This is a genomic window from Burkholderia sp. Bp8994 (genome assembly GCF_003853805.1).
Taxonomy (GTDB): Bacteria; Pseudomonadota; Gammaproteobacteria; order Burkholderiales; family Burkholderiaceae; genus Burkholderia.
Map to the genome: position 1 here is coordinate 113,025 of NZ_QTQH01000018.1, position 47,103 is coordinate 160,127.

Annotated in this window: 47 protein-coding genes and 1 tRNA gene (1 of these 48 cut by a window edge); 18 read left to right on the plus strand and 30 right to left on the minus strand. The window is 66.6% G+C overall.

Annotated elements, in window-relative coordinates; genetic code table 11:
* Positions 1–483 carry the final stretch of an N-acetylglucosamine-specific PTS transporter subunit IIBC gene (gene nagE, locus DIE04_RS20745; RefSeq protein WP_124520730.1) on the plus strand. It extends 1,281 nt beyond the left edge of the window, so the window shows 483 of its 1,764 coding nt (coding positions 1,282–1,764); its start codon lies beyond the left edge, outside the window; its stop codon occupies positions 481–483.
* 259 nt (positions 484–742) lie between these two features.
* On the opposite strand, the gene cydX is transcribed toward nagE, so the two are convergent.
* The 5 genes from cydX to rpoH form a co-directional block, all read right to left on the minus strand.
* On the minus strand, positions 743–865 hold the full coding sequence (cydX, locus tag DIE04_RS20750; RefSeq protein WP_006483737.1) for a cytochrome bd-I oxidase subunit CydX: 123 nt from the start codon (positions 863–865) through the stop codon (positions 743–745).
* A 54-nt stretch (positions 866–919) separates the two neighbouring features.
* Positions 920–2,056, minus strand: coding sequence for a cytochrome d ubiquinol oxidase subunit II (gene cydB, locus DIE04_RS20755; RefSeq protein ID WP_044847487.1), 1,137 nt, complete (start codon positions 2,054–2,056; stop codon positions 920–922).
* Between the two features lie 31 nt (positions 2,057–2,087).
* Positions 2,088–3,668: a cytochrome ubiquinol oxidase subunit I gene (locus DIE04_RS20760; RefSeq protein ID WP_044847486.1), complete on the minus strand. Its 1,581-nt coding sequence runs from the start codon at positions 3,666–3,668 to the stop codon at positions 2,088–2,090.
* Positions 3,658–3,933 (minus strand): cytochrome oxidase putative small subunit CydP, encoded by a 276-nt coding sequence (cydP, locus tag DIE04_RS20765; protein WP_124486518.1) that lies wholly within the window; start codon positions 3,931–3,933, stop codon positions 3,658–3,660. The genes DIE04_RS20760 and cydP overlap by 11 nt, the downstream gene beginning before the upstream one ends.
* Before the next feature lie 330 nt (positions 3,934–4,263).
* Positions 4,264–5,199 carry an RNA polymerase sigma factor RpoH gene (gene rpoH, locus DIE04_RS20770; RefSeq protein WP_044847484.1) on the minus strand — a complete coding sequence of 312 codons (936 nt, stop codon included), beginning with the start codon at positions 5,197–5,199 and terminating at the stop codon, positions 4,264–4,266.
* Between the two features lie 361 nt (positions 5,200–5,560).
* On the opposite strand from rpoH, the gene DIE04_RS20775 reads away from it, so the two are divergent.
* A complete protein-coding gene (locus DIE04_RS20775) occupies positions 5,561–6,130 on the plus strand; it encodes an acyloxyacyl hydrolase (protein ID WP_124520732.1) in 570 nt (189 codons plus the stop codon).
* A gap of 45 nt (positions 6,131–6,175) precedes the next feature.
* On the plus strand, positions 6,176–6,559 hold the full coding sequence (locus DIE04_RS20780; RefSeq protein WP_124520734.1) for a nuclear transport factor 2 family protein: 384 nt from the start codon (positions 6,176–6,178) through the stop codon (positions 6,557–6,559).
* 142 nt (positions 6,560–6,701) lie between these two features.
* On the opposite strand, the gene leuA is transcribed toward DIE04_RS20780, so the two are convergent.
* On the minus strand, positions 6,702–8,348 hold the full coding sequence (leuA, locus tag DIE04_RS20785; protein WP_124486516.1) for a 2-isopropylmalate synthase: 1,647 nt from the start codon (positions 8,346–8,348) through the stop codon (positions 6,702–6,704).
* A gap of 395 nt (positions 8,349–8,743) precedes the next feature.
* Positions 8,744–9,718, minus strand: a complete 975-nt coding sequence (ybiB, locus tag DIE04_RS20790) for a DNA-binding protein YbiB (protein ID WP_124520736.1) — start codon at positions 9,716–9,718, stop codon at positions 8,744–8,746.
* 197 nt (positions 9,719–9,915) lie between these two features.
* Between ybiB and maiA the strand changes: the two genes are divergently transcribed.
* Positions 9,916–10,560, plus strand: coding sequence for a maleylacetoacetate isomerase (gene maiA, locus DIE04_RS20795; protein ID WP_044847479.1), 645 nt, complete (start codon positions 9,916–9,918; stop codon positions 10,558–10,560).
* Between the two features lie 104 nt (positions 10,561–10,664).
* Here the strand turns inward: maiA and ftsY are convergent, their stop codons facing one another.
* Positions 10,665–11,831: a signal recognition particle-docking protein FtsY gene (gene ftsY, locus DIE04_RS20800; RefSeq protein WP_124520738.1), complete on the minus strand. Its 1,167-nt coding sequence runs from the start codon at positions 11,829–11,831 to the stop codon at positions 10,665–10,667.
* Positions 11,832–12,033: 202 nt separating this feature from the next.
* On the opposite strand from ftsY, the gene rsmD reads away from it, so the two are divergent.
* The 3 genes from rsmD (at position 12,034) to DIE04_RS20815 (ending at position 13,583) form a co-directional block, all read left to right on the plus strand.
* Entirely contained in the window at positions 12,034–12,648 is a 615-nt protein-coding gene (gene rsmD / locus DIE04_RS20805; protein WP_124520740.1) for a 16S rRNA (guanine(966)-N(2))-methyltransferase RsmD, read from the plus strand.
* Positions 12,649–12,759: 111 nt separating this feature from the next.
* Positions 12,760–13,257 carry a pantetheine-phosphate adenylyltransferase gene (gene coaD, locus DIE04_RS20810; RefSeq protein WP_044847476.1) on the plus strand — a complete coding sequence of 166 codons (498 nt, stop codon included), beginning with the start codon at positions 12,760–12,762 and terminating at the stop codon, positions 13,255–13,257.
* A 59-nt stretch (positions 13,258–13,316) separates the two neighbouring features.
* The gene (locus DIE04_RS20815; RefSeq protein WP_124520742.1) at positions 13,317–13,583 is read left to right on the plus strand and encodes a YfhL family 4Fe-4S dicluster ferredoxin; all 267 of its coding nucleotides are present in this window, start codon (positions 13,317–13,319) and stop codon (positions 13,581–13,583) included.
* Positions 13,584–13,671: 88 nt separating this feature from the next.
* Here the strand turns inward: DIE04_RS20815 and hisC are convergent, their stop codons facing one another.
* The 8 genes from hisC to DIE04_RS20855 form a co-directional block, all read right to left on the minus strand.
* On the minus strand, positions 13,672–14,739 hold the full coding sequence (gene hisC / locus DIE04_RS20820; RefSeq protein ID WP_124520744.1) for a histidinol-phosphate transaminase: 1,068 nt from the start codon (positions 14,737–14,739) through the stop codon (positions 13,672–13,674).
* Positions 14,740–14,869: 130 nt separating this feature from the next.
* Positions 14,870–15,469, minus strand: a complete 600-nt coding sequence (gene pth, locus DIE04_RS20825) for an aminoacyl-tRNA hydrolase (RefSeq protein ID WP_044847473.1) — start codon at positions 15,467–15,469, stop codon at positions 14,870–14,872.
* A gap of 119 nt (positions 15,470–15,588) precedes the next feature.
* Positions 15,589–16,197, minus strand: a complete 609-nt coding sequence (locus DIE04_RS20830) for a 50S ribosomal protein L25/general stress protein Ctc (protein ID WP_044847489.1) — start codon at positions 16,195–16,197, stop codon at positions 15,589–15,591.
* A 162-nt stretch (positions 16,198–16,359) separates the two neighbouring features.
* The gene (locus DIE04_RS20835; protein WP_044847472.1) at positions 16,360–17,322 is read right to left on the minus strand and encodes a ribose-phosphate pyrophosphokinase; all 963 of its coding nucleotides are present in this window, start codon (positions 17,320–17,322) and stop codon (positions 16,360–16,362) included.
* A gap of 44 nt (positions 17,323–17,366) precedes the next feature.
* A tRNA-Gln gene (locus DIE04_RS20840) sits at positions 17,367–17,443 on the minus strand.
* 53 nt (positions 17,444–17,496) lie between these two features.
* Positions 17,497–18,378 carry a 4-(cytidine 5'-diphospho)-2-C-methyl-D-erythritol kinase gene (gene ispE, locus DIE04_RS20845; protein WP_124520746.1) on the minus strand — a complete coding sequence of 294 codons (882 nt, stop codon included), beginning with the start codon at positions 18,376–18,378 and terminating at the stop codon, positions 17,497–17,499.
* A gap of 27 nt (positions 18,379–18,405) precedes the next feature.
* Positions 18,406–19,026, minus strand: a complete 621-nt coding sequence (lolB, locus tag DIE04_RS20850; protein WP_124486509.1) for a lipoprotein insertase outer membrane protein LolB — start codon at positions 19,024–19,026, stop codon at positions 18,406–18,408.
* Positions 19,026–20,849, minus strand: a complete 1,824-nt coding sequence (locus DIE04_RS20855) for a tetratricopeptide repeat protein (protein ID WP_124486508.1) — start codon at positions 20,847–20,849, stop codon at positions 19,026–19,028. The genes lolB and DIE04_RS20855 overlap by 1 nt, the downstream gene beginning before the upstream one ends.
* A gap of 86 nt (positions 20,850–20,935) precedes the next feature.
* On the opposite strand from DIE04_RS20855, the gene mutM reads away from it, so the two are divergent.
* Together mutM and mutY are read left to right on the plus strand one after the other, a co-directional pair.
* Entirely contained in the window at positions 20,936–21,763 is an 828-nt protein-coding gene (gene mutM, locus DIE04_RS20860) for a bifunctional DNA-formamidopyrimidine glycosylase/DNA-(apurinic or apyrimidinic site) lyase (protein WP_044847468.1), read from the plus strand.
* Positions 21,764–21,800: 37 nt separating this feature from the next.
* Positions 21,801–22,907, plus strand: a complete 1,107-nt coding sequence (gene mutY / locus DIE04_RS20865; RefSeq protein WP_124486507.1) for an A/G-specific adenine glycosylase — start codon at positions 21,801–21,803, stop codon at positions 22,905–22,907.
* A gap of 120 nt (positions 22,908–23,027) precedes the next feature.
* Here the strand turns inward: mutY and DIE04_RS20870 are convergent, their stop codons facing one another.
* From DIE04_RS20870 to kdsD, 11 genes are all read right to left on the minus strand, one after another.
* Complete coding sequence (locus DIE04_RS20870; protein WP_124486506.1) at positions 23,028–23,663, minus strand: LON peptidase substrate-binding domain-containing protein; 636 nt, start codon at positions 23,661–23,663, stop codon at positions 23,028–23,030.
* 26 nt (positions 23,664–23,689) lie between these two features.
* Positions 23,690–24,598, minus strand: a complete 909-nt coding sequence (gene rapZ / locus DIE04_RS20875) for an RNase adapter RapZ (protein WP_124520748.1) — start codon at positions 24,596–24,598, stop codon at positions 23,690–23,692.
* Positions 24,599–24,673: 75 nt separating this feature from the next.
* Positions 24,674–25,642 carry an HPr(Ser) kinase/phosphatase gene (gene hprK / locus DIE04_RS20880; protein ID WP_006483133.1) on the minus strand — a complete coding sequence of 323 codons (969 nt, stop codon included), beginning with the start codon at positions 25,640–25,642 and terminating at the stop codon, positions 24,674–24,676.
* A 129-nt stretch (positions 25,643–25,771) separates the two neighbouring features.
* Positions 25,772–26,311: a PTS sugar transporter subunit IIA gene (locus tag DIE04_RS20885; protein ID WP_044847464.1), complete on the minus strand. Its 540-nt coding sequence runs from the start codon at positions 26,309–26,311 to the stop codon at positions 25,772–25,774.
* Between the two features lie 169 nt (positions 26,312–26,480).
* Complete coding sequence (gene hpf / locus DIE04_RS20890) at positions 26,481–26,840, minus strand: ribosome hibernation-promoting factor, HPF/YfiA family (protein WP_006477786.1); 360 nt, start codon at positions 26,838–26,840, stop codon at positions 26,481–26,483.
* A gap of 159 nt (positions 26,841–26,999) precedes the next feature.
* Positions 27,000–28,505 (minus strand): RNA polymerase factor sigma-54, encoded by a 1,506-nt coding sequence (locus DIE04_RS20895; protein WP_044847463.1) that lies wholly within the window; start codon positions 28,503–28,505, stop codon positions 27,000–27,002.
* A 157-nt stretch (positions 28,506–28,662) separates the two neighbouring features.
* Positions 28,663–29,439, minus strand: coding sequence for an LPS export ABC transporter ATP-binding protein (gene lptB, locus DIE04_RS20900; protein WP_124486505.1), 777 nt, complete (start codon positions 29,437–29,439; stop codon positions 28,663–28,665).
* Complete coding sequence (gene lptA / locus DIE04_RS20905; RefSeq protein WP_044847461.1) at positions 29,436–30,101, minus strand: lipopolysaccharide transport periplasmic protein LptA; 666 nt, start codon at positions 30,099–30,101, stop codon at positions 29,436–29,438. Before lptA ends, lptB begins: the two co-directional genes overlap by 4 nt.
* A 20-nt stretch (positions 30,102–30,121) precedes the next feature.
* On the minus strand, positions 30,122–30,736 hold the full coding sequence (lptC, locus tag DIE04_RS20910) for an LPS export ABC transporter periplasmic protein LptC (protein WP_044847460.1): 615 nt from the start codon (positions 30,734–30,736) through the stop codon (positions 30,122–30,124).
* 3 nt (positions 30,737–30,739) lie between these two features.
* On the minus strand, positions 30,740–31,276 hold the full coding sequence (locus tag DIE04_RS20915; protein WP_044847459.1) for an HAD family hydrolase: 537 nt from the start codon (positions 31,274–31,276) through the stop codon (positions 30,740–30,742).
* Positions 31,276–32,259, minus strand: coding sequence for an arabinose 5-phosphate isomerase KdsD (kdsD, locus tag DIE04_RS20920; protein ID WP_124520750.1), 984 nt, complete (start codon positions 32,257–32,259; stop codon positions 31,276–31,278). The genes DIE04_RS20915 and kdsD overlap by 1 nt, the downstream gene beginning before the upstream one ends.
* A 125-nt stretch (positions 32,260–32,384) precedes the next feature.
* On the opposite strand from kdsD, the gene DIE04_RS20925 reads away from it, so the two are divergent.
* From DIE04_RS20925 to purU, 5 genes are all read left to right on the plus strand, one after another.
* Complete coding sequence (locus tag DIE04_RS20925) at positions 32,385–34,391, plus strand: monovalent cation:proton antiporter family protein (protein ID WP_124520752.1); 2,007 nt, start codon at positions 32,385–32,387, stop codon at positions 34,389–34,391.
* A gap of 78 nt (positions 34,392–34,469) precedes the next feature.
* Complete coding sequence (locus tag DIE04_RS20930) at positions 34,470–35,036, plus strand: adenine phosphoribosyltransferase (RefSeq protein ID WP_124486502.1); 567 nt, start codon at positions 34,470–34,472, stop codon at positions 35,034–35,036.
* A gap of 33 nt (positions 35,037–35,069) precedes the next feature.
* The gene (locus DIE04_RS20935) at positions 35,070–35,684 is read left to right on the plus strand and encodes a LysE family translocator (RefSeq protein WP_044847456.1); all 615 of its coding nucleotides are present in this window, start codon (positions 35,070–35,072) and stop codon (positions 35,682–35,684) included.
* Between the two features lie 5 nt (positions 35,685–35,689).
* Positions 35,690–36,547: an NUDIX hydrolase family protein gene (locus DIE04_RS20940; protein WP_124520754.1), complete on the plus strand. Its 858-nt coding sequence runs from the start codon at positions 35,690–35,692 to the stop codon at positions 36,545–36,547.
* Positions 36,548–36,648: 101 nt separating this feature from the next.
* Positions 36,649–37,533, plus strand: a complete 885-nt coding sequence (purU, locus tag DIE04_RS20945) for a formyltetrahydrofolate deformylase (RefSeq protein ID WP_124520756.1) — start codon at positions 36,649–36,651, stop codon at positions 37,531–37,533.
* 138 nt (positions 37,534–37,671) lie between these two features.
* Here purU and DIE04_RS20950 read toward each other — a convergent pair whose 3' ends face one another.
* Positions 37,672–38,754, minus strand: a complete 1,083-nt coding sequence (locus tag DIE04_RS20950; protein WP_044847453.1) for an AI-2E family transporter — start codon at positions 38,752–38,754, stop codon at positions 37,672–37,674.
* A gap of 255 nt (positions 38,755–39,009) precedes the next feature.
* A complete protein-coding gene (gene uvrA, locus DIE04_RS20955) occupies positions 39,010–41,895 on the minus strand; it encodes an excinuclease ABC subunit UvrA (protein ID WP_044847452.1) in 2,886 nt (961 codons plus the stop codon).
* 278 nt (positions 41,896–42,173) lie between these two features.
* Between uvrA and DIE04_RS20965 the strand changes: the two genes are divergently transcribed.
* Positions 42,174–43,361, plus strand: coding sequence for an MFS transporter (locus DIE04_RS20965; RefSeq protein ID WP_044847451.1), 1,188 nt, complete (start codon positions 42,174–42,176; stop codon positions 43,359–43,361).
* A 103-nt stretch (positions 43,362–43,464) separates the two neighbouring features.
* On the plus strand, positions 43,465–44,013 hold the full coding sequence (locus DIE04_RS20970) for a single-stranded DNA-binding protein (protein WP_124486498.1): 549 nt from the start codon (positions 43,465–43,467) through the stop codon (positions 44,011–44,013).
* Positions 44,014–44,471: 458 nt separating this feature from the next.
* Here the strand turns inward: DIE04_RS20970 and DIE04_RS20975 are convergent, their stop codons facing one another.
* A complete protein-coding gene (locus tag DIE04_RS20975) occupies positions 44,472–44,672 on the minus strand; it encodes a hypothetical protein (protein WP_235879267.1) in 201 nt (66 codons plus the stop codon).
* 264 nt (positions 44,673–44,936) lie between these two features.
* Between DIE04_RS20975 and DIE04_RS20980 the strand changes: the two genes are divergently transcribed.
* On the plus strand, positions 44,937–45,701 hold the full coding sequence (locus DIE04_RS20980; RefSeq protein ID WP_044847448.1) for a ParA family protein: 765 nt from the start codon (positions 44,937–44,939) through the stop codon (positions 45,699–45,701).
* Positions 45,702–46,161: 460 nt separating this feature from the next.
* A complete protein-coding gene (phaP, locus tag DIE04_RS20985; RefSeq protein WP_124486497.1) occupies positions 46,162–46,743 on the plus strand; it encodes a TIGR01841 family phasin in 582 nt (193 codons plus the stop codon).
* Positions 46,744–47,103 lie beyond the last annotated feature (360 nt).

Here is a 47,103-nt window from a genome sequence, read left to right on the forward strand (position 1 = left end):
GTCGATCCGGAGAAGGTGTCGGAGCCGGAACTGAAGTCGATCGGCGCGCGCGGCGTGCTCAAGCGCGGCGGCAACAGCGTGCAGGTGATCATCGGGCCGGAGGCGGACATCATCGCCGACGAGATGCGTTCGGCGATCGGCAGCGGTGCGGCCGGTGCCGCGGCGGCGGCGGCGGTCGCGCCCGCGCAGCCGGTCATGGGCGCTGCGGCCGGTCCGCTCGATCCCGATCCGCTGCGTTGGCTTGCGGTGTTCGGCGGCGCGACCAACGTCGCATCGCTCGACGCGATCGCGACCACGCGCCTGCGCGTCGTCGTGCGCGACGCAGCGGCGGTCGATCGCGATCGGCTCGGCGCGCTCGATGTCGCATGGGTGGCGCCGGACACGTTCCACATCGTCTGCGGCAACGCGGCGGCGCGCTATGCGGAACAGCTCGGCGCGCGCCTGCCGTCGACGGGCGGTGGTGCGGCCGTGCAACCGGCATGATCTGACGAGACCGGCCCGATCCGCCTCGCGGATGCGGGCCGCCGGTCGGTAAAACGAAAACGGCTTGCGACGCGTGTGTCGCAAGCCGTTTTTCTTTGTCGGCGCGCGGGCGCGATGCGTGCATCGGCATCGCGCTCAATTGGCTTCGACGTGCCGCGCGTGCCGAACGAATGTCCGGACGAAAAAAAACCTCGCACGTAGCGAGGTTCGTTCCCGACGGCGGGCGGCGGGGCGATCAGCCGCCGCCGCGCCGGAGCGGTCAGTCGCGGCGTGCGCGCACCGGCGCTTCCTGCGGCTTCTGCCGCGCTTCGAGCCACATCGCGTTGACGATGCCGAACGACAGCGCGACGCCGATACCGAGAATCCAGCTGAAGTACCACATGATCCGACTCCTTGCGAAACGGTGGGCGAGGGCGCGTGCGCGCCCCGGCCGGGTTCAATACATCGAGTGCTTGTTCTCTTCGAGCGACTGGTGCGTGACCTTGCCGCGCATCACGCGGTACACCCAGCTCGTATAGAGCAGGACGATCGGCAGGAACACGATCACCGCGAACAGCATCACCTGCAGCGTCATGTGGCTCGACGTCGAATCCCACACGGTCAGGCTGCTGCGCGGGTCGAGCGACGACGGCATGATGAACGGGAACATCGAGAAACCCGCGGTCAGGATCACGCCGGCGATCATCAGGCCGGTGCAGAAGAACGCCGTCTTTTCCTGCTTCGAGCCGGCGAGCAGCAGTGCGAGCAGGCCGCCCGCGATCCCGACGACCGGCGCCGCGATCATCCACGGATACTCGCCGTAATTCGCGAGCCACAGGCCCGAGCCGGCCGCCACGTCCTTCAGCAGCGGGTTCGCGACCGTGTCGGTCGGCGCGGCGTGCGTGATGTGGAAGCCGCCGATGGTCGACGCGATCAGCACGCCGGCCAGCACGAACAGCACGACCGCGACGAGCGCCGACACCCGCAGCGCGATCGACGCGCGGCGTGCGATCACGCCGTCGGTCTTCATCTTGATGAATGCCGCACCGTGCGCGACCAGCATCGTGAGGCTGACGAGCCCGCAGAGCAGCGCGAACGGGTTCAGCAGCGCCCAGAAGCCGCCGTAGTAGGTGACGCGCAGGTCGCTGTCGAACTTGAACGGCACGCCCTGCAGCAGGTTGCCGAACGCGACGCCGAACACCAGCGCGGGCACGAAACCGCCGACGAACAGGCCCCAGTCCCAGCCCGCGCGCCAGCGCGGGTCGGGCCGCTTGCTGCGATAGTCGAAGCCGACCGGCCGGAAGAACAGCGCGAACAGCACGAGCAGCATCGCGAAGTAGAAGCCGGAGAACGACGCGGCATAGACGAGCGGCCAGGCGGCGAACATCGCGCCGCCGGCCGTGATCAGCCACACCTGGTTGCCTTCCCACGTCGCACCGACCGTGTTGACGATGATGCGGCGCTCCTCGTCGGTCTTGCCGAGGAACGGCAGCAGCGCGGTCGCGCCCATGTCGAAGCCGTCGGTGACGGCGAAGCCGATCAGCAGCACGCCGACGAGCAGCCACCAGATCAGCTTGAGAGTTGCATAGTCCATAGCGATTCCTTGTTCCGTTGCGGGGGCGTGCTCAAACCGCGGCACGCTCGCCGGCTGCGGCGAGTTCGTGGTGATAGCGGCCGGTATGCAGCGACGACGGGCCGAGCCGCGCGTACTTGAACATCAGCTTGATCTCGATGACGAACAGTGCCGTGTAGAACGCGATGAAACCGGCGAGGCTCAGGTACAGGTCCGTCGACGTCAGGCTGGACGCGGACAGATGCGTCGGCAGGATGCCCGCGATCGTCCACGGCTGGCGACCGAGCTCGGCGACGACCCAGCCGAATTCCGCGGCGAGCCACGGCAGCGGGATCGCCCACACCGCATAGCGCAGGAACCAGCGGCGGTTGTCCTGCAGCAGCTCGCGGCGCGCGCAGAACCAGAACGCGGCGACGAAGGTCGCGAGGAACAGGAAGCCGAGGAACACCATGATCCGGAACGAGAAGAACACGGGCGCGACCGGCGGAATGGTCTTCTTCGCGGCGGCCTTGATCTGATCCGGCGTCGCATCGGTCACGTTCGGCGTGAACTGCTTGAGCATCAACCCGTAGCCGAGATACTGCTTGTGCTGGTCGAACAATGCGCGGGTCGCGTCGCTCGTGTCGCCCTGCTTGATCTTCTGCAATGCGCCGTACGCGACCATCCCGCTCTGGATGTGCTCCTCGCTGCGCTTCGCGAGCTCGCGCAGGCCGATCACCGGCTCGTCGATCGAGCGCGTCGCGATCAGGCCGAGCGCGTACGGGATCTTGATCGCGTAGTCGGTGCGCTCTTCCTTCTGGTTCGGAATGCCGATCAGCGTGAACGACGCCGGCGCCGGCTGGGTTTCCCATTCCGATTCGATCGCGGCGAGCTTCATCTTCTGTACTTCGCCGGTCGTATAGCCCGACTCGTCGCCAAGCACGATCACGCAAAGCGTCGACGCGAGACCGAAGCCGGCCGCGACCGCGAACGAGCGCAGCGCGAAGTCGGTGTCGCGCTTCTTCAGCAGGTACCACGACGAGATACCGAGCACGAACATCGCGGCCGTCACGTAGCCGGCCGACACGGTGTGCACGAACTTCACCTGCGCGACCGGGTTGAACAGCACGTCGAACAGGTTCGTCAACTCCATGCGCATCGTCTGATAGTTGAACTCGGCGCCGACCGGGTTGTTCATCCAGCCGTTCGCGACGAGGATCCACAGCGCGGACAGGTTCGAGCCCAGCGCGACGAGGAACGTGACCATCAGGTGCTTGACCTTCGACAGACGGTTCCAGCCGAAGAAGAACAGGCCGACGAACGTCGATTCGAGGAAGAACGCCATCAGGCCCTCGACCGCGAGCGGCACGCCGAAGATGTCGCCGACATAGTGCGAGTAGTACGACCAGTTCGTGCCGAACTGGAATTCGAGCGTGATGCCGGTCGTCACGCCCATCGCGAAGTTGATCCCGAACAACTTGCCCCAGAACTGCGTCATGTCCTTGTAGACCTGTTTGCCGGTCATCACGTAGACGGCTTCCATGATGACGAGCAGCCAGGACAGGCCGAGCGTCAGCGGCACGAACAGGAAGTGGTAGAGCGCCGTGATGCCGAACTGCAGACGCGACAGATCGACGACTTCGCTACTTATCATGGTGGTCTCCCTCGGTAGATGCAGGCGCCGGCACCGAGAGCAGCTTCTCGGCGACGACGGCAGGCGGCAGCGACATGTGCTCGGCCTGCGGATGATTGAAGAATGCGTATTTGAGCGACATCAGGAGGATCAGCTTGACGATCAGCACCAGCGTGATGTCGCGCATGAGGGTCGGCCCGCGCGCCCACGCGGCGATGCGTGCGCGCCAGCCGCTGCCTGTGGCCTGCGGGGGACGCGGCGCAGGCGCTTTATTGATCGAGATCAAGGTGATTATCCTGAATCGATTTACATCGGTTTTGGGGCGACTTTACGTCGGATTTATGACGGCAGTTAAGCTGTTTTAATCCTTTTGAGCCGACATGCCAATTTTAAAATGCCGGCTTTCCGATGCCGAGTGCGGCGATGCGGCAGACCGTCGCGAAGCGCGTGCCGAAACTTGAGGCAGATCAAGGTTATGCGGAAGGGGCCGGAATTCGCCCGATACCCGATCAACAAGGTCGATTAATCAGACACGATCGAGGCTAAAAACGACAGACGAAAAAAAACCGCTGCCGGGCGGGCAGCGGTTTTGGGTGAAGCGCTCTAAATTGCGGATTCAGGCGTATTCGGCAAGTGCGGTGCGCATCTTCTTCATGGCGCTCGCTTCGATCTGGCGGATGCGTTCCGCCGATACGCCGAACTCGGCCGCGAGATCGTGCAGCGTCGAGCCGCCCGAGCCGTCGTCGTCGACGTTCAGCCAGCGCGCCTCGATGATCCGGCGGCTGCGGGCGTCGAGCGCCTCGAGCGCCTGCGCGATGCCGTCCGTCTGCAGCATGTCGCGCTGACGCGCGGCGAGCACGGCGGTTGGCTCGTTGTGCGAATCGGCCAGGTAGGCGATCGGCGCGTACGACTCCTCGCCGTCTTCCACTTGGCCCTCGAGTGCGATGTCGCCGCCCGACAGGCGCGTTTCCATTTCGGTCACGTCTTCGCGCTTGACGTTGAGCTCCTGCGCGAGGCCGTCGATTTCCTCGGGCGTCATCGCCTGCATGCTCTTCTTGTGGCTGCGCAGGTTGAAGAACAGCTTGCGCTGCGCCTTCGTCGTCGCGACCTTCACCATCCGCCAGTTGCGCAGGATGTACTCGTGGATCTCGGCCTTGATCCAGTGGATCGCGTACGACACCAGACGCACGTTTTGCGCCGGGTCGAAACGCTTCACCGCCTTCATCAGGCCGATGTTGCCTTCCTGGATCAGGTCGCCGTGCGGCAGGCCGTAGCCGAGATAGTTGCGCGCGATCGACACGACGAGCCGCAGGTGCGACAGCACGAGGCGGCGTGCCGAGTCGAGGTTGTTGTCTTCGCGGAATTCGGTCGCGTACTGGCGTTCCTCTTCGGCGCTCAGCAGCGGGATCCGGTTGACGGCCTGGATATACGCGTCGATGTTGCCAAGCTGGCCCGGCAACATCGATTGAGTCGCGAGCGCCAGCGAGCCTGCCGATTCGGCCTTGGCCGGCGTCGGGCTCAGGGTATTCGGAAGGGTCAGGGCGTGGCTCACTAAAAAACTCCTTTGGAATCAGGGACAAACCCCTGGTCTCGGATGAGATTCCGGGGCCCATCTTAGCACTCCCGTAATCCGAGTGCTAATTCCTTAGAGGGCACGGGGGCATCCGAGTTCCCAGTTTTCTATCGAACTTGTCGAGTCGATAGTCTAATTTGCGACCGGGCTGGCGGAGGGAAGTTCCGTAAGCCATTGTTTCTGATGGTAATCAGTAGACGATTTCGATTTTTGTAGTTTTGGAAGCAAACAATTTCGCTTCGCGATGCCGATCCGAAAAGTCCTTTACCATACCATTCAGTTCGCTCGGGCCCGGCCGCTGCGGCAAGGCTCCATTCAACCCACAAAGTTGGAGTGTCAGATGAACAATAAGAAGAATCGCCGGCCCCATAGTCGGCTTGCGCTGCACGCGTTGCTGGCGGCGTCGCTGCTGGGCGGATCGGGTGCCGCGTTCGCGGATCGATGGGGAATCCAGGCCGGCGGCGGGTTTTCCGATCGCCACGGGATCGACAAGGGCGATCTCGGCGTCGTATGGGATCCGGGCTGGAACTGGTGGGAAATCGGCGGCTGGCACTTCGCGTTCGTGGTGGAAGGGCACGCCGGCTACTGGCATACGGGCGGCAATGTTCATGGCAGCATCGGCGAATTCGGCGCGCAGCCGATGTTCCGCTTCATCAAGAGCGCGGGCCAGGTGCGTCCGTTCATCGAGGCCGGTGCCGGCATCCGCTTCCTGACTTCCCCGACGATCTCCAACAATCTGTCGCTGGCGACGTCGTTCCAGTTCGTGGACGTCGCCGGCGTTGGCGCCCAGTTCGGAGAACGGCAACAGTATCAGGTCGGTTACCGTTTTCAACATGTGTCTAACGCGGGTATCAAAGAGCCGAATCCTGGTATAAATTTCCACCAGTTCTACGTGCAGTACAACTTCTGATCCGCACGCCGGCGCACGGCGGGCGCGTTGCCGAGGAGTCAGGCGATGGCGAAGGTGGTCGATGCGGTTCGCGCGCTCGAGCGCGATCGGTTCCGGGCGATGGTCGACGGAGACGGCGAGGCGCTCGACGCGCAATTGTCGGACAAGGTGTTCTTCGTGCACACCAACGGCAAACGCGAAACCAAGCAGCAGTTCATCGACGCCATCGTCGCCGGCCGCCGCCGCTATCGCCAGATCGAAATCCAGTCGCAGGACCTGCTGCCCGTCGGCGACGCGACCTGCGTCGTCACCGGGCGCGCGTTGATCGAGATGGAAACGAACAACGGCGGGCTGGTGTTTCCGATCGCCTATACGGCCGTCCACACGCATGAGCAGGGCCACTGGCGCCTGCTCGCGTGGCAGGCGACGCGGTGCGCGACCGAGACATGAGCGCGCCTGGCGCTCCTTTTCATGTCCCGACCGAAGCGGCCTTCTGGGCCGCTTTTCATTGGCCCGTGCGGCGCGGATCGCGCGGCGCACGGGCGGTCACGCACCGCTCGCTGACGTTCGAACCCTGAAGCGAAGCCTGCCGTCAGGCCGCCGCACGGCGGTCGGCGCAATGCCAGGCCGAGCGGTTGATCGCGCTGACGACCGCATCGAGCGCGGCGCTCGCCGCGTCGTCGTGCACCCCGACACCATGCCGCAGCGGCGCGTCGCCGACCCGGCAGCCGACCGATACCGCGATCCGGCCGTCCGTCGTGCGCGCGTGCTCGCACGAGGCGACGTCGATCGTCGCGCCGGCTGCCGTCGCGAAGGCCGCGGCCATGCGCTGCACGGCGTCTTCGGGCGTCGCATCGGCCGGCGGCGCGCTCGCGATGTCGCGGTTCTGCCAGCGCGCCCCGTTGCCGTGGCGCGCGGCCGGGCCGTCGGTCTCGAAGAATTCGCGCGCGAACAGCGCACAGATCGCGTCGCCGGTCACTTCCTCGCCGGATGCGTCGGCGAGCGTCTGCACCGCGTGGCTGAATTCGATCTGCACGCGGCGCGTCGGCGTGAAGCCCATCCCGCGTTCGAGCAGGAACGTCGCGCCGCCCTTGCCGGACTGGCTGTTCACGCGGATCACCGCGTCATAGCTGCGGCCGAGGTCGGCCGGGTCGATCGGCAGGTACGGCACTTCCCACACCGCGTCCGGGCGCTGCTGCGCGAAGCCCTTGCGGATCGCGTCCTGGTGCGAGCCGGAGAACGCGGTGAACACGAGGTCGCCCGCGTACGGATGGCGCGGATGCACCGGAATCTGGTTGCAGCGCTCGACCACGCGGCGCACCGCGTCGATGTCGGAGAAATCGAGGCCCGGGTCGATACCCTGCGTATAGAGGTTCAGCGCGAGCGTGACGAGGTCGACGTTGCCGGTGCGCTCGCCGTTGCCGAACAGGCAGCCCTCGATGCGGTCGGCGCCCGCGAGCAGCGCGAGTTCGGCGGCGGCGACCGCGGTGCCGCGATCGTTGTGCGGATGCACGGACAGCACGATGCTGTCGCGATACGCGAGGTTGCGGTCCATCCACTCGATCTGGTCGGCGAACACGTTCGGGCTCGCGGCTTCGACGGTCGCCGGCAGGTTGACGATCATCTTGTGATCGCGGGTCGGACGCCACGCCTGCGCGACCGCGTCGCATACTTCGCGCGCGAACGTCAGCTCGGTCATGCTGAAGGTTTCAGGAGAGTACTGATAGGTCCAGTGCGTGTCCCGGCGGGCCGCCGCGTGTTCCTTGATGAGTCGCGTGCCCTCGACCGCGAGCGCCTTCACGTCGTCCTTCGACATCCCGAACACGATGCGCCGGAACGACGGGCAGATCGCGTTGTACAGGTGCACGATCGCGCGCGGCACGCCGTCGAGCGCGTCGAAGGTGCGCGCGATCAGGTCTTCGCGCGACTGCACGAGCACTTCGATCGTCACGTCGTCGGGGATCCGCTTCTCGTCGATCAGCTTGCGGACGAAATCGAAGTCGGTCTGCGACGCCGACGGAAACCCGACTTCGATCTCCTTGAAACCGATCGCGACCAGCATGTCGAAGAACTCCAGCTTCTGTTCGATGCTCATCGGCTCGATCAGCGACTGGTTGCCGTCGCGCAGGTCGGTGCTCATCCAGACCGGCGCACGCTCGATGGTGCGGGTCGGCCAGCGGCGGCCATTGATGCGGACGGGTTCGAACGGACGATACTTGTCTTGCGGGTTGCGCTTCATCTTCTGGACCTCGGGTCTCAAGTCGCGAGCGAAGACGGGCGGCATGGGCGACGGTAGGCGCTGCCTCGCACCGTGGCGCCGGAAACGCGCTGCGGATGCGGATGATCTTCGCGAATCGACCGACGGATAGACGGACGAATGCTGACGACTTCGGGTTGTAAAAACTGCGAGAAGGGTGCTGCGAGGAACTGCAGGGAGGGACCGTGCGGACAGCACACGGCGCTAAGACAGCCTTAGGCTAGTCGTAGCGATAGCGACCGCGCTAGGCGGCCGGAGGTAATTCGGAGGGTGTTCGGAAAGGAACGCATGGCGACAACTCTATGCCAGGATGCGGGTGCGTGTCAAATGGTCGGTTGAAAAGGCCGGCGCGACAGCACGCCGGCCCGGGATGCCGGTCAGGGTGCGATCCGGGCGATCCGCACGATCGTGTCGACCTGCCGCGCAAGCGCGTCCGGCACCGGAACTTCGCCGCGCAGCACGGCGTCCGTCCACGCGGCCGTGGTCGCCGCGTCGCGCGATTCGGGCAGCGCGACGGGCGGTGCGTCGCTCGACGAGCGCTCGGGCTCGATCAGCGTGTCGCACATGCCGTCGTGCAGCCAGTCGACCTGCACCTGGCGCCGCGTGTCGGCCACCGCTTCGCCTTCGGTGCCGCGCGCGAGCAGCGCACCGCCGCGCGCGGCGTCCGGATGATCGCGGAACAGTTGCGCGAGGCTGTCGCGGTACGGCGGATGCGTGTAGTTGACGAGCCGCAGCCCGGCCGGCGCGAACGGCTGCAGGATCTTCACGAGCGTGTGCGTGGAGTTGCGCACGCCGAGCACGCCGCGCAGCGCCAGCAGACGCGCGATGCGCGGCGCCAGCGCGTCGATCGGCGCAAACGCGACGCGGCGCTCCGCGAGCATGTCCTCGATCGCGTCGTGCGACTTCGACGGCGCGATCGACAGCGCCGAGAAGATCTCCCCGCTCGTCACGCGGCCCGGATCGCGTTCGACGCCGTGCACGAGCACCGGCACGCCTTCGCGCGCGAGCAGCAGCGCGAGCAGCGGCACCAGGTTCGGCTGCTTGCGCGCGCCGTTGTAGCTCGGGATCGACACCGGGCGGAAGGCGGCGTCCTGCACGTGCACCGGTTCGAACGACGCCTGCGCGGCGGCGAGCATCGCGGACAGTTCGTCGGCGCTTTCGCCCTTCAGGCGATACGCGATCAGGATCGCGCCGAGTTCGACGTCCGACACGCGCGCGTCGAGCATCGCGCGATAGAGCTCGAACGTGTCTTCGGCGGACAGCGCGCGTGCGCCGTTCGGGCCGCGGCCGATTTCCTTGATGAAGCGGGCGCAGGGGAACGGCGAGGCGGCGGAGTCGTGGGGAGCGGTCATCGGGGCGTGGGGCGGGCGGCCGGCATCGGGCCGCGCGGTGAGCGGTAAGGAATGCCCCGAGTATCGCATGGGCGCGGCTCGCCCAAGCGCGGCTGCGCGCCACCGCCGCGCGGCGCGCTAAACTCGGGTTCCCGGCGGTGCCGTGCGTGCGCTGCAGGCGCCGTTACCGGCCGAATACGACCAACAGAGAGACACCCATGAAGCTTTACAGCTATTTCCGCAGTTCCGCGTCGTACCGCGTGCGGATCGCCCTGAACCTGAAGCAGCTGCCGTTCGACACGGTCCCCGTGCACATGCTGCGCGACGGCGGCGAGCAACTGAAGGACGCGTATCGCGCGGTGAATCCGGATGCCGTCGTGCCGACGCTGATCGACGGCGATGCCACGCTGCAGCAATCGCTCGCGATCATCGAATATCTCGAGGAAACGCATCCCGAACCCGCGCTGCTGCCGAAGGCGCCGGTCGACCGCGCGTATGTGCGGGCGATCGCGCTGCAGGTCGCGTGCGAGATCCATCCGCTGAACAACCTGCGCGTGCTGAAATACCTGAAGCACACGCTGAAGGTGCCGGAGGAAGCGAAGAACGAATGGTACCGGCACTGGATCGAGGCGGGTTTCGCGTCGCTCGAGACGCGCCTCGCGAGCGATCCGCGCACCGGCAAGCTGTGCTTCGGCGACACGCCGACGCTCGCCGATATCTGCATCGTGCCGCAGGTGTTCAACGCGAACCGTTTCTCGATCGACACGACGCGCTTTCCGACGATCCAGCGGATCGCAGATCATGCGTCGACGCTCGATGCGTTCAAGGCCGCCGAGCCTGGCGTGCAGCCCGACGCCGAATGACATCGAATGACGTCGCGGGGCCGCCGGCTTCCGGCTGACGGCTTCCGGCCGCGCATGTAAAAAGGGCGCCCGAAGGCGCCCCGTGCGATGCGGGCCGGCGGCGTTCAGCCGAGCAGCGCGTCCGCGAATTCCACTGCGTTGAACGGCTGCAGGTCCTCGACCTTCTCGCCGACGCCGATGAAGTAGACGGGCACCGGGCGCTGCCGCGCGATCGCGGCGAGGATCCCGCCCTTGGCGGTGCCGTCGAGCTTCGTGACGATCAGGCCCGTGAGGCCGAGCGCTTCGTCGAAGGCCTTCACCTGCGTGAGCGCGTTCTGGCCCGTGTTCGCGTCGATCACGAGCAGCACCTCGTGCGGCGCGCCGTCGTGCGCCTTCGAGATCACGCGCTTCACCTTCTTCAGCTCTTCCATCAGGTGCAGCTGCGTCGGCAGGCGGCCGGCCGTGTCGGCCATCATCACGTCGATCTTGCGGGCGCGCGCGGCGCTGACCGCGTCGAAGATCACCGCGGCCGGATCGCCGCTTTCCTGCTGGACGACCGTCACGTTGTTGCGCTCGCCCCAGACCGCCAGCTGTTCGCGCGCGGCCGCGCGGAACGTGTCGCCCGCGGCCAGCAGCACCGACTGGTCGAAGCTCTGCAGGTGCTTCGCGAGCTTGCCGATGCTGGTGGTCTTGCCCGCGCCGTTCACGCCCGTGATCATCATCACGAGCGGTTGCGCGCGACCGAGCATCAGCGACTTCTCGAGCGGCGTCAGCAGTTCGACGAGCAGGTCGTGCAGCGCGCCCTTCACCTGCTGCGGATCGGTCAGCCGGCCCGCGCGCACCTTCTCGCGCAGCGCGCCGAGCAGGTACTCGGTCGCGTCGACGCCGGCGTCGGACATCAGCAGCGCGGCTTCGAGCTCCTCGTACAGATCCTCGTCGATCTTCGTGTTGACGAACACGCCGGTGATGCTCGAGCCCGTCTTCGCGAGCCCCGACTTCAGGCGCGCGAGCCACGACTTCTTCGCGGACGCGTCCTGCGTCGGCGGCGGCACGATCTCGACCGCCTCGACGACTTCGTCGCTGCCGTCGTTGGTCGGCGTGACCGTCATCACGACGGCCGGCGCGGCCTGTCGCGGTTGCGCGGGCGCTTGCGGTGCTTCGACCGCCCGGCGGGGCTCGGGGGCGGGCGCGGGCGCGTCGGACGGCTCGTCCGGTTGCGGCGCGTCGGCTGATTGCGATTCCGCGGAGTCGGGCTCCTGCGTTTTCTTGAATCGTTTGAAGAAGCTGAACATGGTCTGACGTCGGGAAGAGGGCGGGGCGCCGCCAGGGCGGAGCGCCGGAGAGGCCGGCGCGCGTGCGCACGACGGCCGAAACCGTGCATTTTATCAGTGCGGCGAGGCACTCGCGTCAGTCGGTGCCGCCGCTGTGGTAACGTGCGCCTGTTTGGCGGTGCGCCCGCGTGCGCACCCGTTCCCTCCGTTGTCGATATTCCGTATGTCCCGTTCCTCTTCCGGCCGCCCGGCGGCCCCCGCCGGCCGCGGCAAGCCGCACACGATCCGCATCATCGGCGGTGACTGGAAACGCACGCCGCTCGCCGTGCTCGATCTCGACGGCCTGCGGCCGACGCCCGATCGCGTGCGCGAGACCCTGTTCAACTGGCTCGGCCAGGATCTCGAAGGCCGGCGCTGCCTCGACCTGTTCGCGGGCACCGGCGCGCTCGGCTTCGAGGCCGCGTCGCGCGGCGCGACGAGCGTCGTGATGGTCGAGCGCCACCCGCGCGCGGCGCAGCAGCTGCGCGCGATCAAGGACAAGCTCGGCGCACGCTCGGTCGAGGTCGCGGAAGCCGACGCGCTGCGGCTCGCGGCCGGGCTGACCCCGGGCGCGTTCGACGTCGTGTTCCTCGATCCGCCGTTCGGCGAGCCGGCCGTGCTCGACCGCTCGATCGCGCTGGCGGCGCCGCTCGTCTCGCCGGATGGTGCGCTGTACGTCGAAACGGGGGCGGAGCTCGACCCGGCCGCGCACGACGCACTGGCCGGCTGGCAGATGGTGAAGCACGGCAAGGCCGGTGCGGTTCACTATCATTTGCTGCGGCGCGAAAATGATGAATAATGCGCGTTCCATACGAGGCGGCGCGCGGCAAAGGCGACGCATGCCCATCTCGGCAGTGGCGTGCGCGTCGCACGGCTGCCACCCCGTTTGCGTGATGACAGGAGGAGCGACATGGTAGTCGCCGTGTATCCCGGTACGTTCGATCCGCTGACGCGCGGGCACGAAGACCTCGTGCGGCGTGCGTCGAGCATTTTTGATACGCTGGTGGTGGGTGTCGCCGACAGCCGCGCGAAGAAGCCGTTCTTCTCGCTGGAAGAACGTCTGACGATTGCGAACGAGGTGCTCGGTCATTATCCGAACGTGAAGGTCATGAGTTTCACGGGCCTCCTGAAGGATTTCGTCCGCATCAACAACGCGCGCGTGATCGTGCGCGGCCTGCGTGCCGTGTCCGATTTCGAATACGAGTTCCAGATGGCGGGGATGAACCGCTATCTGTTGCCCGACGTCGAGACGATGTTCATGACGCCGTCCGATCAGTACCAGTTCATCTCGGGGACGATCGTGCGCGAAATCGCGCAGTTGGGCGGCGATGTCAGCAAGTTCGTGTTCCCGTCCGTCGAGAAGTGGCTGACCGAGAAAGTCACTGCGATGGGAGGCCCGGCCGCGTGACGCGGCGCCGGCCGGTTTCGTCGTGAAGCCGGCCGCCGGCCTGAAGAAGTGAGATCAGTATGTCTTTGATGATTACCGACGAGTGCATCAATTGCGACGTGTGCGAGCCCGAGTGCCCGAACGGCGCGATTTCGATGGGCCCGGATATCTACGTGATCGACCCGAACAAGTGCACCGAGTGCGTCGGCCATTTCGACGAGCCGCAGTGCCAGCAGGTGTGTCCGGTCGAATGCATTCCGCGCGATCCGCAGCACGACGAATCGCACGCGCAGTTGATGGCGAAGTATCACGCGTTGACCGCCGCGAAGGGCGACGACGTGCGGTGACGCCCTGCTGACGTCGCGCGTCTCGACGTCACGATTTCCTCGGCCGGCGCCGTTCGGCGCCGGTTCCGTTTCAGCTTCCGCTACCGTTTCAGCCGATCAGCTCGCGCAATGCCGCGACGAGCGCGTCGCATTCGGCGTCGGTACCGACGGTGATGCGCAAGTGCTGGTCGATGCGCGGCGCCCGGAAGTGCCGCACGAAAATTTCCCGATCCTTTAGCTGTGCCGCGATCGTGCCCGCATCGTGCGCGGGATGGCGCGCGAACACGAAGTTCGCGGCCGACGGCACGACGTCGAAACCGAGCGCCTCGAGCGCGTGCGTGAGCCGCGTGCGGCTGTCGATCACGCGCCGGCAGGTCGCGCCGAAATAGTCGGTATCTTCGTATGCCGCCTGCGCCGCGGCCTGCGCGAGCCGGTCGAGCGGATAGGAATTGAAGCTGTCCTTCACGCGGTTCAGTGCGTCGATCAACGCGGCATCGCCAAACGCGAAGCCGACGCGCATGCCCGCGAGCGAGCGCGCCTTCGACGTCGTGTGCACGACGAGCAGGTTCGGATGGCGGTCGATCAGCGTGATCGCGGATTGCGCGCCGAAATCGACATACGCCTCGTCTATCAGCACGACAGACGACGGGTTCGCGGCCGCGATCCGCTCGATGTCCGCGAGCGGCAGCGCGCGCCCGGTCGGCGCGTTCGGGTTCGGGAACAGCACGCCGCCCGCGTCGTCGAGATAGTCTTCGACCCGGATCGAGAAGTCGTCCGCGAGCGGCACGATCGCAGTCTCTACGCCATACAGGCGCGCGTAGGTCGGGTAGAAGCTGTACGAGATGTCGGGAAAGCGCAGCGGCCGGTCATGCTTGAGCAGGGCCTGGAATGCGTGCGCGAGCACTTCGTCGGAGCCGTTGCCGACGAAGACCTGTTCGGGCTTGATGCGGTGATGGGCCGCTACCGTCTCGCGCAGTGCGCGCGCGAGCGGATCGGGGTAGCGGCGCAGTGTGTCGCCGGTATCGCCGAGTTCGCGTGCGATCGCCGCGACGACGCGCGGCGAAGGCGGATAGGGATTCTCGTTGGTGTTCAGCTTGACGGGGTGTGCGAGCGCGGGCTGTTCGCCCGGCACGTAAGGCACGAGTTGCTGAACGACGTCGCTCCAGTAACGGCTCACCGCTTGGCTCCTGACGGGCAAAAACGACCAGATTACCGCATGTGGGCGTTGCAGTGCGCAATTGCGCGGCAGGACGGGGCTGCCCGGCGCAACCGGGCGGCACATTGCACCGCACCGGTGCAGCGCGGGTTCAGTTGCGATGCAGCTGCATCGTCGCGCGGTCGAGTTCGCCCTTGACGACCATCGGCATCACGGCGAGCGCGCGTTCGATCGATGCGTCGATCACGTCCTGCTCCTCGCGGCGCGGCGGCTTCAGCACGAAGTTCGCGACGTCGGGTTTCGCGCCGGCGCGCGCGCCTTCCGGAATCAGGTCGCGCGGATGGCCGATGCCGATGCGCAGGCGCCAGTACTGTTGCGACGACAGATGCGCGGAGATGTCCTTCAGGCCGTTGTGGCCGCCGCTGCCGCCGCCGAGCTTCAGCTTCACGGTGCCGGGCGGCAGATCGAGTTCGTCGTGGGCGACGAGGATCTGGTCGGGCAGGATCTTGAAGAAATTCGCGAGCGCGACGACTGACTGGCCGGAGCGGTTCATGTAGGTTTGCGGCTCCAGCAGGTGGACTTCCTCGCCGTGCAGGCGCGCTTTTGCGTAGAAGCCGTGAAAGCGGCGCTCGTCGCGCAGCGTCGTGCCGGCTTCGCGGGCGAGCTGGTCGATCAGCCAGAAGCCGGCGTTGTGGCGCGTCGCGGTGTATTCCGCCCCGGGATTGCCGAGGCCGACGATCAGTTTGATCATGACGTTTCGTAGGCGGCAGCGCCCGCCTGGGCGCAGAAAAAGAAAAACCCGCCGGGCAAGCCGCGGCGGGTTGCATCGACCGTTTCGCGAAACGGATCGAATGGCGCGTGGGCAGCCGCTTAGGCAGCCGGCGTTTCGCCTTCGCCTGCTGCGTCCGACACGGCACCAGCCGGGACCGTCGCCGATGCGACAACCGGGTTTTCCGCGTCGACGTGCGCGACCAGCGTCACGCCCTTCGGCAGTGCGATGTCCTTCGCGTGCAGCGACTGACCTGCTTCGATCTTCGACAGATCGACTTCGAGGAATTCCGGCAGAGCCGACGGCAGGCACTCGACTTCGATTTCCGTCGCGACGTGCGAGACGATTGCGCTCGACAGCTTCACTGCCGGGCTGACTTCAGCGTTCAGGAAGTGCAGCGGCACCTTCGTGTGCAGCTTCTTCTTCGCGTCGACGCGCTGGAAGTCCACGTGCAGCACGAGTTGCTTGAACGGGTGGTATTGCACGTCGCGCAGCAGAACCTGTTGCGACTGGCCAGCGACTTCCAGGTCGAGGATCGACGAGTGGAAGGCTTCCTTCTTCAGGGCGTGCCACAGCGCGTTGTGATCCAGTTCGATCTTTTGCGGGGCTGCTTCGCCACCGTAGACGATACCCGTGGTCTTACCGGCGTTGCGCAGGCGGCGGCTCGCACCCGTACCTTGCTGTTGGCGCTCGAAAGCGACGACTTTCATGTGATTCTCCATTTGCTGCCCGCGACCAGGCAGTAAAACGGGGCCGGCGAAATGGCGGCCCCCGATGAAACGGACGGGGTTTCGTCTATCCCGTCCGATTGTGCAAAAAGCGAAGCGTTGCCGCTTCGCTTTCTGCGCATGCTATATCGTGTCGTTCCGCGATCAGGATTCCGCGAACAGCGACATCACCGAGTCGCCGCGGCGAATCCGCGAGAACGTTTCTGCCAGCAGGCTCGCGCTCGTCAGCGAGCGGATCTTCGAGCAGGACAGCGACTCGGCCGACAGCGGGATCGTATCGGTGACGACCAGCTCGTCGAGTGCCGATGCGGCGATACGCTCGGCGGCACCACCCGACAGAACGGGGTGCGTCGCGTACGCGAACACCTGCTTCGCACCGCGATCCTTCAGCACTTGCGCGGCCTTGCAGAGCGTGCCGGCCGTATCGACCATGTCGTCCATGATCACGCAGGTGCGGCCTTCGACTTCACCGATGATGTTCATCACTTCGGCGACGTTCGCCTTCGGGCGACGCTTGTCGATGATCGCGAGATCGCAGTTGAGTTGCTTCGCGAGTGCCCGGGCGCGGACCACGCCGCCGACGTCCGGCGACACGACGAGCAGATCCGAGTAGTTCTGCTTGCGCAGGTCACCCAGCAGGATCGGCGTTGCGTAGATGTTGTCGACCGGGATGTCGAAGAAGCCTTGAATTTGGTCGGCGTGCAGATCCATCGTGATGATCCGCTCGACGCCGGCGATTTCCAGCATGTTCGCGACGATCTTCGCCGAGATCGCGACGCGCGCCGAACGCGGGCGGCGGTCCTGGCGGGCATAGCCGAAGTAGGGGATGGCAGCGGTGATCCGGCCGGCGGATGCGCGCTTGAGCGCATCGACCATGATCATCAGTTCCATCAGGTTGTCGTTGGCCGGCGCGCACGTGGATTGCAGGACGAAGACGTCCTTGCCGCGCACGTTTTCCTGGATCTCGACCTGGATCTCACCGTCGGAGAAACGGCTGACCATTGCTTTGCCGAGGGGGATTCCAAGGATATTGACGACTTCCTGGGCGAGCGCGGGATTCGCGTTGCCAGTAAAGACCATCAAGCCATCATGGCTGTGGCTGCTCATCGTGCACCTGCTTCAGGCTTAGGCGGGAAATGCGGGAAAATTTTTGGCAGGGGAGGAAGGACTCGAACCCTCGCATGCCGGAATCAAAATCCGGTGCCTTGACCAACTTGGCGACTCCCCTACACTCAACTGATAACTTCACCGGACTTGTAGGCCATCCGGCAAAGCAAAACTTCATGACGCGAAAGCGAAGAGCGGATGCTCGTTCAGGCTCTCGGCAACTGCACCGTTCCAACCGGTGGGCAGCCTGGCTTGCGCCGCTTCTGCCTCGTGCTTGCTATGAAACGCTGCAAACACGCTTGCTCCGGAGCCGGTCATCCTCGCGGGGGTCACATTATACAACCATTTGACCACCTGCGCAACTTCCGCGTACTTACTTGTCACAACTTGCTGCATATCGTTCCGGCCGAAGCTATCTGGCCATCCCGCATCGCTGTTTTGCTGTGCAAGAAAGTCTGTAATTGTGACTCGCTTTGTATCTCTTGTCAACAACTCGTCTGAAAAAATTTCAGCGGTGGGGACATGAACTCGCGGCGTCACAACCAAAAACCAGCGAGTCGGCAATTCTACCTCAGCTAATTCTTCTCCGATACCCTCTGCGAACGCATTTTTTCCAAAAACAAAAAACGGAACGTCGGCACCGAGTTTCACCGCGAGCGACTGGAGTTCCGCGCGCGGCAGGTTCAGTTGCCACAGACGGTTCAGCGCGAGCAGCGTCGTTGCCGCATCGGAGCTGCCGCCGCCGAGGCCCGCGCCCATCGGCAGGCGCTTGTCGATCTCGATGTCGACGCCGGCCGCGGTGCCCGTGTGCGTTTTCAGCAGGTTGGCCGCGCGCACGACGAGATCGCTTTCCTCGGGCACGCCCGGCACGTCGGTGACGCGTGCGACGCGACCGTCGTCGCGCAGCGTGAAATGCAGCGTGTCGCCCCAGTTCAGCAGCTGGAACACGCTCTGCAGATCGTGATAGCCGTTCGGGCGGCGGCCGGTGATGTGCAGGAACAGGTTGAGTTTCGCGGGCGCAAGGCAGTTGCGCAGCGAGCGGATCGAATCGGTCATGCGTATGTCGGGGCTAGGTTCACGTGCTTACTGGTCGAGCACGAGCTTGATGTCGAGCGGCGGCGTCGCGCGCACGAGGTTGACGCGTTTGACGCCCGTGGCCGGTGCGTCCGCGTAGGCGAGATAGTCGATCGTCCAGCCGTCCTGGCGGATCTGCTTGACGTGCGTCGTGTCGGCCGGGTCGCGCACCGTCTGCGCGGGCGTCGCGGGCGCGGGCGTCGGCAGCAGCCAGTAGCGCAGGCCCGCCAGCGGCAGCGAGAAGCCGAGCGTGTTCTGCATCAGCTCGCCGACGTCCGTCGCGTATTGCGGCTGGCGGTTCGGCAGTTCGAGCGACGCGGCCTGCGGTGTCGATTTCACGACCGCGAGCGTCTGGCCGAGCGGGCTGCGCAGCTCCAGCGACACGTCGTCGCCGTACTCCTGCCAGTCGAAGTTGCCGTACACGTTCTGCGGTCGGCCGAGGCGATCGTTGTACTGCACCGCGAAACGGCCGTGGTACGCGTGCGTCGCGGCCGTTTGCAGCACGGCGCCCGCCGGCGCATTCGCCGCCGGCGGCGTGCTCGCGCAGCCGGCGAGCGCGAGCGCGGCGCCGGCCGCGGCCAGCGTGCGCAGCGCGCGGGAAGACAGGGAAAGCATCGGGAACATCCGCATCAGAGGCCGTTGATCTGCAGGCGCTTGAGCGTCTGCACGAGCGTGTCGTTGTCGGGCTCGAGCTTCTGCGCGGCACGCCACGCGGTGCGCGCGTCGTCCTGCGCGCCGCTCTTCCACAGCACTTCGCCGAGGTGCGCGCCGATCTCGGCGTTCGGCTGCAGCTCGTACGCGCGCCGCAGCACCTTCGCCGCGCCGGCCGCGTCGCCCATCCGGTACTTCACCCAGCCGAGGCTGTCCATGATGTACGCGTCGTTCGGCGCGAGCGACAGCGCCTTGTCGATCAGCTTGCTGGCTTCGGGCAGGCGCTGGTTGCGATCGGCCAGCGAATAGCCGAGCGCGTTGTACGCCTGCGGGTTGTCGGGCTGCGTGCGCATCAGCTCGCGCAGCTGCTTTTCCATTGCCGCGTAGTGGCCCGTCTTCTCGGCGGCCATCGCGTAGTCGTAGCGCAGGTCGGGATCGTCCGGGAAGTCCTGGACTGCCTGCGCGAGTCGCGCCTCGGCTTCCGGATAGCGCTTCGCGGTAAACAGGATCGACGCGTCGGTGCGTGCGACCACGGCCGCATCGCGCGGATCGCTGATCGGCAGGTCGTCGAGCACCTTGCGGGCCTCGTCGGTCTTGCCCTGTTTCTGCAGGAGCTGCGCGCGCGTGATCTGCGCGGGCAGGTAGTGCTGGCTCGTCTGGTCGACCTTGTCGAGCCATTGCGACGCCTGCGCGTCATTGCCCTGTTCGATCGAGATCTGCGCGAGGTAGATGTAGCCCTGGCCGACGTCGAGGTTCGGCTGCTTGTTGCCGAGCTGCACGTACTGCTTCAGGTATGCGTTCGCGTCGTCGAGTTTCTTCTGCTGGATCTTGATCAGCGCGAGCGCCATCAGCGGCGTCGGGTCCTTCGCGTCGAGCTTGCGCATCGTCTCGAACTGCTTCTGCGCGTCGTCGAGGCGGTCGTCGGCGAGGTAGAGCTGCGACAGTGCGAGGCGCGCATCGCGCGACTTCGGATTCTGCTGAACATATTTCTCGAACGACGTGATGCCGGCTGCGCGCTCGGCAGGCCCCATCTGCGACAGCATCAGCGCCGCCGGCAGATAGTCGGGGCGGATCTGCAGCGCCTGCTTCAGCGACTGCGCGGCGCCTTCCTTGTCGTCGACCGCGAGCTGCTGCCGCGCGATCGCGAGCTGCGCCTCGGGACGGTTCATGTCGTTCTTCAGCATGTCCTTCAGCACCGCGAGGCCGCCGACGCGGTCCGCGCCGCGCACCAGCAGCGCCTGCAGCGCGAGGATCGCGGGGCCGCGCGTTTCGCCGGTCGCGCGGGCCAGTTCGCGCGCGAGCATCGGCTGCGCGTCGGCCGGCTTGCCGGCGAGCACCAGCAGCGCGGCGTCGACTTGCGATGCGCGGTTCGAATCCGGTGCGTACTGGCGCCAGAGATTGGCCGCGGACAGCGCGTCGGCCGGGCTTTGCGCGCCGAGCGCGATCTCGGTCGCACGCTGCGCCATGCGCGGATCGCGCGTGTCGCGGGCGAGCGCGAGGTAGGTCTGGTAGGCCGGCGCCGGCTGGTTGCGCTGAAGCGCGACTTCGGCGGCCAGTACCTGGTAGACGATCTGGCTCGTCAGCGGCACGCCCGGGAGATTCTTCTGCTCGTCCGGCATCACGTGCTCGAACGCGCCCTGCGGCTCCGCGTCGTCCGATGCCGGATCCTGCGCGTGAGCCGGGATGGCGGTGAGGGTCCAGGCGGCGAACAGCGCGGCGCCGAGCGCACGGCGGACCGGGAAGGCACGCACGCCGCGCTCGGCGGCGGGGCGCTTCAGAAGCAGCTTCGAGGGCAGGGTCATGGAAATCCGTTCGATGTTTCAACCGATTGTAACGCGCTCGCTACAATACACGCACGATCGTGAATCGAGTTTCAGACCCGTAGAACATGCCAGAGTTGCCAGAAGTCGAAGTCACGCGCCGGGGCATCGAGCCCTTTGTCGCGGGCCGCCGCGTCGAGCGTGTCGACGTCCGTACCGCGATGCTGCGCTGGCCCGTGCCGGCGGGGCTCGCCGAGCAGTTGCGCGCGCGCGAGGTGCTCGCCGTCGAGCGTCGCGGCAAGTATCTGCTGTTCGAGGTCGACGCAGGCTGGTTCATCGTCCATCTCGGGATGACGGGCACGCTGCGCGTGCTGCCCGCGGCCGGCGTGCCGGTGGCTGCGAAACACGACCACATCGACTGGATCTTCGACGAATTCGTGCTGCGGTTCCGCGATCCGCGCCGTTTCGGCGCCGTGCTGTGGCACCCGCGCGAAGCCGGCGACGTGCATGCGCATCCGCTGCTCGCGAGCCTCGGCGTCGAGCCGTTCTCGCCGGCGTTCACCGGCGCGCTGCTGCACGCACGCACGCGCGGCCGCACGGTGTCGGTCAAACAGGCGCTGCTCGCGGGCGACATGGTCGTCGGCGTCGGCAACATCTATGCGTCGGAGAGCCTGTTTCGCGCGGGCATCCGGCCGACGACCGCGGCCGGCAAGGTGTCGCTGCCGCGCTATGAGCGGCTGGCCGACGCGGTGCGCGCGACGCTCGCCGACGCGATCGAGCGCGGCGGCAGTACGCTGCGCGATTTCGTCGGCAGCAACGGCGAAAGCGGCTATTTCCAGCTCGACTGCTTCGTCTACGACCGTGCGGGGCTGCCTTGCCGCGTCTGCGGCACGCCGATCCGCCAGATCGTGCAGGGTCAGCGTTCGACTTATTACTGCCCGACCTGCCAGCGTTGAGCCCCGCGTTGCAACCTTTTTCCGAAGATTCGAACACTTGAAGCCGCCCCGCATCGCCCCCGCTCCGTTCCCCGTCACGCCGCTGCATCGCACGTTCGCCACGCGACTGATCGCCTGGCAGCGCGAGCACGGCCGCCACGACCTGCCGTGGCAGAACACCCGCGATCCCTACTGGATCTGGCTGTCGGAAATCATGCTGCAGCAGACGCAGGTCTCGACCGTCGTCCCGTATTACACGCGCTTTCTCGAGCGCTTTCCCGACGTCGCTGCGCTCGCGGCCGCGCCGTCCGACGACGTGATGGCGCTGTGGGCCGGGCTCGGCTACTACTCGCGCGCGCGCAATCTGCACCGCTGCGCGCAGGTCGTCGTCGCCGAGCATGGCGGCGTATTCCCGTCGACGCCGGAAGCGCTCGCCGAACTGCCCGGCATCGGCCGTTCGACGGCCGCGGCGATCGCGTCGTTCGCATACGGTGCACGCGCGACGATCCTCGACGGCAACGTGAAGCGCGTGCTGGCGCGCGTGTTCGGCGTCGAGGGCTTTCCGGGCGAGAAGCGCGTCGAGAACGACATGTGGGCGCTGGCCGAATCGCTGCTGCCGGATGCCGCGAACGCGGCCGACGTGAGTGCCTATACGCAGGGGCTGATGGATCTCGGCGCGACGCTGTGCGTGCGCGGCAAGCCGGATTGCGCGCGCTGCCCGTTCGCGGGCGACTGCGTCGCGCAATCCACGGGCCGCCAGCGCGAACTGCCGGCCGCGCGGCCGAAGAAGGCCGTACCGACGCGCAAGACCTGGATGCTCGTGCTGCGCGACGGCGACGCCGTGCTGCTCGAACGGCGTCCGCCGGCCGGCATCTGGGGCGGCCTGTGGTGCCTGCCGCAGGCGGACGGCGACGCGGCGCTCGCGGAACTCGCGCGTGGCTTCGGCGGCGGCGGCCCGGTGCCGCTCGCGCCGTTCACGCACACGTTCACGCATTTCCGGCTCGAGATCGAGCCGCGGCTGAGCGACATGACGAACGGCGGCCTTCCGCTTGCGCATGCACGGGATGCCGAGACGGCGTGGGTGCCGCTCGCCGGGCTCGATGCGTACGGCGTGCCGGCGCCCGTGCGCAAGCTGCTCGATGCGCTGAGCGGGTCGTTGCTGTAACGATGGGGAAAGGGCGCGGCGCGGGCCGTGCTTACGGAAGTGCCGCGCCGACGCGGTCGGCTCGCCCGTCAGGATGATCCGCCCGGCGACGCCGGTGCGACGCGGCTGGCCGGCCGCGCCTTACAGCCAGCCGTGCCGGTCGAGCACGTGGTGCACGGCGTCGATCCGCGCGCCGACATCCGGAAACTCCATCAGCTTCTGCCGTGCGCGCAGGTCGAGCGGCAGCAGTTCCGCGAGTCGGTTCGACACCCAGCTCGGGTCGTCGAGGCGGAACGGTTCGCCGAACGGCATCTTGTCCGGTTCGGACTTCTTCAGCGCTTCGATGATGCGCTCGAGCACCTCGGCGCACGAGCCGAATTGTGCGAGCGCCTGTTCGCCTTCGAGCGGGATGTCGTCGGGCAGCGGCTCCGCGATCCCGACCAGCAGCCCGTTGCTTTCGACGCGATACGACAGCAACTCGAATCGCTGCGTGCCGATCGCCTGCAGGTACAGCATCCCGAATTCGCCGGTGTCGCACTCGGTGATGCGCGCCATGCAGCCGATCGTCTCGGGCACCGACACGGCGCCGTCCTGCGCGACTTCGGGCCCGCTCTTCAGGAGGCACACGCCGAACGGCGCGTCGTCGCGCAGGCACGCGCGCGACATGTCGAGATAGCGCGCCTCGAATACCTTGAGCGGCAGCAAGCCACCGGGGAACAGCACCGTATGCAGCGGAAACAGCGGTAGGTCGATCAGGGTGGTCGATAGGGTGGACATGGCGCGCCGGCGAGAGGGCGGTGTCGCTAAGGTCGTTCGACCTCGGTGACGAGCCGCGACGACGCGTCGACATCCACCGGCGCGTCACGATGCCGCACGATCACGTTCGCATCGTGCGCGAGGCGCGCGGCGAGCGTTTCCGCGATGAACACCGAGCGATGCTGACCGCCCGTGCAGCCGATGGCGACGGTCAGGTAGCTGCGGTTGTCTTCACGAAAGTGCGGCAGCCATTTCATCAGGAACGCATGGATGTCGTCGATCATCTGGTGGACGATCGGCAGTGCGTCGAGAAAGGCGATGACCGGCTGGTCCAGCCCGGTGAGCGGGCGCAGCTCATGGTCGTAGTACGGGTTCGGCAGCGCGCGTACGTCGAACATCAGGTCGGCATCGAGCGGCACGCCGCGCTTGAAGCCGAATGACTCGAACATCACCATCAGGTCGTTGTTCTTCTGCTCGATGAAGCGCTTGACCCACGTGCGCAGCACGTTCGCGCGCAGCGTGCTCGTATCGATCTGGTGGCCGAATTCTGCGAGCGGCGCGACCAGCTCGCGTTCGCGCTCGATCGCTTCCTCGAGCGACGACAGCAGTCCGACGTTCGCGTCGTGCGACGGCGAGCCGGACAGCGGGTGGCGCCGGCGCGTTTCGGAGAAGCGCTGGATCAGCGCCTGCGTGCTTGCGTTGAGGAACAGCACGCGGACATCGTGCTCGAGCGACAGCGAGCGGATCAGGCCGGGCATTTCGTCCAGCGATGCGCTCGAACGCGCATCGATCGCGACCGCGAGCCGGTGCTGGCCGCCGTCGGCCAGGTAGCGGGCGAGTTCGGGGAGCACGTGCGGCGGCAGGTTGTCGACGCAGTAGTAGCCTGCGTCTTCGAGCGCGTTCAGCGCGACGGACTTGCCTGAGCCGGAGATGCCGGTGATGAGGACGATGCGCATGGGAAGCAGAGAATCCTGACGTTTCATCATAGCACCGGCTCGACGCGTCGGCGCTGCGAGGCCGGCGCCGGGCGGTTACACGAGCTTGCCGGGGAACTGGCTGTCGGGATCCTGCATCGCGAGTCGTTGCCGATCCATGAAATCGCGCAACGTGTCGATGCCGCGCAACTGCAGGATCGTGTTCCGCACGGCCGCCTCGACCAGCACCGCGAGGTTGCGGCCGGCCGCGACCTGGATCGTGACCTTGCTGATCGGCAGACCGAGCACGTCGACCGTCTGGCTTTCCAGCGGCAGCCGCTGGAATTCGCCGTCCGGGCGGCGCACGAGCTGGACGATCAGCTTCAGCTTCATTTTCCGGCGCACCGCGGTTTCGCCGAAGATCGTCTTGATGTCGAGCAGGCCGAGGCCGCGCACTTCGAGCAGGTTCTGCAGCAGCGGCGGGCAGCGGCCTTCGACGAAATCGGGGCCAAGTCGGACGAAGTCGACCGCGTCGTCGGCGACGAGGCCGTGGCCGCGGCTGATGAGTTCGAGGCCGAGTTCGCTCTTGCCGAGCCCGGAGTCGCCGGTGAGCAGCACGCCCATCCCGAGGATGTCGAGGAACACGCCGTGCAGTGTCGCGCGCGGCGCGAGGATGCGCGACATGTAGAGCCGCAGGCTGTCGATCACGGCGGCCGCCGACATCGGCGTCGTGAACAGCGGCGTGGACGAGCGCGTGCAGCGCAGCACGAGCTCGGGCGGCGCGGCGGCGCCGCCGGCGACGACGAGGAACGGCGGTTCGAGCGCGATCAGCTCGGCCATGTGGCGCGAACGGTCTTCGTCGGTCTGCCGCTGGTAGTAGTCGATTTCGGCTTCGCCGAGCACCTGGATCCGGTTCGGGTGGATCAGGTTCAGGTGGCCGACGAGGTCGGCGCTCGACGTCGCGTTGCCGACGGTGTCGGCCGAAAAACCGCGCTCCCAGCCTTCATGCCCCGTCAGCCAGCTCAGTTTCAGCGTGGCCGCGTTGTCGTCGAAGATGCTCTGGGCGTTGATGCTGGACGTATCCATGACTCTCGTCACTCCAATGAGCCGGTGCATGCGCGCGGCGACGGGCGTCGCCATGCCGGACCGGCGCCGGGCGGCCCTGGTCGGCGGCGTGTGCCGCCTCGTTCGGGAAAATAATCCGCCCGGATCAACTCAAGGTTGCCACTGAGTGAGCAGGCGATGCAACTCGGCGAGATCCGTTTCGTTGTGCAGACGCTCTCGCGCGTCGCGATCGGACAGCAGTTGCGCGATTTCCGACAGGATCTCGAGGTGCTGCTGGGTGGCTTGCTCGGGGACGAGCAGGAAAATCAGGAGACCGACCGGCTGGCCGTCGGGCGCTTCGAACGGGATCGCGTCGGCGAGCCGCACGAAGGCGGCGAGCGGATGCTTGAGCCCCTTGATGCGCCCGTGCGGAATCGCGACGCCTTCGCCGAGCCCGGTCGAGCCGAGGCGCTCGCGCGCGAACAGGTTGTCCGTGACGGTGCTGCGGGCGATGCCGTTCTGATTCTCGAACATCAGCCCGGCTTGTTCGAAGACGCGTTTCTTGCTGGTGACGGAGAGGTCGATGACGACGTTCTCTATGGGCAGGATTTTGGCTAGGCGATTCATGTTGGCAGGCGATTGGGCGGCCTGGGGTCTCCTTGCGGCGGCAGACTGATTTTCCATGTTCGGCGATATCAAGGCGTTCGGCATCGGAAACCTGCACGACAGCTACCGCACCCAACGCCCCCCGGCGATAACCGGAACATTATAGAGCACAGCCGCGTGCGTGGCGCGGCATGGACGGACCGGTCGCACCACTGCCGCGTGGACGCAAAAAAAACGCCCGGCGAACCGGGCGGCGTGTGTGTTGCGGTGAACGTTATTGCGGCGGCAGTTCGATCTGGTCGATCGACGGCTGCAGCTTGATCGGGTCGTGCGCATGGGTCTGCAGACGCTCCATGTGCTTGACGACCTGGCGATCCAGCTTGTCGATCAGCAGATCGATCGCAGCGTACAGGTTGCCGTTTGCGCTTTCGACGAAGATGTCCTTGCCCTTCAGATGCAGGTTGATTTCCGCGCGCTGCTGCTTGTCCTTTTCCTTGTGATTGTCGACCGAGAGGATCACAGTGCCATCGATCACCTGATCGCTATGCCGTAGCACCCGGTCCAGCTTGGTGATCACGTATTCGCGAATTGCAGGCGTGACTTCGAGATGATGTCCACTGATCTTCAGGTTCATAGTGCTTCTCCAAGCGAGTGACCACCCGGCCGCATCGAGGCGGCGCTCCGGTCGACTTGCCCCTGCCGCATGGCGCGGCAAATTCGCGGACAAGTCGCCCGGCCTGTTCCCCGAGTGCGCGGTGGCCGGAACACGCCTGCCGCCGGGCAGGCAGCAGGCTTAAAGAGACTTGCGCAGATTCACTGCCGGGATCTTGAGGGCTTCGCGGTACTTGGCAACCGTGCGGCGCGCAACCACGAATCCCTGTTCTGCCAGCAGCTCGGCAATGCGGCTGTCCGAAAGTGGCGATTTGGGGTCTTCAGCTCCTATCAGTTGCTTGATCAGGGCTCGGATGGCGGTCGACGATGCGGCGCCTCCGGTGTCGGTCGAAACGTGTGATCCGAAGAAGTACTTGAATTCCAGCGTCCCGAACGGGGTCAGCATGTACTTCCCGGTTGTCACACGGCTGACAGTCGACTCGTGTAGGCCCAGCGTATCAGCTATTTCCCGCAAAACCAAGGGGCGCATGGCAATTTCGCCATGCGCAAAGAAGTTCTTCTGACGTTCGACAATAGCCTGCGCGACACGCAGGATCGTGTCGAATCGCTGCTGGATGTTCTTGATCAGCCAGCGTGCTTCCTGGAGCTGTTGTTTCAACGATCCGGCCGACGGGTCGCCGCGGCTGTTGCGCAGGATGTTCGCGTACAGGTTGTTGATCCGCAGGCGCGGCATCACTTCCGGATTGAGTTCCGCGAGCCAGCCCTGGCCGGCCTTCTTCACGATGATGTCGGGCACGACGTAGTCGGCCTCGGCCTTGCCGTAGGCAGCGCCGGGGAACGGCTCCAGCGAGCGGATCAGCGCGTGCGCGTCGCGTAGCGCGTCGTCGCTCGCCTTCAGCTGCTTGCGCAGCCGCGTGAAGTCGCGCGCGGCGAGCAGTTCGAGGTGCTGCGACACGATCTCCAGCGCGAGCGTGCGGGTGGGGGACGGATCGAGGCGCAGCAACTGCAGCTTCAGGCATTCGGACGCCGAGCGGGCCCCGACCCCGGCAGGATCGAAACTGTGCAGCAGCGCGAGCGCCGCATTCAGTTCGTCGCAGTCGATTTCCAGTTCGGGCGGCAGGTCGGCGAGCACTTCGTCGAGCGTGGCGGTCAGGTAGCCGTCGTCGTCGAGCGATTCGATCAGGAACATCACGAGCGCGCGGTCGCGCGGCCCGGCCTGCGTGACGCGCAATTGCGCGGACAGGTGGTCGCGCAGCGACGTCGCGGCTTCCTGCACCTGCAGCGGCGGGAGATCGTCATCGTCCGAGGCGCCGCTCGAGCGGCCGAACTCGTCGAGATTCCACTGCGGGCCGTCGCCGGCGTCGCCCGATGCGTATCCGTCGTATTCGTCGGCGCCGGCCGGCTCGTCGCGCTCGGCGCGTTCGCTCGACTGGCTGCTGCCGTTCGTGATGCCCGGTTCGGTGTTCTGTCCGGGCGGCGTCTGCGCGATCAGCGATCCGTCCGCCGCGACGCGCAGCGGGCTCGCGATCCATTCGTCGTCGTTCTCGAGCAGCGGATTCTGCGCGACGGCCATCGCGACTTCCTGCTGCAGTTCGAGCGTCGACAGCTGCAGGAGCCGGATCGACTGCTGCAGTTGCGGTGTCAGCGCCAGGTGTTGCGACAGGCGGAGTTGAAGGCTGGCTTTCATGGCAGAGAGGGAGTCATACCGGCAGTTTGCCACGACCCAGGCGCCTTGAGCCATCCGCGATTACGCGCGGCGCGGCGCCCGGCCGCGGCGGGGCCGCAGGACACGCGGGCGCGCCCCGCGCGGCGATGCCGGGCGGGGGCGGCCAGCCACGGGGGATTTACATGCGGAAGTGTTCGCCGAGGTACACGCGGCGCACGCTTTCGTTTTCGATGATTTCGCTCGGCGCGCCGGCGGCGAGCACCGAACCGTCGCTGATGATGTAAGCGTGGTCGCAGATGCCGAGCGTTTCGCGGACGTTGTGATCGGTAATCAACACGCCGATGTTGCGCTGCTTCAGGAACTTGACGATCTTCTGGATCTCGAGCACCGCGATCGGGTCGACGCCGGCGAACGGCTCGTCGAGCAGGATGAAGTTCGGATTGGTCGCGAGCGCGCGCGCGATCTCGACGCGACGGCGTTCGCCGCCCGACAGCGACAGCGCCGGGTTCTCGCGCAGGTGGCCGATCTGCAGTTCGTCGAGCAGCGCCTCGGTGCGCGACGCGATCGCGTCCTTCGACAGCCGCTTGCCGTCTTCGCCGTGCTGCAGCTCGAGCACCGCGCGGATGTTTTCCTCGACGGTCAGCTTGCGGAACACCGACGCTTCCTGCGGCAGGTACGACAGGCCGAGCGACGCGCGCTTGTGGATCGGCAGCAGGCCGATCGAGCTGCCGTTCAGCGAGATTTCGCCCGCATCCGTCGGCACGAGGCCGACGATCATGTAGAACGACGTCGTCTTGCCGGCGCCGTTCGGGCCGAGCAGGCCGACGACCTCGCCGCTCTTCACGTCGAGCGACACGTCCTTGACGACGGTGCGCGAGCCGTAGCGTTTCTTCAGGTTGCGCACGACGAGCGAGCTCGTCGTGCCGGCCGGCTGGCGGTTCGGAAGCGCGTTCATTGGGCCGGCGCTCCCTGGATCGTGGTCGACGGCGACAGCTTCGCCGGCGCGCCGTTCAGCTGCCCGGGGCCGCCGTTCTTCGGCGACAGCATCGCGCGCACGCGGCCGTTCGGGTTGCCCGGCGCCGCGACGTCCTTGCCGCCCTTCGCGGTGTAGAAGTCGCGCTGGCCGTCGTACGTGATCACGCTGCCGTGCACGGTGTCGGCGATCGTCGACGTGCCCTGCAGGCGGCGCACGGTCGCGGCGGTCGTCAGCGTCGTCAGGTCCTGCTTGCCGTCGTAGTCGATGCGCTCGGCGTCGCCGTCGATGTATTCGTCGAGGCCTTCGCGCTTCTGGCGGAACGTCGCGTGCTTCTTGCCGCTGCCGAACGACGTCGCGTACTGATAGCCTTCCGGATCCTGGCGCACTTCGACGCGGTCGCCCTTGATGATGATCGTGCCCTTCGTGATCACGACGTTGCCGGTCGCGACCGTCACCTGCTTCAGGTCGTCATAGGTCAGGTTGTCCGCCTCGACGTTGATCGGCTTGTTCTGGTCGGCCTTCTCGGCATGGGCGAGCGGCGCCAGCCCGACGAGCGGGAGCGCCACGAGCGTCGCGGCGAGCGCGGCGCGGACGGCGCGCGCAGCGCCGCCGGAATTCTGTCGAGGGAACGGTTCGTTCATGCAGTCACGTGAGGGATGCGTCACCTGGATTGACCTTTCGAGCCGCCGGACGTGTCCGCCGCGGCGATCGTGCCGCGCACGTTGCCGTAAAGCTCGATGACCCGGGTGACGTTGTTGTACTTCATGCCGTCGGTCGCGTTGACGAGCGACAGGCCGCGCTGAAGTTTAACCGGCTTTTCGGTCTGGATCACATCGTCATTGACGAAGATCCGGAAATGCTGGGAATCGGCCTGCATCTGCGGATCGCCGCCGCCGGCCACGCGCAGGATGCGCGCATCGTCGTACAAGTCGACGATCGACACGTCGCCGTTGACGGTGCCGCGCTTCGCGGTGGTCGTCACGACCGGCTTGCCGGGCTGGAACGCGCGCATGGCCGGATCGGTCAGGTCGCTGTTGTCGGTGTCTTCGTAATGGATCAGCTTCGCGGCCGTCAGCCGGTATTGCGTCGAGCCGGACTGGTCGAGCTCGGTGACGGAAAAGTTGTCCGCGAAATAATCGGGCGTGTGGCGCTTCGGCCGCACGGCGCCCTCGCCGGGCGGCGGCAGCGTCGCCTGCAGCAGCCACCACGTGATGCCCGCGAGCGCGGCGACCGCGACGAGCGGCAGCAGCTGGGTCCAGCGGAAATGCGTGTTCATCCGTCAGGCTCCACAGGCAGCCGCAAGCAGCGCGTCGTAGCGGCGCTGCGCGCGCAGGATCGCGTCGCAGACCTCGCGCACCGCGCCGTGGCCCCCGCGGGCCTCGGCCACCCAGTGCGCACGCGCGATCACCTCGGGGTGCGCGTTGGCCGGTGCCGTCGCGAAGCCGCAGCGCAGCATCACCGGCAGGTCGGGCCAGTCGTCGCCCATGTAGCCGCAGGCGTCGGCGGTGATGCCGAGCGATGCGATCAGGTCGGCGAACACGGCGAGCTTGTTCTCGACGCCCTGGAACAGGTGCGCGATCTTCATTTCCTTCGCGCGTGCCGCGACGATTTCCGAGCGGCGGCCGGTGATGATCGCGGTTGCGATGCCGGCTTCGCCGAGCAGCTTCACGCCGTGGCCATCGAGCGAATTGAATGACTTCATCGCGTCGCCGGCCGCGGTAAATAGCAGCCCGCCGTCGGTCAGCACGCCGTCGACGTCGAAAATCATCAGCTTCACGCGGCTCGCGCGTTCGGCCGCAGTCAGCGCTGCGCTCATCAGATCACCTTCTTCGAAAACAGGTCGTGCATGTTCAGCGCGCCGATCAGCGCGCCGTCGGCATCGACCACCAGCATCTGGTTGATCCGGTGGCGCTCCATCAGTTCCACGGCCTCGACCGCGAGATGGTCGGGGCCGATCGTGCGCGGCTCGCGCGTCATCACGTCGACGATCGGCAGCGTGCGGAAATCGCCGTCGCGCGCGAGCACACGGCGCAGGTCGCCGTCGGTGAAGATGCCGGCCACGCGGCCGTCGGGCTCGACCACGGCGGTCATGCCCAGCCGCTTCGCGGTGATCCGGAACAGGGCGTCCGACAGCGTCGCGTCGAGCCCGACGCGCGGCACGTCGTCGCCCGAGCGCATCACGTCGCGCACGTGGGTGAGCAGGCGCCGGCCGAGCGCGCCGCCCGGATGCGAGCGCGCGAAATCCTCGGAACCGAAGCCGCGCGCGTCGAGCACCGCGACGGCGAGCGCGTCGCCGAGCGCGAGCGCGGCGGTCGTGCTCGCGGTGGGGGCGAGGTTCAGCGGGCAGGCTTCCTTCGACACCGCGGCGTTCAGGTTCACGTCGGCGAGCGTGCCGAGGCTCGATTCCGCGCGGCCCGTGATCGCGATCAGCTTCGCGCCGATCCGCTTCACGAGCGGCAAGATCGCGACGAGTTCTTCCGATTCGCCGGAATAGGAGATGCCGATGAAGACGTCGTCCGACGTGACCATGCCGAGGTCGCCGTGGCTGGCCTCGGCCGGGTGGACGAAGAAGGCCGGCGTGCCGGTGCTGGCGAGCGTGGCCGCGATCTTGCGGGCGATATGCCCCGATTTGCCGATGCCGGATACCACGACGCGGCCGCGGCAGCCGAGCAGCAGCGCGACGGCCTGAACGAAGTCGCCGTCGAGCTGGTCGCGCAGCGCGCGCACGGCGTCCGCCTCGATGTCAAGCACGTCGCGGGCGAGCGCGAGCGCCCGATCATCATTGATTTTCGCTATCATGCGCGGAGTATAGCAAAGGCGTTTGTTCGCCGCGCCGCGCCTTCGGACTCGTCCGATGCCGCTTGCCTACCGCCACCACCTGCGCCCGCCTTGCCGTGGCCCCGACGAACGAGGACGCTTCGCCCGTGATTTCCCCGCTCGAAATGACCCTGCTGCTGCTGCTGGCCTCGGTAGTGGGCGTCGTCGTATTTCGCTCGCTGAACCTGCCGCCGATGCTCGGCTACCTGACCGTCGGCATCCTGGTCGGCCCGCACGCGTTCGGCATTGCCGCGGACCTCGAACGGGCCGAGCATCTCGCGGAATTCGGCGTAGTGTTCCTGATGTTCTCGATCGGCCTCGAATTCTCGCTCGCGAAGCTGCGGGCGATGCAGCGGCTCGTGTTCGGGCTCGGGCTGCTGCAGGTGGTCGCGACCCTCGCGCTCGCGGTTGTGCTCGGCGCGCTGTTCGAGCGCTGGGTGCACATCACGTGGCAGGGCAGCGTCGCGCTCGGCGGCGCGCTCGCGATGTCGTCGACGGCGATCGTGTCGAAGATGCTCGCCGAGCGGCTCGAGATCGAGACCGCGCACGGCCGCAACATCTTCGGCGTGCTGCTGTTCCAGGATCTCGCGGTGGTGCCGCTGCTGATCGTGATCGCCGCGTTCGGCGCCGAGTCGTCGAAGGATCTCGCGCTCACGCTCGGGTTCGCGGCCGTCAAGATCGTGATCGCGCTCGCGCTGCTGCTGATCGTCGGCCAGCGTTTCATGACGCGCTGGCTCAACGTCGTCGCGCGGCGCCGCTCGCAGGAACTGTTCGTGCTGAACCTGCTGCTCGTCACGCTCGGCGCCGCGTTCATCACCGACCGCTTCGGCCTGTCGCTCGCGCTCGGCGCGTTCATCGCGGGGATGCTGATCTCCGAGACGCCGTTCCGGCATCAGGTGGAAGAGGACATCAAGCCGTTCCGCGACGTGCTGCTCGGCCTGTTCTTCGTGACGACCGGGATGCTGCTCGATCCGCGCGTGATCTGGGAGCATCCGTTGCTGGTGCTCGGCTTCTTCGTCGGACAGATCCTGTTCAAGGCGACGATGATCGCGGGGCTCGCGCGGCTGTTCGGCGCGACGCCGGGCGTCGCGATGCGCACCGGCATCGGCCTCGCGCAGGCCGGCGAATTCGGCTTCGTGCTGCTGAACCTGATCCTCGACCGGCATCTCGTCGATTCGACGCTGCTGCAGGCGATCCTCGCGTCGATGCTGCTGTCGATGCTCGCCGCGCCGTTCCTGATCCAGAACGCCGACCGGATCGTGATGCGGCTGTCGTCGACGGAATGGATGCAGCAGTCGCTGCAGATGACGCGGATCGCGACGCAAAGCCTCAAGCAGCGCGGCCACGTGATCATCTGCGGCTACGGCCGCGCGGGGCAGAACCTGGCGCGCATGCTCGAGCAGGAAGGCATTTCGTATGTCGCGCTCGACCTCGACCCCGATCGCGTGAGCGCGGCCGCGACGGCCGGCGAATCGGTCGTGTTCGGCGACGCGGCGCGCCGCGAGTCGCTGCTCGCGGCCGGTATCCATCGCGCGGCGGCCGTCGCGATCACGTATGCGAACACGCCGTCGGCGCTGCGCGTGCTGCACCACGTGCACGAGCTCGAGCCGACGCTGCCGGCGATCGTGCGCACGGTCGACGATGCCGATCTCGAGAAGCTGCTCGCGGCCGGCGCGACCGAGGTGATTCCGGAGATCGTCGAGGGCAGCCTGATGCTCGCGTCGCACACGCTGGTGCTGGTCGGCGTGCCGATGCGCAAGGTCGTGCGGCGCGTCGAGGAGATGCGCGACGAGCGCTACAGCCTGCTGCGCGGCTATTTCCGCGGCGCCGACGACACGGACGACGACGATCACGAGCAGGTGCGGCTACAATCGGTGCCGGTCGACGCGCGCGCGGATGCGGTCGGGCGCTCGCTGGAGGAGCTCGGGCTGTATGCGCTCGGGCTGGAAGTCACGGCGATCCGCCGGCACGGCATCCGCGGCGTCGAACCCGACCCGCAGACCAAGCTGCGCGCGAGCGACATCGTCGTGCTGCGCGGGCTGCCCGAAGCGCTCGCGCTCGCGGAGGAACGGCTGTCGCGGCATCGGCGCGAGCCGCCGGCCGCGCTCGCCTGAGTCGCGCTTCGATAACCTGACCCGTATTTATTCGAAACGGTGCCCGATCTTCGCGCACCGTTTTTTTCGGAGAGTTTCATGCCGCATTCGTCGCCGGGCGCACCGCTCGATCCGGTCGCCTTCATCCACAGCCAGATCCGCACCGTGCCCGACTGGCCGCAGCCGGGCGTGCAGTTCCGCGACATCACGACGCTGCTGCAGAGCCCGAAGGCGCTGCGCATCCTCGTCGACCTGTTCGTCGAACGCTATGTCGATGCGAAGCTCGACTACGTCGCGGGGCTCGACGCGCGCGGCTTCATCATCGCGCCGATCGTCGCGTACGAGCTGAGCGTCGGCTTCGTGCCGATCCGCAAGCTCGGCAAGCTGCCGTACAAGACGCGCTCGGAATCGTACGACCTCGAATACGGCAGCGCGACCGTCGAGATCCACGAAGACGCGTGCCGCCCCGGCGACCGCGTGATCATCATGGACGACCTGATCGCGACCGGCGGCACGATGATGGCGGGGCGCAACCTGCTGCAGCGGCTCGGTGCGGTCGTCGTCGAAGGCGCGGCGATCATCGACCTGCCCGATCTCGGCGGCTCGACGCTGCTGCGCAACGCGGGGCTGCCCGTCTATACCGTCACCGAATTCGCCGGCCACTGAACCACCGGAGCCGGCCCACGCCGCGAGGTCACGATGCCCAACTTCATGCTGTTTCTCGCCACGTCGATCGCGATCACGTTCGCGCCGGGTCCCGACAACCTGCAGGTGCTCGCGCGCGGCATCTCGCAGGGCCGCGCGGCCGGCTTCGTCGCCGCGCTCGGCTTCACGGCCGGAATCCTGTTCCATACGACGCTCGCGGCGCTCGGCGTCGCGGCGGTGCTGCGCTCGTCGCCGGTCGCGTTCCAGACGCTGAAGCTCGCAGGCGCCGCGTACCTCGTGTGGATCGGCATCAAGGCGCTGCGCAGCCAGGGCCTCGCGAACGCGCACGAGCGCCCGCCGCAGCCGCTTGGCGCGATCTTCCGGCAGAGCGTGATCGGCAACCTGATGAACCCGAAGGTCACGTTGTTCTTCGTCGTGTTCCTGCCGCAGTTCGTCGATCCGCACGGCGTGCAGGGCGTGACGCTGCAGATGTTCGAGCTCGGCGCGCTGTTCATGCTGCAGACGGCCGCGATCTTCTCGCTGTTCGGCGTCGGCGCGGGGGCGATCGGCACATGGCTGAAGCGCCGCCCGAAGGCCGGTGTGTGGCTGGACCGGATCGCCGGCGCGACCTTCATCGCGATCGGCATCCGCGTCGCGCTGAAGGACTGAGCCCGATGACGTTTCCGTGCATTGCGGCCGCGCGCCGCTTCGATCCGGCCGCGCACCTGCGTTTCGAGATCGCCGGCGTGGCCGTGGGCTGGGTGCGCCGCCAGGACGTCGCGAAGCTCGCGCGCTGGCCCGACGTGTTCGAGCTGACGGACGCGCGCGTCGTGCTGTCGGCGCGCTATGACACGGTCGACGCGCGCAGCATGGCGCTCGCGAGCGCGATCGGCGCGCTGGCGGCCGAAGGCGCGATTCCCGGCTGGCGCGACGAGATCTATGCGATCCGCAACCGCTTCGACGATCCGCCGCTCGCGTACATCGAGCGCGCCGCGTCGCGCTTCTTCGGCACGCAGACTTATGCGGTGCACCTGAACGGCATCGTAGAATATGAGGCTGCGCCGGGTTCGGCGGCCGCGCCGCAGATGTGGCTCGGCCGCCGCAGCGCGACCAAGGCCACCGACCCCGGCATGCTCGACAACGTCGTCGCGGGCGGCATCGGCTGGGGCCTGGGCGTTCACGAGACGCTCACGAAGGAATGCTGGGAAGAGGCCGGCATGCCGGCCGAACTGGCGGCGCGTGCGATCGCGGGCCGCGCGGTGCAGGTACTGTGTTCGCTGCCGGAAGGCACGCAGTCCGAACTGATCTTCGTGTACGACCTGCCGCTGCCGCGCGACTTCGCGCCGCACAACCAGGACGGCGAAGTGGCCGAGCACCTGCTGGCCGGCGTGCCCGAGGTGATCGGCTGGCTGCGCGAAGGCCGCGCGACGATGGATGCGAGCCTCGCGATGCTCGACACGCTGCTGCGCCACCGCTGGCTCGCGGCGGCCGACGCGGCGGGCATCGACGCGCTGTTCGCGCCGGCCGCCTGACGCGCCACTGACGCGCCACCTGCCTGCCCGGGCTTGGGCCCCAGGGTAAGGCCGGACGAACGGCCTATTTGACGAATACCGAAACGAAGGGAGTAGCGGTCATGTCGACCGATCACAGCTTTATCTTGAAACTGTCGTGCCCCGACCGGCATGGCATCGTCCACGCGGTCTCGGGCTTCCTGTTCGAGCGTGCCAACAACATCCTCGATTCGGCGCAGTTCGGCGACAGCCGCACCGGCGAGTTCTTCATGCGCGTGCACTTCGTGCAGGACGGCGAGGGCGCGGATGCCGCGTCGGCGCTCGACACGCTTCGCAAGGAATTCGCGCCGCTCGCCGAGCAGTTCGGGATGCGCTGGGAAATGCACGACGCGGCCGTGAAGCCGCGCGTCGTGATCATGGTGTCGAAGATCGGCCACTGCCTGAACGACCTGCTGTTCCGCTACCGCACCGGCCAGCTGCCGATCGAGATTCCGGCGATCGTGTCGAACCACAAGGAGTTCTACCAGCTCGCCGCGAGCTACAACATCCCGTTCCATCATTTCCCGCTCGTCGGCGGTTCGTCCGATGCGGCGAAGGCCGCGCAGGAAGCGCGGGTGCTGGAAGTGATCGACGAACACCAGGCCGATCTCGTCGTGCTCGCGCGCTACATGCAGATCCTGTCGCCGAACATGTGCCAGCAGCTCGCCGGCCGCGCGATCAACATCCACCATTCGTTCCTGCCGAGCTTCAAGGGCGCGAAGCCGTACTACCAGGCGTTCGACCGCGGCGTGAAGCTGATCGGCGCGACCGCGCACTACGTGACGACCGACCTCGACGAAGGCCCGATCATCGAGCAGGAAGTCGAGCGCGTCGACCACAGCATGACGCCCGACCAGCTCACCGCGATCGGCCGCGACGTCGAGTGCGTGACGCTCGCGCGTGCGGTGAAGTGGCACGTCGAGCACCGGATCGTGCTGAACGGGACGAAGACCGTCGTGTTCCGCTGATCGGCTGATCGGTGATGCGCGCCGGCCGGCCTGCGCAGGCCGTCGGTTGCCGCAAACAAGAACGCCGCGCCCTTGACGGGGAGCGGCGTTTTTTTATCGCGTGATGCGCGGGGATCGGGTTGCGTCGGGTACGGCGCGTCAGATCAGCCGCAGCATGTACAGCTCGCGCTTCATGTACGCATAGAAGATCGGCGCGGCGATCACGCCCGGCAGCCCGAACGCGGCTTCCATGATCAGCATCGCGAGCAGCAGCTCCCACGCGCGCGACTCGATCTGGCCGCCGATGATCTTCGCGTTCAGGAAGTACTCGAGCTTGTGGATCACGACGAGGAACGCGAGCGACGCGATCGCGGTGCCCATGCTGACCGACAGCGACACCGCGACGATCAGCGTGTTCGAGATCAGGTTGCCGATCACCGGCAGCAGGCCGACGATGAACGTGACGAGCACCAGTGTTTTCGACAGCGGCAGCCGCTGGTGGAAGATCGGCAGCGCGACGAGCAGGTAGATGCCGGTAAAGGTCGCGTTGATCGCCGAGATCTTGATCTGCGCGAACACGATCCGGCGGAACGATTCGGCGAAGCGCGACACGCGCGTGACGAGCGCGGTCGACAGCGGCCGACGCACCTTGCCGTGCTCGACGCCGATCGCGATCATCGCGCCGATGATCATCCCGAACACCACGTGGCCGAAGCCGCGCGCGACGCTCTTGCCGCCTTGCTGGAGCTGGTCCATGTGCGAGTGCATCAGCAGCGCCGCCTTGGTCTTCATCTGTTCGACGTCGACCGGCAGCAGGTTCGCGATCCAGGCCGGCGTGCGGGCGCGCGTCTGCTCGACGATCTGCATCAGCTGGCCAAGGAGACTCTGCAGGTTCGGCACCGTGTGCTCGAAGTGGTCGATGATGCCGATCGTCAGGCCCGTGAGCCCGCCGACGATCGCGATCGACAGCAGCACGACGGCGACCCAGCGCGCGCGCATGCTCGTGGTGTGGCGTTCGATCACCGGGGCGATCGTATGGATCAGCTGATAGACCAGCATGCCGGCCAGCAGCCCGCCCAGCAGCTTGAGTTCGATGACGAGCACCATCGCGACGAGGGCGAACAGGTAGCTGCCGATCTCGATCGCCGACAGCTTCGGCAGGCTGAAGTCGCTCGTCAGCCGCACGCTGCGCAGGTGCGGCTCGCGGTTCTGCGCGTCGCGCGACTCTTGTTGCTTCTCCATCATGGATTCCTGTCGTTCGTGTGCCGTGCCGCGCGGTGGGCGACACGGCGGCGATCGCCCGGCGCCGCACCGGATTGGTGCGGATGGCGAACCTTACGACCGTAAAGTATAGCTTCCATTATGGTCTGCCACGGGGCTGTTTGGCTCGTGGTGTAAACGCAGAGGGGAAAACCGCAGAAGGGAAAACGAGGAGGCCGGCGCCGCCCCGCTGCCGGGCGCGCGCGGCCGGGCAGCCGCGCGCGGGAACGGAAAGTGTCAGCCGGCCGCCGCCTTGCGGGCCGGGCGCTTGAGCAGCGGCGCGAGGTACTTGCCGGTGAAGCTCGCCTTGGTCTTCGCGACCTGCTCGGGCGTGCCCTGCGCGATGATCTGGCCGCCGCCGGCCCCGCCTTCGGGGCCGAGGTCGATCACCCAGTCGGCCGTCTTGATCACATCGAGGTTGTGCTCGATGATCACGACCGTATTGCCCTGGTCGCGCAGCCGGTGGATCACCTCGAGCAGCAGCGCGATGTCGTGGAAGTGCAGGCCGGTGGTCGGCTCGTCGAGGATGTACAGCGTGCGGCCCGTGTCGCGCTTCGACAGTTCCAGCGACAGCTTCACGCGCTGCGCCTCGCCGCCCGACAGCGTCGTGGCCGACTGGCCGAGGCGGATGTAGCCGAGGCCGACGTCGAGCAGCGTCTTCAGCTTGCGGGCGATCACCGGCACCGCGCTGAAGAACTCGTACGCGTGCTCCACCGTCATGTCGAGCACTTCGCTGATGTTCTTGCCCTTGTACTGCACTTCGAGCGTTTCGCGGTTGTAGCGCTTGCCGTGGCACACGTCGCACGGCACGTAGACGTCCGGCAGGAAGTGCATCTCGACCTTCAGCACGCCGTCGCCCTGGCACGACTCGCAGCGGCCGCCCTTCACGTTGAACGAGAAGCGGCCCGGATCGTAGCCGCGCTCCTTCGCGGTCGGCACGCCCGAGAACAACTCGCGGATCGGCGTGAACAGGCCCGTGTAGGTGGCCGGGTTCGAGCGCGGCGTGCGGCCGATCGGCGACTGGTCGACGTTGATCACCTTGTCGAAGTGCTCGAGGCCCTCGATCGCCTCGTGCGGCGCCGGCTCGGCCGACGAGCCGTACAGGTGGCGCGCGACCGCGTGATACAGCGTGTCGTTGATCAGCGTCGACTTGCCGGAGCCCGACACGCCGGTGATGCAGGTCAGCAGGCCAACCGGCAGTTCGAGATCGACGTGCTTCAGGTTGTTGCCGTGCGCGTCGACGATGCGCAGCATCCGCTCGGGATCGGGCGCGAGCCGCTCGTCCGGGTATTCGATCGTGCGCTTGCCGACCAGATACTGGCCCGTCAGCGACTGCGGGTTCGACTGCACCTGCTTCGGCGTGCCTTCAGCCACGATCACGCCGCCGTGCTCGCCGGCGCCCGGGCCCATGTCGACGACGTAGTCGGCCGTGCGGATCATGTCCTCGTCGTGCTCGACGACGATCACCGAGTTGCCGAGGTCGCGCAGGTGCTTGAGCGTCGCGATCAGGCGGTCGTTGTCGCGCTGGTGCAGGCCGATCGACGGCTCGTCGAGCACGTACATCACGCCGGTCAGGCCCGAGCCGATCTGCGATGCGAGCCGGATCCGCTGCGCCTCGCCGCCGGACAGCGTTTCAGCGCTGCGCTCGAGCGACAGGTAGTCGAGGCCGACGTTGTTCAGGAAGGTCAGGCGCGCGACGATTTCCTTGATCACCTTGTCGGCGATCTCGCGCTTCGCGCCGTCGAGCGACAGGCCGTCGAAATAGCCGAGCGCGTCGCGCAGCGGCCAGCCGCTGATTTCATAGATGCCGCGCGCGTAGTCGCCGGTGCCGACCCGCACGTGGCGCGCCTCGCGGCGCAGCCGCGTGCCGTCGCACGACGGGCACGGCTGGTTGTTCTGGTATTTCGCGAGCTCTTCGCGCACCGCGACCGAATCGGTCTCGCGGTAGCGGCGCTCGAGGTTCGGGATGATCCCTTCGAACACGTGCTCGCGGATCGTCGTGCGGCCACGCTCGTTGATGTACGAGAACGGGATCGTCTGCTTGCCCGAGCCGAACAGCAGCACCTTGCGGATCTTTTCCGGCAGGTCCTCGAACGCGGCGTCGATGTCGAATTCGTAGAACGCCGCGAGGCTCTGCAGCATCTGGAAGTAGAACTGGTTGCGGCGATCCCAGCCCTTCACGGCGCCCGCGGCGAGCGACAGCGACGGGTGCGCGACGACCCGCTTCGGGTCGAAGAACGTGATCTGGCCGAGGCCGTCGCATTCCGGGCACGCGCCCATCGGGTTGTTGAACGAGAACAGGCGCGGCTCGAGCTCCTGCAGCGAGTACGAGCAGATCGGGCACGCGAACTTCGAGCTGAACAGGTGTTCGTGGTCGGTATCCATCTCCAGCGCGATCGCGCGGCCGTCGGCGAGGCGCAGCGCGGTCTCGAACGATTCCGCGAGGCGCTGCTTCATGTCCGGCCGCACCTTGAGACGATCGACGACGACGTCGATCGTGTGCTTGTCGTTCTTCTTGAGCTTCGGCAGCGACTCGACCTCGTAGATCTTCGCGACGCCTTCGTTCGCGGTGCCGCCGCCCGAGCGCACGCGAAAGCGCACGAAGCCCTGCGCCTGCATGTCCTCGAACAGCTCGGCGTGCTCGCCCTTGCGGTTCGCGACGACCGGCGCGAGGATCATCAGCTTGGTTTCCTCGGGCAGCGCGAGCGCCGCGTCGACCATCTGCGACACGCTCTGCGCCTCGAGCGGGATGTCGTGGTCGGGGCAGTACGGCGTGCCGACCCGTGCGAACAAAAGTCGCAGGTAGTCGTGGATTTCGGTGACCGTGCCGACGGTCGAACGCGGGTTGTGGGACGTCGCCTTCTGCTCGATCGAGATCGCGGGCGACAGGCCCTCGATCAGGTCGACGTCGGGTTTCTCCATCAGCTGCAGGAACTGGCGGGCGTACGCGGACAGGCTCTCGACGTAGCGGCGCTGGCCTTCGGCATAAAGGGTGTCGAACGCGAGCGACGACTTGCCCGACCCGGACAACCCGGTAATCACGATCAGCTTGTGGCGCGGCAGGTCGAGATTGACGTTTTTCAGGTTGTGGGTGCGTGCCCCACGGATACGGATCTGTTCCATGAACCTGGCGAAAATGGAGGGAACCAAACCTGCTACTATAACGGCTTTTCGAGGCCGTCGTTGGGGGCCCCCAGCCTTTGCAGCAGCTGGCAGCAAGGCGGTGTCCACGCCGGGAAGGCGGCCGCGCCGCACGGCGCGAGGCGGCCCGCAGGCTGCCTGCCCGACGTCCCGGAAAGCGGCCCCGGAAAGCGCGCCTGCCAGGCCTGCCGGGCCGGTGGCCCTGATCTTCCGCCGCCCGCCGCCGGGCGGACATTCCGATCATTCGAAATTCATTCCCGATGTCCAATCCGTCCGCCACGTCTTCCCGCATGAGTGCGCCCGAACTGCGCGCGACCACGTCGCTCGCGGCGATCTTCGCGCTGCGCATGCTCGGCCTGTTCATGATCATGCCGGTGTTCTCGGTCTACGCGAAAACCATCCCGGGCGGCGACAACGTGCTGCTCGTCGGCATCGCGCTCGGGGCGTACGGCGTCACGCAGTCGCTGCTGTACATCTTCTACGGGTGGGCGTCGGACAAGTTCGGCCGCAAGCCCGTGATCGCCACCGGCCTGCTGATCTTCGCGCTCGGCAGCTTCGTCGCCGCGTTCGCGCACGACATCACGTGGATCATCGTCGGCCGCGTGATCCAGGGGATGGGCGCCGTGTCGTCCGCGGTGCTCGCGTTCATCGCCGACCTGACCTCCGAGCAGAACCGCACGAAGGCGATGGCGATGGTCGGCGGCTCGATCGGCGTGTCGTTCGCGGTCGCGATCGTCGGCGCGCCGATCGTGTTCCACTGGGTCGGGATGAGCGGGCTGTTCGCGATCGTCGGCGTGCTGTCGATCCTCGCGATCGGGGTCGTCGTGTGGATCGTGCCCGACGCGGCGAAGCCCGTGCACGTGCCGGCGCCGTTCGGCGAGGTGCTGCACAACGGCGAGCTGCTGCGCCTGAACTTCGGCGTGCTCGTGCTGCACGCGACGCAGACGGCGCTGTTCCTCGTCGTGCCGCGCCTCTTGGTCGACGGCGGGCTGCCGGTCGCCGCGCACTGGAAGGTCTACCTGCCGGTGATGGGGCTCGCGTTCGTGATGATGGTCCCGGCGATCATCGTCGCGGAAAAACGGGGCAAGATGAAGCCGGTGCTGCTCGGCGGCATTCTGGCTATCCTGATCGGCCAATTGTTGCTCGGCAGCGCTCCGCATACCATCCTGATTGTGGCGGCGATCCTGTTCGTGTACTTCCTGGGTTTCAACATCCTGGAAGCGTCGCAGCCGTCGCTCGTGTCGAAGCTCGCGCCCGGTTCGCGCAAGGGCGCGGCCACGGGCGTCTACAACACCACGCAATCGATCGGGCTCGCGCTCGGCGGCATCGTGGGCGGCTGGCTGCTGAAGCACGGCGGCGCGAACACCGTCTTCTACGCGTGCTCGGGGCTCGTGGCGGCGTGGCTTATAATCGCGGCCAGCATGAAAGCGCCGCCGCGCAAGGCCTGAACCTTCTTTTCGGGCAGGCACCGGCGGCGCTCGCCGGCTTGCCCGGCGGGCCGCTCCGACGACATTCGCGGGCGGCCCGGCATCGAATTTACTGGAGAAACACATGGCATCCGTCAACAAGGTCATCCTCGTCGGCAATCTCGGCGCCGATCCTGAAGTCCGTTACCTGCCGAGCGGCGACGCGGTTGCGAACATCCGTCTCGCGACGACCGATCGCTACAAGGACAAGGCAAGCGGCGATTTCAAGGAAATGACCGAGTGGCACCGCGTCGCGTTCTTCGGCCGTCTCGCCGAAATCGTCAGCGAGTACCTGAAGAAGGGTTCGTCGGTCTATATCGAAGGCCGCATCCGCACGCGCAAGTGGCAGGGCCAGGACGGCCAGGATCGCTACTCGACCGAAATCGTCGCCGACCAGATGCAGATGCTCGGCGGCCGCGGCGGTTCGGGCGGCGGCGGTGGCGGCGGTGACGAAGGCGGTTACGGCGGCGGCTACGGTGGTGGTGGCGGCGGCCGCGGCGGCGAACAGATGGAACGCGGCGGCGGCGGTCGTGCCGGCGGCGCGCCGCGCGGCGGTGCAGGCGGCGGCCAGAGCCGTCCGAGCGCGCCGGCAGGCGGCGGCTTCGACGAGATGGACGACGATATTCCGTTCTAAGCGGAACGCCGGTTCCCGATGTAAAGAGGGGCCCGAATCTCCACGCTGAATCACTGGTTCAGCCTGGATCTTCGGGTCCTTTTTTCGTTTACGCGTTTTTTGGGCTTTGGGCGGAACGTGCCCGATCGGGCGTGAGGAGCGTCGTGGTGGCGTCGTGCAAGGCGGGGAGAAGCCGCTGGCGCCGGCCGCGTCGGATGGGCGAGACTTGAGAATGGACTCCCCCGTCAGCGGACGTTCGTCGTCGCGGGCGCGATGGCCCTGACGTCTGTTGTGCTTACGTGGCGAGCATGCCGACCGCAAACTTCAACCGACGCAACCGCGCCGGTGAGCAGGTTTCCTGAAGCCTGCAACGGCGCATTCCCGACATGGGGGCCGTGGCATTCACGCCCGAGTCGCCTGCTTCGGACGGTGCGGACCATGACAAGAGCGGCGCCGTGGCCGCCGCAGAACAGAACCGCTTACGCTTCCGTGACGATCGCGACCAGATTGCTGACGCGCTCGACGGATTTTCCACCCTTCGGCCAGCGGACCAGCGCGTCGCTACCGTTGATCGACAGGATCACGCCATCGCTGCGGTCCACGGCACCCGTGAACGTGACACGGTTTACTTTTGCCGACGGCGAAAACGAAGCCGCGCTGCGGCCCGGCAGCAGATCCATCAGGAACGAAAATACGGGGTACACGACTGCTCCTTCGCAAGCTTGAACTACGGGTTTTCCCTAGTTTAACAGTTCGGATGTTGCGTCGCAACATTAGCCCTTGTGCCCGTTCCTCGTGCGCGCGTCTTCCGTCGTGATTTCCAGTCGTTCGTCGCGCCGCTCAGCAAATCTCCCGGGCGGTTCGTGTATCTGATCGATGTCACGCGGCCGCCACGATTGACCGGCTAAGCTCGATTTTTCGACGTTTCGATCGAAGGAGACACAATGCGGCGGGTCGTATTCAACCAGAAGGGCGGGGTGGGCAAGTCGACGATCGTCTGCAACCTGGCGGCGATCAGCGCGAGCGAAGGGCTGCGCACGCTCGTCATCGACCTCGACGCGCAGGCGAATTCCACGCACTACCTGCTCGGCGACCGGGCCACCGACGCGCATCCCGGCGTCGCCGAATTCTTCGAGACCGCGCTGACCTTCAACTTCCGGCCGGTCGACGTCGCATCGTTCATCCATCCGACGCCGTTCGACGGGCTCGACGTGATGCCCGCGCATCCGGACCTCGACACGCTGCACGGCAAGCTCGAGTCGCGCTACAAGATCTACAAGCTGCGCGACGCGCTCAACGAGCTCGACACCTACGATGCCGTCTACATCGACACGCCGCCCGCACTGAACTTCTACACGCGCTCGGCGCTGATCGCGGTCGAGCGCTGCCTGATTCCGTTCGATTGCGACGACTTCTCGCGCCGCGCGCTGTACACGCTGCTCGAGAACGTGAAGGAAATCCAGCAGGACCACAACGCGGCGCTCGAGGTCGAAGGGATCGTCATCAACCAGTTCCAGCCGCGCGCGAGCCTGCCGCAGCGGCTGGTCGACGAACTCGTCGAGGAAGGGCTGCCGGTGCTGGCGTCGCGGCTCTCGGCATCGGTGAAGATCCGCGAATCGCATCAGCAGTCGACGCCGGTGATCCATCTCGAGCCGGCACACAAGCTCGCGCAGGAGTTTCGCGCGCTGCATCGCGAACTGGTCGGGTGAGAGTGTCGGCGCTGGCCCGGCTCGGCGGTTTATATACGATCATTGAATTCGTCATTAATAATCCCGGTAACGATTTCAAAATAAATCTGGAAAAACGATTACAGGGGAATCTGCCCTATTTTCCAATGCGCACCTGTTTTTCAAATAACCGGAATAATGACGGGGTAAATGTTACGGACGTCGCGGTGCGCCATGCCGTAAAAAAGTAAAAATCATTTCGGGACAAGGCGTTGCGACGTGGCCCCATTGTGTGCGGGCGCAGATGCGAGGAGATCAACCCGATCGATAAGGGTTTTTACCTACCATTAATGCCATTTAATTGACAATTAATCCATCTAGAATGGCAATCTTCAACTCCCCGCAGTCAATCGTGCCTGCGGGTTGTGAATAAGGAAGCGGACCTCGATCTGGCTTCCATTTTTTTCGTTCGTCTCTCGCATTGCTAACAGGAGCGTGCCCGATGTCCGTATTTGCCCCCGAAAAATTCGCCGCCGATTATCAGTCCGGAATTGCCGCCTGGTTCGCGATTGCGCGTCCGGCAATCAATGGTTTCGAGGCCGTCGTCGAACTCAACCTGCAAGCGGCCAAGACGGCGCTCGACGAATACGAGGACAAGCTGAAGAACGCGTTCAACGCGAGCAACCCGGCTGCGGGCTTCGCGCAGCAAGTCGCCGCACCGCAGGAAGCTGCCGGCAAGGCCGTCGCGTACGGTCGCCATCTGTTCGACATCGCGGTGTCGACGCAGGCCGAGTGGGCGAAGGTCGCGCAGGCGCAATACGAGCAGACCGACAAGCGCGTGAAGGAGGTGGTCGGCGAGCTGACGAAGCATGCGCCGGCCGGTTCGGGCGCGGTGGTCGCCGCGCTGAATTCGGCGCTGTCCGCGGCGACTGCCGCGGCAGACTCCGTGCGCGCAGCGACGGGGCAGGCAATCGAAGCCGCACAAAGCGGTTTCGACGCGGTCAGCGAAACGGCGACGCGCGGTGCCAAGCAGACGGCGGCTGCCGCACGCAAGGAAGCCGCTTCGCGCGAATCGGCTGCATGAGCGCGTGTCGCGCGCAGGCGCGACACCATTGATCGAACGGCGCCGGCGGGCGCCGGCCGCCGCGTGTGCCGCGTGGTGGCCGGCGGCGTCCGGCTCGCCGCAACGTGTCCGGGCCCGGCTGGAGCGGGCGAATGGGCGGCGCGCATGAAAGCGCGAGCCCTGAGCCGCATCGCGGGTCGTATGGCGCTCAAGCGCCGACGTCGGCCGCCGTGCCGCCCGGCCCCGGCACGCGATACAGCATGCAACACGGATCGACCCACTGATTTCGATGCAGGAACAAAACATGACGGACGTAGTGATCGTATCGGCCGCGCGGACCGCGGTCGGCAAATTCGGCGGCTCGCTCGCGAAGATCGCGGC

Coding starts and splice junctions, on each gene's coding strand:
- cydX (WP_006483737.1), bottom strand. CDS start 865: ATGTGGTACTTCAGCTGGATTCTCGGTATCGGCGTCGCGCTGTCGTTC.
- cydB (WP_044847487.1), bottom strand. CDS start 2,056: ATGGACTATGCAACTCTCAAGCTGATCTGGTGGCTGCTCGTCGGCGTG.
- DIE04_RS20760 (WP_044847486.1), bottom strand. CDS start 3,668: ATGATAAGTAGCGAAGTCGTCGATCTGTCGCGTCTGCAGTTCGGCATC.
- DIE04_RS20775 (WP_124520732.1), top strand. CDS start 5,561: ATGAACAATAAGAAGAATCGCCGGCCCCATAGTCGGCTTGCGCTGCAC.
- DIE04_RS20780 (WP_124520734.1), top strand. CDS start 6,176: ATGGCGAAGGTGGTCGATGCGGTTCGCGCGCTCGAGCGCGATCGGTTC.
- leuA (WP_124486516.1), bottom strand. CDS start 8,348: ATGAAGCGCAACCCGCAAGACAAGTATCGTCCGTTCGAACCCGTCCGC.
- ybiB (WP_124520736.1), bottom strand. CDS start 9,718: ATGACCGCTCCCCACGACTCCGCCGCCTCGCCGTTCCCCTGCGCCCGC.
- maiA (WP_044847479.1), top strand. CDS start 9,916: ATGAAGCTTTACAGCTATTTCCGCAGTTCCGCGTCGTACCGCGTGCGG.
- ftsY (WP_124520738.1), bottom strand. CDS start 11,831: ATGTTCAGCTTCTTCAAACGATTCAAGAAAACGCAGGAGCCCGACTCC.
- rsmD (WP_124520740.1), top strand. CDS start 12,034: ATGTCCCGTTCCTCTTCCGGCCGCCCGGCGGCCCCCGCCGGCCGCGGC.
- coaD (WP_044847476.1), top strand. CDS start 12,760: ATGGTAGTCGCCGTGTATCCCGGTACGTTCGATCCGCTGACGCGCGGG.
- DIE04_RS20815 (WP_124520742.1), top strand. CDS start 13,317: ATGTCTTTGATGATTACCGACGAGTGCATCAATTGCGACGTGTGCGAG.
- pth (WP_044847473.1), bottom strand. CDS start 15,469: ATGATCAAACTGATCGTCGGCCTCGGCAATCCCGGGGCGGAATACACC.
- DIE04_RS20830 (WP_044847489.1), bottom strand. CDS start 16,197: ATGAAAGTCGTCGCTTTCGAGCGCCAACAGCAAGGTACGGGTGCGAGC.
- DIE04_RS20835 (WP_044847472.1), bottom strand. CDS start 17,322: ATGAGCAGCCACAGCCATGATGGCTTGATGGTCTTTACTGGCAACGCG.
- ispE (WP_124520746.1), bottom strand. CDS start 18,378: ATGACCGATTCGATCCGCTCGCTGCGCAACTGCCTTGCGCCCGCGAAA.
- lolB (WP_124486509.1), bottom strand. CDS start 19,026: ATGCGGATGTTCCCGATGCTTTCCCTGTCTTCCCGCGCGCTGCGCACG.
- DIE04_RS20855 (WP_124486508.1), bottom strand. CDS start 20,849: ATGACCCTGCCCTCGAAGCTGCTTCTGAAGCGCCCCGCCGCCGAGCGC.
- mutM (WP_044847468.1), top strand. CDS start 20,936: ATGCCAGAGTTGCCAGAAGTCGAAGTCACGCGCCGGGGCATCGAGCCC.
- DIE04_RS20870 (WP_124486506.1), bottom strand. CDS start 23,663: ATGTCCACCCTATCGACCACCCTGATCGACCTACCGCTGTTTCCGCTG.
- rapZ (WP_124520748.1), bottom strand. CDS start 24,598: ATGCGCATCGTCCTCATCACCGGCATCTCCGGCTCAGGCAAGTCCGTC.
- hprK (WP_006483133.1), bottom strand. CDS start 25,642: ATGGATACGTCCAGCATCAACGCCCAGAGCATCTTCGACGACAACGCG.
- DIE04_RS20885 (WP_044847464.1), bottom strand. CDS start 26,311: ATGCCGAACGCCTTGATATCGCCGAACATGGAAAATCAGTCTGCCGCC.
- hpf (WP_006477786.1), bottom strand. CDS start 26,840: ATGAACCTGAAGATCAGTGGACATCATCTCGAAGTCACGCCTGCAATT.
- DIE04_RS20895 (WP_044847463.1), bottom strand. CDS start 28,505: ATGAAAGCCAGCCTTCAACTCCGCCTGTCGCAACACCTGGCGCTGACA.
- lptB (WP_124486505.1), bottom strand. CDS start 29,439: ATGAACGCGCTTCCGAACCGCCAGCCGGCCGGCACGACGAGCTCGCTC.
- lptA (WP_044847461.1), bottom strand. CDS start 30,101: ATGAACGAACCGTTCCCTCGACAGAATTCCGGCGGCGCTGCGCGCGCC.
- lptC (WP_044847460.1), bottom strand. CDS start 30,736: ATGAACACGCATTTCCGCTGGACCCAGCTGCTGCCGCTCGTCGCGGTC.
- DIE04_RS20915 (WP_044847459.1), bottom strand. CDS start 31,276: ATGAGCGCAGCGCTGACTGCGGCCGAACGCGCGAGCCGCGTGAAGCTG.
- kdsD (WP_124520750.1), bottom strand. CDS start 32,259: ATGATAGCGAAAATCAATGATGATCGGGCGCTCGCGCTCGCCCGCGAC.
- DIE04_RS20930 (WP_124486502.1), top strand. CDS start 34,470: ATGCCGCATTCGTCGCCGGGCGCACCGCTCGATCCGGTCGCCTTCATC.
- DIE04_RS20935 (WP_044847456.1), top strand. CDS start 35,070: ATGCCCAACTTCATGCTGTTTCTCGCCACGTCGATCGCGATCACGTTC.
- DIE04_RS20940 (WP_124520754.1), top strand. CDS start 35,690: ATGACGTTTCCGTGCATTGCGGCCGCGCGCCGCTTCGATCCGGCCGCG.
- purU (WP_124520756.1), top strand. CDS start 36,649: ATGTCGACCGATCACAGCTTTATCTTGAAACTGTCGTGCCCCGACCGG.
- DIE04_RS20950 (WP_044847453.1), bottom strand. CDS start 38,754: ATGGAGAAGCAACAAGAGTCGCGCGACGCGCAGAACCGCGAGCCGCAC.
- uvrA (WP_044847452.1), bottom strand. CDS start 41,895: ATGGAACAGATCCGTATCCGTGGGGCACGCACCCACAACCTGAAAAAC.
- DIE04_RS20965 (WP_044847451.1), top strand. CDS start 42,174: ATGTCCAATCCGTCCGCCACGTCTTCCCGCATGAGTGCGCCCGAACTG.
- DIE04_RS20970 (WP_124486498.1), top strand. CDS start 43,465: ATGGCATCCGTCAACAAGGTCATCCTCGTCGGCAATCTCGGCGCCGAT.
- DIE04_RS20975 (WP_235879267.1), bottom strand. CDS start 44,672: ATGGATCTGCTGCCGGGCCGCAGCGCGGCTTCGTTTTCGCCGTCGGCA.
- DIE04_RS20980 (WP_044847448.1), top strand. CDS start 44,937: ATGCGGCGGGTCGTATTCAACCAGAAGGGCGGGGTGGGCAAGTCGACG.
- phaP (WP_124486497.1), top strand. CDS start 46,162: ATGTCCGTATTTGCCCCCGAAAAATTCGCCGCCGATTATCAGTCCGGA.